This is a genomic window from Nostoc sp. (genome assembly GCF_036917575.1).
Taxonomy (GTDB): Bacteria; Cyanobacteriota; Cyanobacteriia; order Cyanobacteriales; family Nostocaceae; genus Nostoc.
Window position 1 is genome coordinate 1 of sequence record NZ_JBALDC010000011.1, and the last position, 57,671, is coordinate 57,671.

56 protein-coding genes and 4 pseudogenes (1 of these 60 running past the window's edge) are annotated in these 57,671 nt (G+C 41.0%); 29 read left to right on the forward strand and 31 right to left on the reverse strand.

Annotated elements, in window-relative coordinates:
• Positions 1-288: 288 nt before the first annotated feature.
• Positions 289-411 (reverse strand): hypothetical protein, encoded by a 123-nt coding sequence (locus V7K79_RS02625; protein WP_335044443.1) that lies wholly within the window; start codon positions 409-411, stop codon positions 289-291.
• A 379-nt stretch (positions 412-790) separates the two neighbouring features.
• Here V7K79_RS02625 and mutL point away from each other — a divergent pair, with 379 nt between their 5' ends.
• A complete protein-coding gene (gene mutL / locus V7K79_RS02630) occupies positions 791-2,596 on the forward strand; it encodes a DNA mismatch repair endonuclease MutL (protein ID WP_335044444.1) in 1,806 nt (601 codons plus the stop codon).
• Positions 2,597-3,921: 1,325 nt separating this feature from the next.
• Here mutL and cas12k read toward each other — a convergent pair.
• Positions 3,922-5,832, reverse strand: coding sequence for a type V CRISPR-associated protein Cas12k (gene cas12k, locus V7K79_RS02635; RefSeq protein WP_335044445.1), 1,911 nt, complete (start codon positions 5,830-5,832; stop codon positions 3,922-3,924).
• Positions 5,833-5,900: 68 nt separating this feature from the next.
• On the opposite strand from cas12k, the gene V7K79_RS02640 reads away from it, so the two are divergent.
• From V7K79_RS02640 to V7K79_RS02650, 3 genes are all read left to right on the forward strand, one after another.
• Positions 5,901-6,332, forward strand: coding sequence for a MerR family transcriptional regulator (locus V7K79_RS02640; RefSeq protein ID WP_335044447.1), 432 nt, complete (start codon positions 5,901-5,903; stop codon positions 6,330-6,332).
• A 75-nt stretch (positions 6,333-6,407) separates the two neighbouring features.
• Positions 6,408-8,633 (forward strand): DEAD/DEAH box helicase family protein, encoded by a 2,226-nt coding sequence (locus V7K79_RS02645; RefSeq protein ID WP_335044449.1) that lies wholly within the window; start codon positions 6,408-6,410, stop codon positions 8,631-8,633.
• A gap of 9 nt (positions 8,634-8,642) precedes the next feature.
• On the forward strand, positions 8,643-9,608 hold the full coding sequence (locus V7K79_RS02650; RefSeq protein ID WP_335044451.1) for a type I restriction-modification system subunit M: 966 nt from the start codon (positions 8,643-8,645) through the stop codon (positions 9,606-9,608).
• Here V7K79_RS02650 and V7K79_RS02655 read toward each other — a convergent pair.
• Positions 9,586-10,221, reverse strand: coding sequence for a transposase (locus V7K79_RS02655; protein ID WP_335044452.1), 636 nt, complete (start codon positions 10,219-10,221; stop codon positions 9,586-9,588). The genes V7K79_RS02650 and V7K79_RS02655 overlap by 23 nt on opposite strands.
• Complete coding sequence (locus V7K79_RS02660; RefSeq protein ID WP_335044454.1) at positions 10,125-10,424, reverse strand: transposase; 300 nt, start codon at positions 10,422-10,424, stop codon at positions 10,125-10,127. Before V7K79_RS02660 ends, V7K79_RS02655 begins: the two co-directional genes overlap by 97 nt.
• Before the next feature lie 53 nt (positions 10,425-10,477).
• On the opposite strand from V7K79_RS02660, the gene V7K79_RS02665 reads away from it, so the two are divergent.
• The 4 genes from V7K79_RS02665 (at position 10,478) to V7K79_RS02680 (ending at position 15,380) form a co-directional block, all read left to right on the forward strand.
• Positions 10,478-11,197 carry an HsdM family class I SAM-dependent methyltransferase gene (locus V7K79_RS02665; RefSeq protein WP_335044456.1) on the forward strand — a complete coding sequence of 240 codons (720 nt, stop codon included), beginning with the start codon at positions 10,478-10,480 and terminating at the stop codon, positions 11,195-11,197.
• Positions 11,194-12,477, forward strand: a complete 1,284-nt coding sequence (locus tag V7K79_RS02670) for a restriction endonuclease subunit S (RefSeq protein WP_335044458.1) — start codon at positions 11,194-11,196, stop codon at positions 12,475-12,477. Before V7K79_RS02665 ends, V7K79_RS02670 begins: the two co-directional genes overlap by 4 nt.
• Positions 12,478-12,549: 72 nt before the next feature.
• Positions 12,550-14,451, forward strand: coding sequence for an AAA family ATPase (locus V7K79_RS02675; RefSeq protein ID WP_335044460.1), 1,902 nt, complete (start codon positions 12,550-12,552; stop codon positions 14,449-14,451).
• Between the two features lie 2 nt (positions 14,452-14,453).
• Complete coding sequence (locus V7K79_RS02680; protein ID WP_335044463.1) at positions 14,454-15,380, forward strand: MIT C-terminal domain-containing protein; 927 nt, start codon at positions 14,454-14,456, stop codon at positions 15,378-15,380.
• A 111-nt stretch (positions 15,381-15,491) separates the two neighbouring features.
• On the opposite strand, the gene V7K79_RS02685 is transcribed toward V7K79_RS02680, so the two are convergent.
• The 10 genes and pseudogenes from V7K79_RS02685 to V7K79_RS02730 form a co-directional block, all read right to left on the reverse strand.
• Positions 15,492-16,094: a type II toxin-antitoxin system PemK/MazF family toxin gene (locus tag V7K79_RS02685; RefSeq protein ID WP_335044465.1), complete on the reverse strand. Its 603-nt coding sequence runs from the start codon at positions 16,092-16,094 to the stop codon at positions 15,492-15,494.
• A 1-nt stretch (position 16,095) separates the two neighbouring features.
• The gene (locus V7K79_RS02690; RefSeq protein ID WP_335044467.1) at positions 16,096-16,575 is read right to left on the reverse strand and encodes a type II toxin-antitoxin system antitoxin SocA domain-containing protein; all 480 of its coding nucleotides are present in this window, start codon (positions 16,573-16,575) and stop codon (positions 16,096-16,098) included.
• A gap of 307 nt (positions 16,576-16,882) precedes the next feature.
• Complete coding sequence (locus V7K79_RS02695; protein WP_335044469.1) at positions 16,883-17,077, reverse strand: hypothetical protein; 195 nt, start codon at positions 17,075-17,077, stop codon at positions 16,883-16,885.
• Positions 17,078-17,280: 203 nt separating this feature from the next.
• Positions 17,281-18,120, reverse strand: coding sequence for a hypothetical protein (locus V7K79_RS02700; RefSeq protein ID WP_335044471.1), 840 nt, complete (start codon positions 18,118-18,120; stop codon positions 17,281-17,283).
• A gap of 30 nt (positions 18,121-18,150) precedes the next feature.
• Positions 18,151-18,537: pseudogene (locus V7K79_RS02705) on the reverse strand (transposase); the annotation flags it as partial.
• Positions 18,538-18,606: 69 nt separating this feature from the next.
• A complete protein-coding gene (locus tag V7K79_RS02710; protein ID WP_335044472.1) occupies positions 18,607-19,047 on the reverse strand; it encodes a helix-turn-helix domain-containing protein in 441 nt (146 codons plus the stop codon).
• 39 nt (positions 19,048-19,086) lie between these two features.
• Positions 19,087-20,838, reverse strand: a complete 1,752-nt coding sequence (locus tag V7K79_RS02715) for a S8 family peptidase (protein WP_335044474.1) — start codon at positions 20,836-20,838, stop codon at positions 19,087-19,089.
• Between the two features lie 19 nt (positions 20,839-20,857).
• Complete coding sequence (locus V7K79_RS02720; RefSeq protein WP_335044476.1) at positions 20,858-21,868, reverse strand: AAA family ATPase; 1,011 nt, start codon at positions 21,866-21,868, stop codon at positions 20,858-20,860.
• A gap of 124 nt (positions 21,869-21,992) precedes the next feature.
• Positions 21,993-22,124 (reverse strand): hypothetical protein, encoded by a 132-nt coding sequence (locus tag V7K79_RS02725; protein WP_335044478.1) that lies wholly within the window; start codon positions 22,122-22,124, stop codon positions 21,993-21,995.
• 154 nt (positions 22,125-22,278) lie between these two features.
• Positions 22,279-22,452 carry a ribbon-helix-helix domain-containing protein gene (locus V7K79_RS02730; protein ID WP_335044481.1) on the reverse strand — a complete coding sequence of 58 codons (174 nt, stop codon included), beginning with the start codon at positions 22,450-22,452 and terminating at the stop codon, positions 22,279-22,281.
• A 173-nt stretch (positions 22,453-22,625) separates the two neighbouring features.
• Between V7K79_RS02730 and V7K79_RS02735 the strand changes: the two genes are divergently transcribed.
• The 3 genes from V7K79_RS02735 to V7K79_RS02745 all read left to right on the forward strand — a co-directional run bounded on the left by V7K79_RS02735 (position 22,626) and on the right by V7K79_RS02745 (position 23,825).
• Complete coding sequence (locus tag V7K79_RS02735; protein ID WP_335044484.1) at positions 22,626-23,168, forward strand: hypothetical protein; 543 nt, start codon at positions 22,626-22,628, stop codon at positions 23,166-23,168.
• Entirely contained in the window at positions 23,165-23,470 is a 306-nt protein-coding gene (locus tag V7K79_RS02740) for a helix-turn-helix domain-containing protein (RefSeq protein WP_335044486.1), read from the forward strand. The genes V7K79_RS02735 and V7K79_RS02740 overlap by 4 nt, the downstream gene beginning before the upstream one ends.
• Before the next feature lie 157 nt (positions 23,471-23,627).
• Positions 23,628-23,825: a hypothetical protein gene (locus V7K79_RS02745; RefSeq protein ID WP_335044488.1), complete on the forward strand. Its 198-nt coding sequence runs from the start codon at positions 23,628-23,630 to the stop codon at positions 23,823-23,825.
• A 153-nt stretch (positions 23,826-23,978) separates the two neighbouring features.
• Here V7K79_RS02745 and V7K79_RS02750 read toward each other — a convergent pair whose 3' ends face one another.
• The 4 genes from V7K79_RS02750 to V7K79_RS02765 form a co-directional block, all read right to left on the reverse strand.
• Positions 23,979-24,485, reverse strand: a complete 507-nt coding sequence (locus tag V7K79_RS02750) for a TniQ family protein (protein ID WP_335044491.1) — start codon at positions 24,483-24,485, stop codon at positions 23,979-23,981.
• A complete protein-coding gene (locus V7K79_RS02755; protein ID WP_335044494.1) occupies positions 24,485-25,327 on the reverse strand; it encodes a TniB family NTP-binding protein in 843 nt (280 codons plus the stop codon). Before V7K79_RS02755 ends, V7K79_RS02750 begins: the two co-directional genes overlap by 1 nt.
• A 3-nt stretch (positions 25,328-25,330) precedes the next feature.
• Positions 25,331-27,013 carry a Mu transposase C-terminal domain-containing protein gene (locus V7K79_RS02760; protein WP_335044495.1) on the reverse strand — a complete coding sequence of 561 codons (1,683 nt, stop codon included), beginning with the start codon at positions 27,011-27,013 and terminating at the stop codon, positions 25,331-25,333.
• Positions 27,014-27,426: 413 nt separating this feature from the next.
• A complete protein-coding gene (locus tag V7K79_RS02765; protein ID WP_335044496.1) occupies positions 27,427-27,609 on the reverse strand; it encodes a CsbD family protein in 183 nt (60 codons plus the stop codon).
• A 388-nt stretch (positions 27,610-27,997) separates the two neighbouring features.
• On the opposite strand from V7K79_RS02765, the gene V7K79_RS02770 reads away from it, so the two are divergent.
• The 4 genes from V7K79_RS02770 (at position 27,998) to V7K79_RS02785 (ending at position 32,403) form a co-directional block, all read left to right on the forward strand.
• Positions 27,998-28,885, forward strand: a complete 888-nt coding sequence (locus V7K79_RS02770; protein WP_335044498.1) for a TIGR02587 family membrane protein — start codon at positions 27,998-28,000, stop codon at positions 28,883-28,885.
• Positions 28,882-29,280: a TIGR02588 family protein gene (locus V7K79_RS02775; protein ID WP_335044500.1), complete on the forward strand. Its 399-nt coding sequence runs from the start codon at positions 28,882-28,884 to the stop codon at positions 29,278-29,280. Before V7K79_RS02770 ends, V7K79_RS02775 begins: the two co-directional genes overlap by 4 nt.
• Positions 29,281-30,006: 726 nt before the next feature.
• On the forward strand, positions 30,007-30,801 hold the full coding sequence (locus V7K79_RS02780; protein WP_335044502.1) for a hypothetical protein: 795 nt from the start codon (positions 30,007-30,009) through the stop codon (positions 30,799-30,801).
• A gap of 624 nt (positions 30,802-31,425) precedes the next feature.
• Positions 31,426-32,403: a hypothetical protein gene (locus tag V7K79_RS02785; RefSeq protein WP_335044503.1), complete on the forward strand. Its 978-nt coding sequence runs from the start codon at positions 31,426-31,428 to the stop codon at positions 32,401-32,403.
• A 65-nt stretch (positions 32,404-32,468) separates the two neighbouring features.
• Here V7K79_RS02785 and V7K79_RS02790 read toward each other — a convergent pair whose 3' ends face one another.
• Positions 32,469-34,598: a bluetail domain-containing putative surface protein gene (locus V7K79_RS02790; protein ID WP_335044505.1), complete on the reverse strand. Its 2,130-nt coding sequence runs from the start codon at positions 34,596-34,598 to the stop codon at positions 32,469-32,471.
• A gap of 102 nt (positions 34,599-34,700) precedes the next feature.
• A complete protein-coding gene (locus tag V7K79_RS02795) occupies positions 34,701-36,146 on the reverse strand; it encodes a deoxyribodipyrimidine photo-lyase, 8-HDF type (RefSeq protein ID WP_335044507.1) in 1,446 nt (481 codons plus the stop codon).
• A gap of 248 nt (positions 36,147-36,394) precedes the next feature.
• Here V7K79_RS02795 and V7K79_RS02800 point away from each other — a divergent pair, with 248 nt between their 5' ends.
• The gene (locus V7K79_RS02800) at positions 36,395-36,970 is read left to right on the forward strand and encodes an acireductone dioxygenase (protein WP_335044509.1); all 576 of its coding nucleotides are present in this window, start codon (positions 36,395-36,397) and stop codon (positions 36,968-36,970) included.
• Between the two features lie 117 nt (positions 36,971-37,087).
• Here the strand turns inward: V7K79_RS02800 and V7K79_RS02805 are convergent, their stop codons facing one another.
• Positions 37,088-37,264, reverse strand: coding sequence for a hypothetical protein (locus V7K79_RS02805; protein ID WP_335044512.1), 177 nt, complete (start codon positions 37,262-37,264; stop codon positions 37,088-37,090).
• Positions 37,265-37,626: 362 nt separating this feature from the next.
• Here V7K79_RS02805 and V7K79_RS02810 point away from each other — a divergent pair.
• A pseudogene (locus V7K79_RS02810) lies at positions 37,627-37,893 on the forward strand (WecB/TagA/CpsF family glycosyltransferase); the annotation flags it as partial.
• A gap of 27 nt (positions 37,894-37,920) precedes the next feature.
• Here V7K79_RS02810 and V7K79_RS02815 read toward each other — a convergent pair.
• Positions 37,921-38,394, reverse strand: a pseudogene (locus V7K79_RS02815) (hypothetical protein); the annotation flags it as partial.
• Between the two features lie 372 nt (positions 38,395-38,766).
• Here V7K79_RS02815 and V7K79_RS02820 point away from each other — a divergent pair.
• Complete coding sequence (locus V7K79_RS02820; protein WP_335044514.1) at positions 38,767-39,213, forward strand: TOBE domain-containing protein; 447 nt, start codon at positions 38,767-38,769, stop codon at positions 39,211-39,213.
• Positions 39,214-39,398: 185 nt separating this feature from the next.
• Here the strand turns inward: V7K79_RS02820 and V7K79_RS02825 are convergent.
• Together V7K79_RS02825 and shc are read right to left on the reverse strand one after the other, a co-directional pair.
• Positions 39,399-39,960, reverse strand: a pseudogene (locus V7K79_RS02825) (calcium-binding protein); the annotation flags it as partial.
• Positions 39,961-40,151: 191 nt separating this feature from the next.
• Complete coding sequence (gene shc, locus V7K79_RS02830) at positions 40,152-42,068, reverse strand: squalene--hopene cyclase (protein ID WP_335044515.1); 1,917 nt, start codon at positions 42,066-42,068, stop codon at positions 40,152-40,154.
• Positions 42,069-42,192: 124 nt separating this feature from the next.
• Here shc and V7K79_RS02835 point away from each other — a divergent pair, with 124 nt between their 5' ends.
• From V7K79_RS02835 to V7K79_RS02850, 4 genes are all read left to right on the forward strand, one after another.
• Complete coding sequence (locus V7K79_RS02835; RefSeq protein ID WP_335044517.1) at positions 42,193-43,479, forward strand: glycosyltransferase; 1,287 nt, start codon at positions 42,193-42,195, stop codon at positions 43,477-43,479.
• A 152-nt stretch (positions 43,480-43,631) separates the two neighbouring features.
• A complete protein-coding gene (locus V7K79_RS02840) occupies positions 43,632-44,342 on the forward strand; it encodes a TonB family protein (protein ID WP_335044519.1) in 711 nt (236 codons plus the stop codon).
• Positions 44,343-44,430: 88 nt separating this feature from the next.
• Positions 44,431-44,667 carry a hypothetical protein gene (locus V7K79_RS02845; RefSeq protein ID WP_335044521.1) on the forward strand — a complete coding sequence of 79 codons (237 nt, stop codon included), beginning with the start codon at positions 44,431-44,433 and terminating at the stop codon, positions 44,665-44,667.
• Between the two features lie 187 nt (positions 44,668-44,854).
• A complete protein-coding gene (locus V7K79_RS02850; RefSeq protein WP_335044522.1) occupies positions 44,855-45,439 on the forward strand; it encodes a nucleotidyl transferase AbiEii/AbiGii toxin family protein in 585 nt (194 codons plus the stop codon).
• 38 nt (positions 45,440-45,477) lie between these two features.
• Here the strand turns inward: V7K79_RS02850 and V7K79_RS02855 are convergent, their stop codons facing one another.
• The gene (locus V7K79_RS02855) at positions 45,478-45,828 is read right to left on the reverse strand and encodes an ArsR/SmtB family transcription factor (RefSeq protein ID WP_335044524.1); all 351 of its coding nucleotides are present in this window, start codon (positions 45,826-45,828) and stop codon (positions 45,478-45,480) included.
• A gap of 80 nt (positions 45,829-45,908) precedes the next feature.
• On the opposite strand from V7K79_RS02855, the gene trxA reads away from it, so the two are divergent.
• The 5 genes from trxA to V7K79_RS02880 all read left to right on the forward strand — a co-directional run bounded on the left by trxA (position 45,909) and on the right by V7K79_RS02880 (position 49,808).
• The gene (trxA, locus tag V7K79_RS02860) at positions 45,909-46,232 is read left to right on the forward strand and encodes a thioredoxin (RefSeq protein ID WP_012412473.1); all 324 of its coding nucleotides are present in this window, start codon (positions 45,909-45,911) and stop codon (positions 46,230-46,232) included.
• Positions 46,233-46,503: 271 nt separating this feature from the next.
• Entirely contained in the window at positions 46,504-47,298 is a 795-nt protein-coding gene (locus V7K79_RS02865; protein WP_335044527.1) for an SDR family NAD(P)-dependent oxidoreductase, read from the forward strand.
• Positions 47,299-47,381: 83 nt separating this feature from the next.
• On the forward strand, positions 47,382-48,494 hold the full coding sequence (locus V7K79_RS02870) for an alkene reductase (protein WP_335044529.1): 1,113 nt from the start codon (positions 47,382-47,384) through the stop codon (positions 48,492-48,494).
• A gap of 118 nt (positions 48,495-48,612) precedes the next feature.
• The gene (locus V7K79_RS02875; RefSeq protein ID WP_335044532.1) at positions 48,613-49,044 is read left to right on the forward strand and encodes a YybH family protein; all 432 of its coding nucleotides are present in this window, start codon (positions 48,613-48,615) and stop codon (positions 49,042-49,044) included.
• A gap of 98 nt (positions 49,045-49,142) precedes the next feature.
• Positions 49,143-49,808, forward strand: a complete 666-nt coding sequence (locus V7K79_RS02880; protein ID WP_335044533.1) for a nitroreductase family protein — start codon at positions 49,143-49,145, stop codon at positions 49,806-49,808.
• 165 nt (positions 49,809-49,973) lie between these two features.
• On the opposite strand, the gene V7K79_RS02885 is transcribed toward V7K79_RS02880, so the two are convergent.
• The 4 genes from V7K79_RS02885 to V7K79_RS02900 all read right to left on the reverse strand — a co-directional run bounded on the left by V7K79_RS02885 (position 49,974) and on the right by V7K79_RS02900 (position 53,250).
• Positions 49,974-50,948, reverse strand: a complete 975-nt coding sequence (locus V7K79_RS02885; RefSeq protein WP_335044536.1) for an MvdD family ATP-grasp ribosomal peptide maturase — start codon at positions 50,946-50,948, stop codon at positions 49,974-49,976.
• Positions 50,949-51,028: 80 nt separating this feature from the next.
• Positions 51,029-52,018, reverse strand: a complete 990-nt coding sequence (locus V7K79_RS02890; protein WP_335044537.1) for an MvdC family ATP-grasp ribosomal peptide maturase — start codon at positions 52,016-52,018, stop codon at positions 51,029-51,031.
• A 183-nt stretch (positions 52,019-52,201) separates the two neighbouring features.
• The gene (locus V7K79_RS02895; protein ID WP_335044539.1) at positions 52,202-52,498 is read right to left on the reverse strand and encodes a microviridin/marinostatin family tricyclic proteinase inhibitor; all 297 of its coding nucleotides are present in this window, start codon (positions 52,496-52,498) and stop codon (positions 52,202-52,204) included.
• Positions 52,499-52,956: 458 nt separating this feature from the next.
• Complete coding sequence (locus V7K79_RS02900; protein WP_335044541.1) at positions 52,957-53,250, reverse strand: hypothetical protein; 294 nt, start codon at positions 53,248-53,250, stop codon at positions 52,957-52,959.
• Between the two features lie 318 nt (positions 53,251-53,568).
• On the opposite strand from V7K79_RS02900, the gene V7K79_RS02905 reads away from it, so the two are divergent.
• Positions 53,569-53,940, forward strand: coding sequence for a hypothetical protein (locus V7K79_RS02905; RefSeq protein ID WP_335044543.1), 372 nt, complete (start codon positions 53,569-53,571; stop codon positions 53,938-53,940).
• A 149-nt stretch (positions 53,941-54,089) separates the two neighbouring features.
• Here V7K79_RS02905 and V7K79_RS02910 read toward each other — a convergent pair whose 3' ends face one another.
• Positions 54,090-54,821, reverse strand: coding sequence for an MBL fold metallo-hydrolase (locus tag V7K79_RS02910; RefSeq protein WP_335044545.1), 732 nt, complete (start codon positions 54,819-54,821; stop codon positions 54,090-54,092).
• 194 nt (positions 54,822-55,015) lie between these two features.
• Between V7K79_RS02910 and V7K79_RS02915 the strand changes: the two genes are divergently transcribed.
• Complete coding sequence (locus V7K79_RS02915) at positions 55,016-56,539, forward strand: site-2 protease family protein (protein ID WP_335044546.1); 1,524 nt, start codon at positions 55,016-55,018, stop codon at positions 56,537-56,539.
• A gap of 214 nt (positions 56,540-56,753) precedes the next feature.
• Here the strand turns inward: V7K79_RS02915 and V7K79_RS02920 are convergent, their stop codons facing one another.
• Positions 56,754-57,671, reverse strand: the 3' portion of a protein-coding gene (locus V7K79_RS02920; protein ID WP_335044548.1) for an FAD-dependent hydroxylase. The gene runs 339 nt beyond the window's last position; the window shows 918 of its 1,257 coding nt (coding positions 340-1,257); its start codon lies off the right edge, out of view; its stop codon occupies positions 56,754-56,756.

The window sequence follows — 57,671 nt, forward strand, 5'->3', positions numbered from 1 at the left end:
ATCATTGATTTTTTTGCACAAGCTCTAATTGCTGACTCTAATAATAGTCTGTCTCGTCCTTCTTTACTTCTCCAATATTAGACCTGAATCCTTACCTAAGACCTATATTAGAAGAAAAGGGTCATGTATTACCTAGATACAATGGAGATGAGTCTTTTGAACTACCTATTCCAGCTACATTTGTAGTCGATCGAGACGGAAAAATTGTTTATACTTTTGTTGATGCAGATTATACTAAACGGTTAGACCCAATTGAAATAGTGAGTATTCTCAGAAATATGTTTATAGTTAGCAACCATCCATAAAGAAAGTGCTACTTGTAATGTAGTCAGCATTATCATCAGCCAGAAATACTACTAAATGAGCAACATCCTCCCCGTAGCCAACCATGATAATAGAAGACAAGCTCATTATTAATAAATGTCTTAATTTCATAAATTCAATTCCTCAATGCATCAATCAGCGATATAGTTATTGGCTTGAACTTTAAACTGATTGTTACAATCTAAAAATTATAGATATATAAGGATTAATATCTAAAAAACTAATATTTTTCTAATAAACTTCTTACAGATTCATCAATACAATTGAAATTTTTAGGTTATAAATAATTAAATATAAAAAAAGATACAGTTAAATTTTGCTACCCAGCTTTATTTTTGCTTGCTATTTGTTGTGAAAATTCACATTTATATATTTAACTTATTTGCACGGACAAACTCATGCTAAATCAAGCGAACATGATATAAGTCATATATAGCGTGCCCCCAGAAGCTATAAACTATAATTTATGGCATCTACTATTCAAGCTCTACCAACAGAAGTCGTATATCTGATTACAGCTGGAGAGGTAATTGACTCTTTAGCTTCTGTGGTTCGGGAATTGGTAGAAAATTCCCTAGACGCAGGTGCAACGCGAATTGTGGTTTCTCTGTGGCCCCAGCAATGGCGAATTCGCGTGGCAGATAATGGTTGTGGAATGAACCTAGATGATTTGCAACAAGCAGCCACAGCCCACAGCACCAGTAAAATTCGCTCTAGTGCGGATTTGTGGAAAATTAACAGTTTGGGGTTTCGTGGTGAGGCGTTGCACAGTTTAACGACTCTGGCAGATTTAGAAATTTTGAGTCGTCCTCTGGACGGAAAATTAGGATGGCGGATAATTTATGGCGATGGTGGGAAAGTTATACAAGTTGAAGTAACTGCGATCGCACCTGGTACAGTGGTTACAGTTTCCCATCTTTTCGGTAATTGCTCATCTCGTCGTCAGGGATTACCCACAACAGCACAGCAAATGAAAGTTGTGCAAGCCACAATTTACCAAATCGCCCTCTGTCATCCCCATGTCACCTGGCAGATTTGGCAAAATGATCGTCAATGGTTCACCATTTGTCCGGCTGCGACAACTGGACAGTTGCTACCGCAGATTTTACCGCAAGTGCGACAAGGTGACTTGCAAGAAGTGAAACTGGAAATACCCAACCCACTAAACTCAGAAGACAGAACTCAAAATTCAGCACTTTTAACTCCTAACTCTTCACTCCTCACTTCTCACTCAGTACGGGCTAAACGCCCCGCTGACGCTAACAGCACTCCTCACTCAGCACTCAGCACTCAGCACTCAGCACTAAATTTAGTGGTAGGATTACCCGATCGCTGTCATCGTCATCGTCCAGATTGGGTACGTGTCGCCATTAACGGCAGGATGGTTAAGACACCAGAACTAGAGCAAACAATATTATCAGCATTTCACAAAACATTACCACGCGATCGCTATCCAATTTGTTTCTTACATCTTGCCATTTCCCCCGATCAAATTAACTGGAATCGCAATCCTGCAAAAACAGAAATTTACCTCAACGAAATCATTTATTGGCAAGAACAAATCACTCAAGCAATTAACCAAGCACTCAGCATCTCTTCTAACAATCTCAAAGAAGCTATTCACACAACCCGAGTTAGTAAATTACTCAAAGCCGCAGAAGCCAAAGGCGGTTACAATTTCAATCCTCAAAATCCCAACCCTCGTACAGACGCGATTAATCGCATCTCTCCTAACTCTTTAAAAGCTGTCGCTCAAGTTAACAACACTTATATTGTGGCGGAACATTCAGGTGGTATGTGGTTAGTAGAACAGCACATTGCCCATGAGCGAGTTTTGTATGAGCAATTATGCGATGATTGGCAACTTTTACCTGTCGAACCGTCAATAATTCTTTATCAACTATCGCCAGCGCAAGTATTGCAACTGCAACGCATCGGTTTAGAAATAGAACCCTTTGGCGAACAACTTTGGGCAGTTCGTAATATCCCCGCCCCTTTGCAGCAAAGAGACGACTGTGCAGAAGCAATTTTAGAACTTAGTTGGGGAGGCGATTTACAAACAGCCCAAGTAGCTGTCGCCTGTCGCAGTGCCATTCGTAACGGTACACCGATGAATCAACAACAAATGCAGACACTTTTAGATAATTGGCAACGCACTCGCAACCCCCGCACCTGTCCCCACGGACGCCCAATTTATCTATCTTTAGAAGAATCAGCTTTAGCTCGGTTTTTCCGGCGTAATTGGGTAATTGGTAAAAGTCATGGAATTTAATGTTTTTAGTGAGACATTACAATAGCTGTAATAAATGGTGTCGTTTGCCAAATTATTTGTCTGTGTTGACAAATTAATGTCTAAGTTGACAAATTAGTGTCCACTAGACAGTCTGGATAAGGTATATCAAAAATGAACTGCTATGGTCACAATACCAGTTTAACAATGCATGACTTATTAACTAAGGTAAGAATGTCGGCGCAAATAAACTGTACTTGTCAACGAAAGTGTGTCTCCAACCAGAGAGGGTCGCCATTTGTCATTTCTCAATGGTAAGGGTTTGGAACATATTTACTTTTCGTAATATAATTATGTTTTTTTACCCCAAGTCAATTGAGTAAACTTTCATTTTAACCCTTCATGCACTACTATGAGTCTACCTAATTTAACTGTGATCTTCTGTATCTTATAGGCGGAAAAAAATTGACAATATTTTGATTTTGTTACAGCTATCTTCAGGTAAAGAGAGCAAGTGGTAGGGGCGCAAGACCTTACCACTCTATGAAAATTTGTGGTTCAAATAAATGAAAATTGCTGTAATTTGACAAGTTTTTGTCCCATTAGTCCAAGAATTCCATGACTTTTACCAATCTTTCAACCCACCTATTTTTAAGAGAAGTTTGTAAAACTCTCCTCAAAAAAATTGTCAATTTTCGTTGAATCTATCCCACTATTCTAAAAATCCCTACTTCTTTTCGTAAAATGTGCTTGAAAACCTTGATTTTTCGTTTTCAGTTCTCAATTAACTTAAGCTTTGTAGCACAAATATTATTAGTGGGATAGGTTCTTGAAACTTTGTTATTCCCCAATAGGGCGTACCCAAATCAGCCTTTCAACCTGCCTCTCGCTGGGAGGGGTGTTGAAACCCTGCGCTCCAAACCCTTGATTTGCCAACAGTTTTGAATGCATTTTTGGCAAGTCTCCCAAAATCGCCTGTCTGTTAACACTTAAAAAAGTAAATTAACTAACATCATAAAAGCTACAAGCCTTAATGAATAAGCGATTTGAAGTTTTGGCAGATCCCCAGGGAAATTGACCCCGCTTCGATTCGCCAAAAAATAATTAAGGTGGGTTCCTCCTTGCTCGGAGGTGATTCAGTAGCCACCACTGCGGTAAACCCGCACCTCTATTACTGGGGGCGCACCTAATTCCTATCCACAAGGGACAGCAGCATCAAGGTGGGCAGCTACCAGGGTCAGAAAGCAAGACTGTTTAACAGCAGTCAAACTAACCCAAATTTACACAGCACAGAGGCTTGTAACAAGCATGAACTGCGGCGCTGTTGAATTTCCTTATTTTATTGTCAAGGTTCGGTGTTTTGTCAATCAATTTATTTTGCGGGAATGGTAAGCTGCGATCGCTAATTCTTTCGCTTTCTCTTGTGGACTACCTCGAATCGGCTGTTTTGACTCCTCTATCACAATTCCAGCTTTAACAGCTGACGAGTGAATATTTGCCATCAATCTGCTGTAACTCCATTGATGAACGCAAACTCGGTACTGTTTAGCATACTTTTGTTGAACTTCTATTAAGTCTGATTTTTGTTCAGCTTTGGCTTGAATCTCACTCTGAACTTGCTCTCGTATATTGTCCAATTTGGGTAGAACAATACTTCCAGCAGAGTATGTTTGGGCGATCGCAATAATCTCTTTCGCCAGTAATTTGTCTATATATTCCCCTAACTCCGATTCTCCAAACTGATTTGGTGCAGCAAGCGTTTGAGCTACTTGGCGTTGATGGGATAAAGAGTGCTTTTGCTGTCGCTGTCGATTTAGCAGTTTGTAGTTATCACCAAGTAGTTGTCTGATACTGCGATAGGTAATTACTTGACCTGTAGTGCCGTCTACTACCGCTAGTGTTGCAGGTTTTTCTAAGCCAAGGCTAATACCAACAAGAATATGAGATTGTCCTTTATATAAAGGTTTCGTGGGGCGAGGAAAAGGATTATTAATTGTGTCTAAAGTAGAGTTTTGCCGTTTTATATGGGCTTGCTGTTCTTCATTAAGCTTGCCTTTGGCTTTTGTATTGGTGATAATTTTAGCGATTTTTTCGGCTTTTTCTTCCTTTACTTGATTGGTTCCTTCAGTCGTCCATAGGCGGGTATCTACAGAACAGTAGAGGGTTAAGCGATTAACATTCCAAGGATCGCCTTTGCCTTCCTCTTCTTGCCAAGCAATACGCCCACTACGCAGGGTGAACAGGCTACTGGAGTGTTGATTTTTGCTATTTTTCTTAATTTGTTGATCTTCTAGGAAACGTTGAAACCAGTGAAGTTGGCGAGAATCACAATACACTTGAAAACTATGCTCACTCAAACCGTTGAATTTTACACAGATACGCCCAAACTGGTTTTTAAACCAAGTCATGTCTTCGTTGCTTTCGTAAGCTACCGGAAAAGGTACTTTGCTAGATTGCCTTAAAAGGCTGTCTTGCCAAGATTTCGCCTCGGCTTCATTTGTTGGAACATTTTGGGTAGCAACAACAAGAGTTTCTAACCATTTAGCATCGGTTAAATCTCGTCCTTTGGGAATTTGTGTTTCTAGCTGTTCTCTAAGGCGTTCAATCTGAATTTCAAGTTTACGACGACGTTGAGCAAATTTTTTAGGATCTTCCTCTTTCTCGGTGATTTTGCAACCATTTTTGAGCAAATAGCTGATAGCGCAACGAGTCAAGTTATCTTCTGCGTTGCCGTAAGCCTCAAATAAATTCTTTGATAAACTGCGATCGCTATCTGAATTTTGAGGTTTTTTGCGCTTTTTAGCTTTTTTACCATTCGTTGATTGAGTTTCAGCAGTATTGAGAGAAGAAAATTGAGCCAAAATTTCAGCAGCTTTAGTGCGAAGACTATCTAAGCTGACACCACTACTTTCTACCAATTCAACATCACTGTTGAGCATTTCCAACCAGCGAATTTTGCCTTCTAGTTGGAACTGCGATCGCTTCATTAGCGCAAACCATGATTTATATATGTAGTTCACCAATGCGATCGCACTTGTGTAAAACCTTCCTGGTTGACCAATAAAGTGAGGGTCAGTTTTCAGAGGTTCGCAGAGTTGTTTGACAATACTAGTAGGGTGTTTGGCTTTTTGTCGCCAAGTCTCAAACTCTGGGTGTTGACTTACCTGACGTAGTAGTTCGTTTATCAGTGGCGTATTTAACTCCGCCATCAACTTCCATAGTTGGTGGCGTGATGACTCTGAGGCTACAAGACGACACTGAATAGTGATTTGGCTCATTGGTTTAAAACAACGTTGTTTAATACTAACATATTTGTATTAAGCAAGTCTTCTGTAAAATAAATTGTATGCAGGAGACATTTTTTACAAGCAAGGAAGCGGCTGAAATCACAGGCTGCACCCTTCGTCAGCTACAATATTGGCGAGAAAGGGGGGTGATTGTTCCTGTCATCAGTGAGACTGGAACTGGACGTAGTATTTATTACTCAAAATCAAACTTGCTGGAACTGGCTGCAATGTCATATTGGTTATCTGTAGGGTTAAGTTTTGACATAGCCAGCACCACGCTGAAAAAGCTGAAAGACCAGGAGCCGGAGCTATTTATTTCAGGTAAAGGCAAGCGGTTTATGCTGTTGTCGGAAGTACAGAAGCGATCGCTTGAGCTTGTGGAGTATGACAGAAAGAAGGCGATCGCATCTTTGGATGCAGGTAAGCCTGTAATTCCCGTGTGGTTGGACGAAATTTATCAAAAGTTGGCACTAAAGTGGGGAAAAAGTTAGAACTTCTGGGATAAAGCGAAAATGGCATTTACGCTCAGGGCTTCGTGCTAACTTTGGTAAGACAGGAGTGAGTTGATGAGCGACTTTAGCAAAGAAACAGACGCACGTATTAATATTGATGATCTTCTCCGCGAAGCACGATGGAACCCAGCTGATAAATCTCAGGTAATGACTGAGGTTTCGGCTCCAATGGCAGATGGTAGGAGAGGAAAAGCTGATTATCTACTGCTTGACCAAAGAGGTCGTCCCTTGGCTGTGATTGAAGCTAAGAAGCGTGCTATTGAGCCTTATGTTGCTAAAAACCAAGCGCTTCCCTACGCCCAGCAACTTCAAGCACCATTTATTTTTCTCAGTAATGGCGAACTGATTTATTTCTGGGACTATCAAAACGATGATGCCCGGATTGTTAATTCTTTTTTCTCACGGCGAGATTTAGAGCGATTGGTTGAAATGCGCTCAACCCGTCAACCTCTGGCCACTATCGAAATTCCTGAGTATTACACTCGACAAGGAGAAATTCGCTTAGTTCGTCCCTATCAAAGGGAAACTATGCAAGCAATTGACCATGCCGTTGAATTGGGTAAACGGCGATTTTTACTCGAACTACCAACTGGAACAGGTAAAACTGATTTAATTTGCCTGCAATTAAAGCGCCTCATTCAATCAGGATATGCAGAAAAAATCCTGTTTTTAGTGGATAGGGAGCAATTAGCTAAACAGGCAATAGAAGCAATTCAAGATGTTTTAAATCAGTATGGTAGCTACTGGCTCAAGCCGAGTGTGATCCGGCAAGAGCAGCAAATTACAGTTTGCTTACTCCAAACAATGATTAGCCGTTATCGGGAGTTTACTAGCGGTTATTTTGATGTTGTTGTGGCTGATGAATGTCACCGTTCTATTTATGGTATTTGGCAGACGGCACTTACTCATTTTGATGCGTTCCATATTGGTTTAACCGCTACGCCAGCAGCTTACATTGAACGTAATACTTTTGATTTCTACAACTGCCGGAATGAACAGCCAGATTTTACTTACTCTATTCAAACGGCATTTGAACAAAAGTATCTTGTTCCCTATCGGTTCGCAACTGGCATTACTGAAATTATTGCTGAAGGTGCTGAAGTTGATGAGGTTTATTATGACCCAGCAGCCTTTGAACGCAAGTGGACTAATGAGGCGAGTAACCGTCTCATGATGCAGGAATTTGACAGACTGGCTTGGGAGAATTATCAAGAATTAGCACCAGGGCAAAAGATTGGGCCTGGTAAATCAATAGTGTTTGCTTTGACAAAAAATCATGCGGCACGGTTGACAAGATATCTTAACGAATTACATCCAGAATGTAAGGGACATTACGCTGAAGTAATTACAAGTGATGTTGCTAATGCCGATGATTTAATTCGTCAATTCAAATATGAGGATTACCCACAAGTTGCAGTCAGTGTTGATATGCTCAATACTGGCTTCGATTGCCGGGAAGTTCTGCATTTAGTTATGTGTCGCACAGTGCGGAGTCCAATTCTTTATCAGCAGATTCGTGGACGAGGGACAAGGACTGCCCCACATATTGATAAACGTAATTTTGTTATTTATGATTTTTTCGGAAATCACGAATATTTTAATGATAGCGATACTGATATTTATGCTGAAACTGGTCGAGGTCATGTATCAACAAGAAGTAACCAGCAACAATACCGTCCTCGGTCAGAATTAATTGAATTAGGGCTTAGGGATAGATGGCAGCAATTCGTCAGTTATGTAGAAGTAGGGACAGAAGGGGAGCGGGTTGATAAGCGTGATTATGTGACTAATTGGGAGCAAACTATTCAATCTGCTGTCAGTAATGATCCAATACTCCAGAAAATCCGAGATGGAGATTTGTTGACGGAAACCGAAGAAACGGAACTCGTGCAGCGTTTGAATACGCCCCGATATTACTTTAATGAAGAAAACTTGCGGCGAGCTTACCGAAATTATAATGGTAGCCTAATGGATTTTATTCGGGCAGCATTGGGAACATTAAAGATTAAAAGCCACGAAGAATTACTGGAAGAAAACTTTAGAGCTTGGTTGGTTTCTCACTCTTTCGCACCAGCCCAAGCTCAGTATCTTTCTTTGTTGAAAAATCGGGGTATTGCCAAAGGTCAGCTAACCATAGATGATTTATTCTTGCCACCCCTCTCAGTTCTCAATGCTGCTGGTTTAGGTATAGAACTGTTTGGTGAGCAGGGATTGCGGGATATTTTTGATGAATTAAACCGCTCTGTGTTCGCGGTGGATGCTACAGGTACAGAGGGTTAAGAGAAAAATATGGATCAAGAAATTCGTCGTAAACTCAAGCATATTACTGATACTTTGTGGGCTGGTGGGGTAACAAATCCTGTCACTTACATTGAGCAGATTTCTTACCTGATATACCTGAAACTGTTGGATGAAGAGGAAGCAAATCGGGAGTTACGCGATCGCCTTATGGGTAATAATGGTAATGCTAAATTACTATTTCCCCAGCAGGCAGAACGTTATCGCTGGTCAAAATGGCGTTTCAAGAGTGGTACTGAACTACGGGACTTTCTGCGGGATGAAGTTTTCCCCTATATGGCAAATTCTTTGCTGAAAGATGAGCCAAAAGTGGCAGAGTATTTCCGGGATGCGGTTTTAGAAATTAATGACCCGAATGTTCTCAAGTTGGTAGTTGATGAACTCGATACCTTGGATTTCCTCAAAATGGGTCAGGATGTCAAAGGTGATATTTTTGAGTACCTGTTAACCCATTTAGGTCAATCTGCCCTTAATGGTCAATTCCGTACTCCCCGACAGATAAGGGCGTTTATGGTGGAGATGGTTGACCCTGATTTGGGGGATACTATCTGTGATTTGGCTTGTGGAACAGCAGGATTTTTGATTGATAGTATTGAGTATATTTTGGCTAAGTACAGCGAAAATCCCATAGAAGTGCCGATTTACGGTGAAGATTGGCTGGAAAAACGGGGACTGACTTTGGCTGAAGCAAAACAGCAAATCCCCAATCTCCAGACTTATCGCAAGGGAAATGGCGATAGATTACCTGACTGGAAACTGTTGGAAGAGTCGATTTATGGCTTTGATGTCTCCCGCCAGATGATGCGAATTTCGATGATGAACTTGGTGCTGCATGGAATTCGGAACGCCAAGCTGAAGGTAGCAAATGTCTTGTCAGATATGGGGGGACTGACTGAAGATGATTTGCGCCGTCGCTATAGAACCCATTTGGGTTCTATCCATTCGCCAACCGCTTGAGCATCAGTCGAATGAAACAGAGATTGAGTTTTGCTGTCGCATGACTTAAGGTACGCTCAAAGTTTTTGACTAAGCTCTTACACCGCTCCATCCAAGCATTGGAACGTTCAATGATCCATCGTGTTGCAACTGGGACAAATCCTGCTTTGCCTTGGGCTGCTTTTTCGGCTTTCGTCGGCTTAGGTGCAAGTGTGACTTCTATCTTGGTCAAGACTTGTGGATAGAGTTTTTGCAGGGCAGTGCTGATTGTGTTTGGGTGATAGCCGTGGTCGAGCAGGATGGTAATCTTAGGAATGTTGACAGGCTTGGCTCGAAAGTAATCCAGGTTGTGGCTCAAGAGTTCAATTAAGCCTTGATCATCGGTCACACTGGCTTTACTGCAATGTGTGAAAAATGGTAGTCCTAGCGTATCAACAGCGAGATGTCGTTTGATGCCATTGGTGCATTTGTAATGACAGAACCCTTTGGATTCAATACTTGCAGTGCAGGTATTCTTCACCGCTTGCGAGTCGATGATCAGCAATCTTGTCCACTTCGGTTTTTTTTTGCTTGTTGCCGCACCTGTGAATGCAACGCACTCATCATCCCTTCTAGAACCCCATCCACACGCCACTGCTTGTAATGCCAGAAAACGGTCGAGTAGGGCGGCAAGTCTTTCGGCAAATCACACCAGTTACAACCATTTTTTAGTTGGTAGAAGATACCATCCAGTATTTGGCGCTTTGTCCATCGCGGCGGTCTGGTTTTCTGCTTTTTTGGCAGTAATGGTTCAATTAGTTCCCACTCTTTATCGGTTAAGCTGCTGGTGTACGGCATTTATTTTTGATCCTAGCTCATTGCCAGAGATCTCAAATGGGTTCTATAAGGTGATGTTTGATAATCCCCCTTTTGCGGGAACGTTACCCAAAGATTCTATTCGTGCGGATTTACCGACAAATTCCAAAAAAAGTGAATTGCTGTTTTTGGCTGCAATCATGAAGTCTTTGGTAGCAGGTGGAAAGTGTGCGGTGATTGTACCAGAAGGGTTACTGTTTGGTTCCACTGGCGCTCATGTGGATTTGCGTAAAAAATTGGTGACAGAATTCGATTTATTGGCGGTGGTTTCTTTACCTGCGGGTGTGTTTAAGCCATATACGGGGGTGAAAACTGCGGTGCTGGTAGTTCGCAACCCAATAGAATCTGCGGCGCGTCAGGTGAATCAAGTTTGGTTCTATGAAGTTAAAAATGATGGTTACGATCCTGATAAGATTTCCGGCGGGGGTAGACCAGAAACGCCAGAACTTAACGATATTCCTAATTTATTAAAACAGTGGAAGGTTTATCGGGAGTCGGGTTTTGTGCAACCTCCAGGTGTGGAAAAGGGAGAGTTGCTGAAACCGGGAAGTGAGGAACTCCGATGCTGGTGGGCATCTTTGGATACTATTGCCGAAAATGATTACAATTTAGCTGCTGGGCGTTATAAGCCGCAGATCACTGAAGCTGTTTCTGATGATGATCCAGTTGAGTTGATTCGAGAAGTTTTGGAAATTGAGCGAGAAATTGCCTCTGGGTTAGAAAAGCTGCTTCGTGATGTGGAGGAAGTTTCATGAAGTGGCTTACTGTACCCATATCAGATTTTTGTAAAACAGGAAGCGGTGGAACTCCATTAAGATCCAAATCTGGCAAATATTATGGAGGCCACATTCCTTGGGTCAAATCCGGGGAATTAAAAAAGGACATAATTACTGAAACAGAGGAATATATTACTGATGCAGCTTTAGTTGAAAGTAGTGCCAAACTTATTCCATCTGGAGCAATTTTAGTTGCTATGTACGGAGCCACCGTTGGTCAAACCTCAATTTTAGGTGTTGAAGCTACAACTAATCAGGCTATATGCCATATTTTACCTAATCCTAAAATAGCTATTCCTCAATTTTTATGGTATGTGTTACGTTCTAAACTATCAGAACTTTTATCTCGAAGATTTGGGGGCGCACAACCCAACATTAGTCAACAAATTATTAAAAGTACACAAATTTCTATTCCCCCCCTTTCTGAACAACACCGCATAGTCAAGACTCTAGATCAAGCTGATGCACTGCGAAGAATGCGGACTGAAGCTGATGCAAAAGCAGAGCATATTTTGCCTGCTCTATTCGTCAAAATGTTTGGGGAGCCGTCAACTTGGACAGAACCTAATACTGAACCTCTCAGAAGTTTAGTAAATATTCAGAGTGGGGGAACACCATCGAAAAAAAATTCTGATTATTGGGATGGTGATATTTCTTGGGTATCTCCCAAAGATATGAAGCAAGATATAATTTTTGATTCTATTGACCATATATCTCAAAAAGCAATAGAAGAAACAAATATAAAATACGTAGAGGCAGGTGCAATCTTAATTGTAATTAGAGGGATGATTCTAGCGCATACCATTCCTATTGCATTAGCAGCTACTCGATTAACAATTAATCAAGATATGAAAGCACTTTATCCTAATCGCAATGATATTGATTCAACATATCTACACGCTGCACTAAAAGCATCTAGCCGTAAAATATTGTCCCAAGTGGGTACAGCAGGACATGGGACAAGAAAATTTGATACTGATGAACTACTAAAGCTGCCAATTCTAATTCCCTCTCAGGAACAGTTGAAGAAATTCCAGATAGCAGTTACAGAGTGTAGAGCAAGTTTGGCTGATATCAGTAGAACAAAAGAAAAACTAGAAAAATTATTTGATGTTCTCCTTTATCGTGCTTTTACTGGTGAACTCACAGCAAAATGGCGAGAAGGACACATGAAAGAACTGCTTGCAGAAATGGAAGAACAAGCAAAAGCCCTTAATTTGAGAGATAACGCAGATCCTCAGCAGCTTTCTCTGTTATAAAAATACTGACCTCAGAATACACTGATGACACTTATAGAATAAATGTCTAAAATGTATCATCAATATACAAATATGCCTAAAAAAAATTACCCTCCCCGCAAAACAGATTCATCAGCTAAAAAGAAAGCCAATTCGCCCATAACTGGTTTCCGAATCAGTAATTTCAAAGCTTTTGCTGACACTCAATACATCCCCATTCGCCCTCTCACGCTGATTTATGGCGCTAATAGTTCCGGTAAATCGAGTGTACTTCACAGCCTGTTGCTGGCGCATCACGCCATCATAAACGAAGGTGAGCTAGATGTTTATCGCACAGAAGCGGGGGGTGATTCAGTTGATTTGGGAGGTTTTGGGCAATATGTTCATAAACGTCAGCGTAGTAATGTGATTGAGTGGGCAGTTGATCTAGATCCCAAACACTTAAATTTACAAAATATAGAACCTATTTATAGTGATCGCTTAGAAAACTTGTTAAAAGCTGTTAATAAGTTGACTGCGCGTATTCTGATTGGTATTTCACCAGCAGAAAAAGGACGGTTACGAGTGCTTTCATTCTTCCTTGAAGCTGATGATAGCAGGGTGTTAAGAATGTCTCATATTCCTGGGGGAAATACTCTTAAGTTAAATAATATTGGTGATACTCCAATTATTAATCAGTTGAAAGATGCGATGCTGGAGGGGATGAAATCTACCTCAACACCACGTCCCCCATCTCGCCAAGAACTGCAACAAGCTATTAATGAATTAGTACCGGAAATTACAGCACAAGTTTATCGCTTACTACCGACAGAAAGGGAAATAAGAGATGATGAATTTACCTCATCTTCTGTAAATCATAAATCTGAGCTAACAACAGAAGATTTAGCTTCCGTTCTAGCATCTTTATTTATTGGACACTTTACCACATTAATACAGATAATTCATGATGCTGTAGAAGATGAAATTGGTCGTTTGCAATATTTGGCTCCATTCCGTACCTATCCACCTCGTCATTTTGCCTTTTCTCGACAGAAAGATGCTAATTGGGAAGCTGGTGGGGGTTATGCTTGGGATATCTTGTTGAATAATACTGAAGTTCGCAACAAGGTAAATGCTTGGATAGGGGATAGCGACAGAATGAAAACTCCCTATGAGTTAAGGGTGCGTACTTTATTACCAGATTCACATTTAGAGGATAAACTTTACTCCCTTCTTACCAAAAGCTTACACGATTTCACCGTTGAGTTGGTTTTTCACGCAGCAGGATTTGGTGAAAATATTCAAGAAGAAATTGAACGAATAACAACTGATTTAGAAGATACAGGTGTCGGGAACAGTCAATTTTGGCAAATATGTTGTTTGAAGTCAGCAGTAGATTCAAACTCATACAGCTTAATGAGGTATTTTTTTTCCGGTTTGGATTATAACCGTACTCTCACGGAAATTGAAGATATTGTTTCGATGATGACTGATATCGAGAATCTATCAAAAATCTGGGTAGATGATATGACTTCAGAAGGCGATCGCATTTCAGATTTAGTCTTTTTTGATAAGAGAACTAAAACACAAGTCAGCCATCGTGATGTGGGAATTGGTATTAGTCAAGTAATTCCAATCCTCGTATCTTGTTATAGTCTATCTGATTCCTTAATTGCCATTGAACAACCAGAAATCCATTTACATCCCAAACTGCAAGCAGAACTTGGAGATGTCTTGATAGAGTCAGCTTTGGGAGCCAACAAAAATACATTAATTTTAGAAACTCATAGCGAAAATTTACTTCTTCGTATTATGCGGAGGATGCGAGAAACTTTTAATGAAGAACTCCCTAATGGAACTCCACCAGTAACGCCTGAAGATATTTGTGTACTCTATATAGAGCCTATTGGAGAACAGACTGTAGTGCGAGAGATCCCATTAAATGAATGTGGAGAGCTTCTAGAGTTATGGCCAGAGGGTTTCTTTGAAGAGAGATTAAAGGAGATATTTCCCTAACTATGCTTGCTGAATACTCGCTAGGTTCATGTATTTTTGACATTGAATGTTATATTGGCGATGATAAAGAGCGTAGCCAGTTATGCTATTCAAAATTGAAAGAACTCAAAGAAATTATTTTAGAAGAAGAAGCCCTAGTTTGTGATTTAAGAGATGGGGCATGGAGTAAATATGTTTTAAACCTTCCTTCTAAACATCCAAATACAAAATACATTATTGAAAAGCTGCGGTTGCGTAAAGTTAAAGCAGCTAAAGCTACAGCATTACCCTCTAGTCATGATGAGTGGTGTCAAGAAGCAGTTAATTCTCACCAAAATGAGTTTTTAAATGCTATTTTAATTTCTCAGAAAACAGCAGCAAATTTTACTGGTGTAGCAGAAATCTGTTCGATTGAGAAACTCACTATTGCTAAATGGTTACAAACCCATAGTTGTTCTGTTCGTCTTCAAAGAAATATTAATGAATATCTAAAGTATTTAGGAGTGGTTCTAAATCAAGCTAAGATGATTAAATTTATTGATCCATATTTCGCTCCAGATGGACAAAGCTACAAGGATTTTCAATGTCTTATTATGGCTGCTAAAAGAGACACAAAAGACCCCAAAAAGCTAATTGAGATTCACCTAAAACATACTGTAGAAGAAGCAAAAGCAAAACAACAATTTCAAATTCTCTCTCCTACTTTAAAGAATGCAAATCTAACTGCTCAAGTTTTTTTCTGGACTGATTTTCATGATCGCTATCTGATTACCGATCTCATTGGTATTAACCTTAATAATGGGTTTAACACTGATAATAAGCTGACCACATGGACAAAATTAAGCAAGTCAGATCGGAATAATATAAATGACGAGTTTAAACCAGACTCTTTGCATAAAAAATCTTTAGTAGGTAATCACCTGTTGTGTTACAAGTTCAGTTTGCCGTGAAGATGTTACTATATCTTGCATTTCAGAACTAAAGAAAATCGAGAATACAGTGCAAGAATTGCCAGATTTGTAATAGTTAGGATATCAATGTCATTGATAAATATCTAGGTACTATGAGCCTAAATTGTTAATTAATTCTTCTATTGCTAAATTCTTTGTATCTTCAGGTAGATAATCAAAGACTTTTTTCAAAAGTTCTGGGGACGCATTTTGAGCAAACCAGTCCTCACTAGGATTTTCTTGAATATTCAAAAAATACTTTAACCGTTCTTCTACAGCGTCTTTATCTGCTTTATCTAATTGTCCAATTCTATCTAACCAATTGGCTGATGAATCTTTGAAGCAATTAGCATCAACAGTACATATTTGATGAACTAAAGCGTAAGAATTTTTATCAAGACCATTTCTAATGGTAGAGTTAATTGGATATGTGGTTGGTAAACCGTTAAATGTTCCTTGTGAAGTCAGGGGAATAACGGAAAACGTTGCTATATATCTAGATTCATCTTGAAATTGATCGCTTGTCCAGATGATATAAGGATGTATCCCTCTGAAAACCCTACTTGAATTAATATTCTCAGTGCAAGTTTGACATTCTACTTCACCATGCTCATCTAAATTATAAATATGGACATGACCCTGTTTGCAACGAAGAGATACCCTATAGGGATTTATGGAATAGATCCAACCTTGTCTAGGTCTTTGTCCAGCCACTTTATAATCCTAATTCACTGACTAATTTTTCTCTTTCTGCTTGTAAGTTAAGTTTAACTTTCTCTTCTGGACGATGGGTATTTTTTGCTTCCAGCATTGGAGCAGTGCTATATACATACTCTAATAACTGATTCAGTTTATCTGAGCCAGCCCACTCTCTGCGAATATTATCCAGCACAAACTTAATACTTAGAGGTATGTCCAAATCATCTGCCTGAGCAGCTTGATTCACAGGTCTAATATATGTTGCATTATACTGAGATTCTTGAATAATCTCTTTCCCATTCATTTCATTTAAAGCAGCATCTATACCCTCATTCCAAGGGCCAAATTGATAATAACACCAATCTAGATCAGTCAGTTGCTTCCCCGTCCACTTAACAGAGTAAAGATCAGCTAAATACAAAAATTTGATTAACTGTGTTTTTGTAATATACCCTTTTGTCGCGTAGACAAAATATTTTATGAGTTTATCCAACATAACCCTTCTCTGTGCTGACAATCATAAAATACTTGTATGAACTAACACATATAGATGGATACAGGTATTTAAAAGTATTTTTATTCAAAGCTTTATAAAGAAAAGAGTTTTAATAAGTTTAGATCGCTTAATTATAGTTGTTTTGATCCAACTCCTGACACTTTTTTTGCTTACTAGCTAGCTGCAAATAGTTTATATGTACTAGTATATAGTATAGAATTGATATGAATAAACAATTCTTGACTAAAATTTAATGTGTTGTTATCTCATGGGCCTGTCGTGTTTGGCTGAATAACGTTTTGCCACTTTACCATTTCCGTGAACGGCAGAAAGCGCCTTTGATACCAATCGTCAACCCACAACGCCGAAATTTTGAATCTAGCTCTACACTTTGGACATTCTGACAGCAAGCTTGATTTGTGGCGATCGCACCTTTACAAGAACCATCAAACACTTGTTTCCCGTTTGGTGTGGTTTTCTCACAGAAACCACCACTAAGCATCTCATGTATTGCTGTAAGCTGATTAGTTCAGCAGGGACTAGGAAGACAAATTCATGGAGCGATCGCTTGAACTTGTGGGGTTTGGGTTGGGAGGTGCGTTAGCGTAGCTTACCGCAGGTATCGCATCCTTAAAAACAAGTCAAGATGTAATACCTGTTTATTATAAAGTTATGGTGCGCTGACTCCCATTACTATATTATCAATTAAACTCTTCCTCGTTGTCGCTCTTGCTCTCTATCACTTCTCTGGTTAATCTGGAGTCTCATCCGATTGTATAAATTAACTTGAGGATCGGAATGGCTAATGGAAGCGACTAAGGCATAACGTTGTATTTCAATTTCATCTGGCTTTGCCCATTTGCGGTTACAACTCACAATTAGAGTCATAGGCCCATCATTATATTTTGTAGCTCTAGACGTTATTTCCACTTGTCCCCTTTGCACTGTTCCTTTTTTGCGAAGAGTGGAAGTTGGAGATAATTTAACAACAATACCAGAGCCATATTTTTTCGTTAACTTTTTCTTTGTATTGTCTGTAGACTCATCAGGGGAATTTGTCTTGCTAGCAGCTTCATAAGCATTCATAATAATTTCGCGATCAATCCCTTTAAAAAGGTCGAATTCCATTGTGACTCCTAGATATGAGTCTCCGCGATTTGGGTGAGTTAGTGGGTCAAATGCCAAGCTAATTGACAATAAACGAGCGCCTTTTACCTTAATAAAATCAGGTGGCAACTGAGGTATTTCATAAATATGAAAATAGCCTACTTTTATCAAAATCTTGTCTTCTGATAGAACAACATAGTTATTGGCGGAATACATTGCACGTAGAAAATTAGGCTGCCCATTGCCATAGATTGCTAATTGCTTTCGGATTTGTTTACTTTGAGAATTTTTATCTTTACATTGAAATTCGGGTGGAATTTCGTTAGGAAGAACCGCAGAGTTAACAATAAGCGCCCGAATTAGATTATAGCGGTTCTCAGTTGGGTGCAATATAGTAGCAACAGTGGGTGAACCAACCAACAATGTCTTTTTTAGCAACTGTTTCTAAGGCTTCTGTAATCGCTTGATCTAATTCTTGATATGTCCTGGCTGCTTGCGATGCCTGCGGCGGGCTACGCCTACGCAAAAACTCCTTGACCTTTGACCAACAGTTTTCAATCGGAGAAAATCAGGAGAATAAGGAGATAAATATATCAATTTAGCTCCCACAGCTTCAATAGCTTCTTTAATACCAGCAACTTTGTGAGAACTGAAATTATCCATTACCACACAAGCGCCCGTCCAAAGTTGAGGTACTAAGACTTGAGTGACATAAGTATAAAATGCATTTGTATCTGTGCTACCTTGAAATGTCATAGATGCAATAATCCCCTCCAAGGACATAGCCCCAATCATTGTCACATTTTTTCCACGTCCATCTGGGCGTTCGCCATAAGCACGACTACCTTTGCTCGAACGAGCTTTCTTGTCGAGTCATAGCGATGTTGACTCCCGCTTCATCGATAAATACCAGATCGGCTAGGTTTACGGTTCCAATGGTTGTCCAATACTCTGCTCTAAGTTTTTGTACTCGCTCGGTGTATCGCTCACTGGCATGTATTGTTTTTTTTTGCGGGTTAAATTTAGCTTTTGGGTGATTCTCCCCATTGTGGCTCGACTTATTTTAACTCCAGCCTTTTGTTGTAAGCGTTCGCACAACTCAAGCAGAGTGGCATCGTTATCTGACTCCACCAAGAGCGCGACTAAAGTCATTTGTTCGCTGTTTAATTTGGCAGATTGACCTCCAGAGTGGGGCTTTGCTTCAACTGTGCCAGAAAAATGGAATCGCCTAAGTAGGCTTTGAACAAAACTTAAACTCACACGAAATCGTTTCGCCAGTTGTCGTTGAGAGCCTTCTTGATTGTTGTGGGCATCAATGATTTTTTGGCGTAGATCCGTGGAGTAAGCTTTCATATCGATGTACATGGTTATTGATATACTCCATCCTCCCACACTGTATTTCACTCAAGTGAGAACCGCTATAGAACTGGCGTCTGGGTATTTTGTAAAAAGTTGAGCAGCAAGGTTAGCAACACGAGGCGCAGCAAAGCTGGTACCACTACAGATGTGAAATAAAGAACTGTTGAAATCTTTGGAGAGGGTAACAACAGAAACGCCAGCTACAGTATCTGATAGTCGCAATTTAGGTTTAGGTAAGTCCAGACCTTCTCGATATTTAAGGTCTATTACAAAATCTCCGCCAAAGTCCACAACATCAGGCTTAATCATTCCATCAACCCCAAAACCACTTCTAGTGAAGGGAGAGGGGTATCCTGGTAAATCTGCAACTGCCTGACGACGAACATCAGAAGGTTCTGTAATACTACCGCGACCAAATGATAAAGAACCTACGGTTAGTGCTATTGCTGAAGTCGCTGGATCAATTATTCTGGCACTTTCGTTCAGCAGGTATTTTGGGTAATCAGTAATTAGTTGCTCGTCTGACTTTGCCTCCTCATAGAAAGAGTTACCAGCTGAAATTACAAAAACAATGTTTTTATGTTGGTATTGATACGCAATTTCATCTATCTTGGCAGCTAGCCGAAACTGCTTTAGACCATTTCGGTAAATTTGTTCATCATTACCTAGCGAGATATTGATGACTTTGCAATTAGGATACTGTTCAACAAAAGCACGAATGGCTTCATCAAGTTGAGTTTCTAAGAGAAGATCCTCATCATATTTGTTATTCTCGTCTGTTACACGAGCAGAAAATAACCAAGCTGTTGGATCAAAGGAACGCTGTTGAATGCAGTTATCAACATTTCCATAGACAGCAATACCAGCGACACTTGTACCATGTCCATGTACATCGTCCGCGCCACCTTTTATAAATTGCCGTTTTGCATCTGGGAATACTTCAGCCTCACCCAACACCGGAGCAATCAACGGATGACCGCGTGGTACGCCAGAGTCGATAACAAGAATGCCACAATTATCTTCAGGTGGGGGAACAACTTCGGGAAAATTAGAAATTGGCAGATTATAGTCAGCAGTTGTCTCAAAAGCAGGTTGGGGAGGGCGATCAATTTCTTTAACAATTTCCTCTAGTAGCAAAAGATTTAAAATTTCTTCGGTAACTTTAATCCGAGCAATACAGATATAGTCACCTATGTAGCTATCACTCATTCTCATAGGAGCAGTATTGCTGGTTAAACTTTCTAGGACATCGACAATATCATCTAAATACTTTCGCATTTCTTTGCGATCGCCCGTGTGCCAAAGTTCTAAATCTAAAGCGGCAAGTTCATCAGGTTGTACACGCTTTATATCTAACAGACGACCAATGCGATCTTCAGGTTCGAGGGGAACTAGCTCATCGATTGCCCCTAAGTATTCATATTTGGGGCCGTCTTTGATCTGACTATAATTTTCTAACCGCTTCTTGAACTCTGTTAGCTCATTGTCGGATGAGAAGACAACAATAGCTTTATTGGGTTCACGCGCTAAAACATTTAGTCCTGTTTGAGTTACCAAGTTATCTGAAAAAGAATGTTTTTCAGCAACTTTGATCTTAAAAATCAATTTTGGGTCAAGACGGAAAGGGCTAGTCTTTTGCTTAACAGGCTCAATAAGGCTAGAAATTTGACCTAATAGCTGCTTACCGTGTTCACTGATATCAGTACGTTTTGTACCACTAAAACCACTACTAGATCGTCGAGGTAATTCAATGTTTATTATTCTCGGTAATCTCAGGTGTTCAAACTGATTCCCCATTGTGGTTCGACGTAAATAATTATTTTGAGTTTGCTATTATACTTTGCCTTTCTAAAAAACGCCCTATCGCAACCTCTAAATCATCAGCAGTCAAGGTACGTTCACCCCGTAGAATTACGGCTTTAATCGCATCAGAGCATATACGCTCTATATCTGCTCCAGTAGCATTATCAAGTCGTTCAGCAAAGGTAGACAGATTAATAGCAGTATAACGGATAGCAGATAAGTAACGATTTAAAAGAGCCGTCCGCAGTTCAACCGATGGGTTATCAAAGAAAATAACTTCATCAAATCGTCGCCAAACAGCGCTGTCCAATAGTTTCTCATGATTGGTGGCGGCGACAAATATACTTTGATTAGTCGCATTATCGATGAGTTGTAGCAAACTATTGACTAACCGTTTAACTTCATCATGTTCATTTAAATTGTCGCGATCGCGGGCGATCGCATCAAACTCATCAAACAAAACAAGCCATTCTCCCTTTTCAATGTACGTAAAAATTTTCTGAAGATTGGTTGCAGTTTCACCTAAGTAAGAGGAAAATACTGCCGTTAGGTTTACGTAAACGAGTGGCAGCCCTAGTGCGCTGGAAAGGACTTTTGCAGTTTGAGTTTTGCCACAGCCAGGTGGCCCACAGAATAGCAATTTGTTTTTGGGCTTGAGGTTATAGGCTGCGAGTATATCTTGCTTACGGTTTTCGAGGACGATTTCTTGCAGTGTATCAAAAATTTTCTCACTCACGACAATGTGATCCCATGTAAGATCGAATTGTTTTACCTCAAGTAAGGCAAGCCCAGTATCTTTATCTTTAGGGGGTTCAGAAAACTGGTTGTAGGGAGCCAGGTTAGAAGCTAAGGGTTTGGTGTATCCATTGCCATTTTGAAGCAGTTTTTCTAAATCTCTAGCAAGTAGGATATGGTTTTTATTCTTTTCTTCCTCAATAAGTTCCATAGCCGCAGCCAAAAACTCTTCTCTCTCATTGCGAGAGAAGCTTTTGAAGAGTTTTCTGAGAATTTCGCCACGTGCCATACTTTAGAACCAGGATTGGATACTTTATGTACCCTAATTTATTATAGTATTTTTGTACTATTAAAAAGTTTAAAGACCCAAAAGGCTACTTATCTTAGCACTGAAATATTACATCTGACAGGAATCATTCCTCAAGTTCTCTAACTGGGGCAGCTTTTTCTACTGGATTATCTAGTTGTTCTTGCTCCAATGCTTCTGACACTTTGCCATATCGACAAACGGCGTAAAACACCTCTGACACCACGCATTCATCCATCGTGCTGGAACCTTAAACCTAGCCCCACAATTGGGACATTCTGAAAGCAAGCTTAACTCATGGCGATCGCATTCTAAGTAAACATTAATTTACAGTCCCAAGCCGCTTCATCGAAGGGACAGTCTATCTTCTGCAAACACAATACGCGATCGCCTCACTTGCCCTTACCAGGCGGCGAAATTGTTCCATCCGCCTGCGCTTGTTTAATAGCTCGTTTCAGAATTAACACTGCCATTTGCGACAAAGAACGCTCCTCTGCATCCGCCAGTTGTTGCAGAGCTTCTTTGTCTTTTTCTTCCATGTAAATACTCAATGTTACTTTTCCCATGTGACTATTATCAGCTTCTCTATGTGTTTTTATATTAAATCACTAAAAACAAATAAATTTAAATATAAGCACATAAGATTTATGTATAATTACTGATAAGTCAAAAGCCAGGGCGCAACTTTCTCAGGGCTGACGCACTGGCTTCTGGCTCCTTCTCACAGGAGACATATTCCATGTTAAGACCTGTTTGCCACAAAACAGATGAACACACAAGTTATCTACAAGCTTTAGATGACTTCGGTATTGCTGAACTATTGGCGAAACTCAGCAATTATTGTGAACAGCAAGAACAACAAACTTTAGCAGCGTTATTGATTTCCCAATTAACTCAGAGTCTTGATGCTGAATTAGTTGCTAGTTATTTGAGTGCGTTGGCTCCTAGCCTTGCCGAAGGCATCGCGCTCAATCGCCAGGATTTATTCCCAAGAATAATCAACCAGAAATTTTCTGCTAGTTCTGTTGATTTACCCGACGACTTTCCTACTACAGCAAAGACACCCCGCTTCTTATATGGCGACAAATTGCGTTGGATTGGTTCTGACACTGATTGGGGAACTGCGATCGGCAGATTTTATAGCTTTGCTCCCCATCTTTGCTGCTGGACTTGGTGCTACCTGATTTGGTTGAACAAAGATAGCCTCAGTGCTGCTTGGATATCTGCCGATATTGCTTGGGAAGAGGATTTAGAGCCACTAGAAGCGGAGCCAATGCTATGACTCATCCGCGTTCTCTGCAACCACGAGAGCAAAGTCTAATTGACCTTTACAGCCATTGTCAACTAGGAATGACACCCAAGAATTTTTATGCCAAGTGGGATGTCAATCATGAAGCGATCGCTCGTATTTGCTCTCGTTCACTTTCAACTGTCCGGCGTTGGTTTTCCAAGGGTCGCAATTACCGCAGTCCCATGCCCAGTGATTTACGCCATCTTGCTCTGATGGACTTCCTGCTAGAACACTTTGAGGAAATTCCCGAAGAATGTCTGAATATACTCTGTTCTCTCACAGGGCATAAGTAGGAATCGAAAAGTCAACCAATTGCAATGTCAGGATGACATTTTTTTGCCAGCCACTCTCACAGTAGGGTGGCTTTAGTTTTAAGAATGTTTCAGCAACCTTTGTCTATTATTCAACTGCAATCCACCAGCTAAATCATAGGTATTATCAGGAGGTTTTGTGACCTACATTGAAAAGCTAAATCCTTGGTGTATAGTCCGTCATTTTCCTAATATGCAAAACCAGATAGTTGCTCGTTTTCGCCGCCGGAGTGATGCAGAAGCTCATTCACAAGCTCTATACCGACTGATACCAAGCGCAACTTTCACCATCATTTTTAATCCGGCAGTCGAGCAACCAGAGCAAATTACTCCATGATTCTGTCGTTCTGGAAGTCAATTTAATTTGTAGCGAATTCTCTTGTTTGTTGAAACATACGATATCCCCCCTTGCTCCTTTTTTCCATGAAAGCACGGGGGGATGATTTGTAGCTAACATTTGAAAAGTACTACTATGTTTGCACAAACTCCGTCATCGATAAGACTTTTGGTACTTTACCATATCGGCAAAACTCAGAAAACACCGCTGACACCAACCATCCACCCACACTGCTGGAATCTTAAATCTTGCTCCACAGTTTGGACATTCTGAAAGCAAATTTAATTTGTGGCGATCGCACTCTTGTGTTATCTTCAACTGCCATTCAATCTTGTGACAAGGTGACTCAACATAACAAGCCGCACATAACCGAATCGGCTCTATTTTCATGCCCACACCAAGAGGTGGTGACATCTGCTTTAACCTATCAACATCAACCCCTACCACAATAGCTAATGCTTCCAACTGTTGAGGGGTAGGAGGTGGATTAAATCGAAATTTTTCCCAACGTGCGATCGCACCCCCAAGTCCTGCACCTTTACCTAACCCAGTAGGGGTTAAATCATTTGCCCGTCGAAAGCGTCCTAAAAAGTGACTTAGACTTTCACCTTGATAAGGTTCCACTCGAAACAGCCAAGGTTTAATCTCTGCCACTTCCATTATTTGTACTCTACTGCTACTTTCTTCAGCGTTTCCAAATCAATTTTTTGTAATCCTTTCTTCAATGATCTGATTGCTGCCTCTCTCAGAATCATATCCAGTAGCCCAATATAACCCCCAGTTGCCTCTCCCAAAACCTTCAGTATCGTCTTGCTAGAAAGATTGGAAGCAACTGGCAGCTGCAAAACCTTCTTTTCCCAAATTTCTACTGTCCGCTTAAAGTCTTCCCCAGAAAACTTGCCAAACCGATGACAAGCCTGAAAGCGGCGCTTTACTTGCTCATCCCGCCCTATTACAGCGTCTAAACGGTCAGTTCCCACTAGAACAACAGATATTTCTAATTCTTCACCAATGTCCCGTACATCTTTAAATGTATTTGGCTTCAAACGGTCAGCCTCATCAATAATTAACGTCTCCACACTACAACCTTTGAGAACCCGTCGAGTCCGCTCTCGAATTTCACCTACTGTTCCCTTCGTCATTTGATATTTTAGATGCTCAATAATTAGTCTAAATAAATCCTTAGAACTGCATTCTGGAGGAACTAGGATGTAAGCAACAGGAACTATTGGAGGTTTACCTGGCTCCTGTATTGGCTTATTTCTATTTCTCAACCTGTAAGCATCACAGGCAATAGTTTTGCCTGTACGCGACTCTCCTATAATTCGACAGCACTGACGTGCTTGACGCTTTCCTTCCAGCCATTCATGCAGTATCTCCACTTGCTCCAGTGGGATATAAATCTTTCGGTTCAATCGTTGTATTTCTGCTTGTAATTTTTCATTATTTTGTGGGATATCACCTAATTGTTGAGCAACTACTTGGGCTTGTTTGGAATTCATTTTCTAAAACCCGTAATCTTCACGCATTTGTTCGTAATCAAATACTTCTGGCATCTGGTATTCTGCTTCACTTTCAGTAGATGCCACTTCCACTTCCTCTTCTGGTTCAAGTGGCAAAGGTTGTTTAGCCTTTTGCATTACAGATTGTTCTTCTTTGTGGCGTTCCTTTTTGGTTTTCTTTTGAGTTATGAAAGTGTCGCGATCGCGTACCTCTGCTAAAATCGAACGATTACTAATCTCTTTGCCAGCCTGCCGAATCCTGCGACTCATTGCTTTAGCCTCATCCAGAGACAATTGCTCAGTCTCCAAATCTTGAGCATAGGCACGAGCTAGAAACTCTTCTTTAGAACTTATTTGGCGATAAACGAAAACAGTTGTAATGTCTTTGGGGTCAAATCGCAGTACCACGTTTTCCCCTGCATAACCTGCCAAGTTCTCCCCACGATAGGTCAGATTTTCAAATTGCAGATATCCACCCCTGTAGATTGAGCGACGAGTTTGCCTCATCAAACAGATACGCAAATCTTCTTCTGAAATTAAATTAGGAGCAGCTATTAACCCTGCTTCCCACCGTTGATAACGAGTTTGGTCGCCCATACGGGCATCGATACTTGGGTTGTACTTGTCCACGATGTAGCGTACAAGCAGACGTTCTAACTCTCTTAAAGTGAGACTAGCCTCTTTTTCAGCTTGCTCTGGACGTTTTTGTACATTTGAGCCTGTGTACCCTGGCAAAGTGGAAAATAAATCAGTATTAAAAGTGCCAAAAGGACGCTCAACAATGCCACCTTCACTGGGGCGATCGCGTAAATGACAAGCAAATCCCAACTGCACACCAATCTGTTGCAAATGGTTGGAGCGAAAATCTTTACCGCCATCAGTATAAAAGTGTTCTGGCTTACCGTAGGTTCCCCAATCACAATGGAGTGCATATTCTGACCCATAGTGCTTTGGTAACATTGCATGACGCAGTGCAGGGGCTACTACCTGAGAACTTGGTGCATCGTAACCTAAGTTAATCCCGATAATACAACGAGAATAAGTGTCTATAACCATTGTCAGCCAAGGGCGACTTAAAAGTTCACCATGCTGATCCACTAGTAATAGGTCTACACGAGTGTGGTCACATTGCCAAACATGGTTACTGTATTCCACAGATAAGTCTTTTCCATCACGGGTTTTAAGCGATAATCGAGAACCATGCCAACCCCGACTTCTGATACTCGCTTTTTGCTCTTTTTCCTCAATAATCGGTTGTAGAACTCGATACACAGTCCTATAACTAGGATATTTTTTTTGCCCTAATTCCTCAGCCTTTGCTTCAACTCTGATCGCAACTTGTTGGGGAGACATTCTCTTACCATCTTTATTGTTTTCCTTATATGTCTTGATAATGAAGTCCTGCCAATCAGAATCTATTCGATGTTTGCCTTTGTCAGCCCGTGTTGTGATTTGGAGTGCAGCTAAACCCTCCTGTTCCCATTTTTTTACTAGCCGCCGTACTGTCCGCACAGACTTGCCTAGCTTTGCTGCTACCTCCCTTTGTTTTTCTCCGTAGGTGATGCGATCGCACGGTTCTAGTAATTGCTGAATCATATCCAGTAGATGCCTATCATCTTCTGAAAGTTCAGTGACAATCTCATGCTTTTCTAGCTTTTGCTCACCATTGGAAATATCGTCTTTCATAGTCAAACATATTTGTCTAATACAAACGTAGTTGTATTGTACTGCTATAAAGGACAATTATTTTGTCAAGTTTGGTAAAAGCTTGGAGAACAGCGATTTTTGATAGAGGACAGATAATTTGTCGAACATCTGAAAGTAGACAACTAATTTGGCAATCATTCTCTGCTAGACTAGACTGAGCCTCAAACGACAAAACCCTTATTATGCAAGGGTTTTAAAATAAGTATTTTAAAAAACATTATTTTGTCAAGTGGTCAAATAATTTGGCAATCGACAAATGGAAACGACAATTATAAAATCAGTGTTTTTACGTAATAAAAAACTCCACTAACTTCTAGAAAGTGGAGTAATTAAAGTTACAAATTTAGGAGTCAATCATCGATAAAATCTCTATTTACACTAGACAAGCGAAATTATTCTAAAGCCTTCTTAAGTTCGTCTTTAATATTTTCTACGGTGTGATCGACTTGGGCTTCAGCTTGCTTTGCTTGTCCTTCAGTTTTATCTTGTGGATTACCTGTGACTTCACCCACAAACTCTTGAATTTTTCCTTCAATATTTTTTGCAGTCGCTTCTATTCTCTTTTCGGCACTCATGGTTTTTATCTCCAGCTTGTAGTTGATTCAGGGAACTGTAAAAATAGGTTACTACTACTTGCAAAGTGGGTCGAAAAGCCCGGCCATTTCACAGGATGGGTAAAACTCTCATCCCACAACCAATAAAATATTTAAGTTATTTTATTACTTGGAAATCCCTAAGCTATTAAATAATATAACAGTTATGTATTGTTTTTTACTTCCATCAACCGAGAGAAGATTTTGGTAAATTAGATTAACTTAAGATAGATGCGGTTCAGAAGTGTAGCAAATAATGCAAAATATGAAAATCTGATAAAAAAAATTTCTATATATTAAAAAAACAACTTTTTCCCCAATAAATGAACTATAAGTTAAAGCAAAATTTAAATCAAAGGAAAACAAAGGAGTGACAACAAAAAGTCAAAAAAATATCTGGAAGAATGAGATTAATGACATTATTAGAGGTGCTTGTGGAGGTTTTTTGTTTGGCATACCCTTGCTATACACAATGGAGGTTTGGTGGATTGGATCGCTGGCAAAACCACAACTAATAATGATGGCGATCGCATTAATGTTTATTGTGGTTTACTTGCTCAATCAGATAGAAGGCTTTCGCAAACGCAGATATAGCTGGCTAGCTGCTCAAACTGCAATGGATACCGTTGAAGCGATCGCGATTGGACTAGCTTGTTCCACCTTTGTGCTATTACTATTGCGAGAATTAACACTAGAAACCTCCTTAAGGGAGTCTTTAGGTAAAATCATCTTTGAAAGTGTGCCCTTTGCTCTCGGTGTAGCATTAGCGAATCAGTTGTTGGGAGATACTGAGAACAGTAATGGAAAAGGACAAGGAAGCGATCAGGGAAATAGCACAACCAAGAACAAAGGGGATGAGTTATACGCCACCTTTACTGATGTGGGTGGAACTTTGATTGGTGCAACCATAATTGCATTTAACATCGCTCCCACTGATGAAATTCCCATGCTTGCAGCTGCAACCTCTCCACCTTGGGAGTTGGCAATGATCGCCGCATCTTTGCTGATTTCTTATGGCATTGTATTTCAGGCAGGTTTTTCTAACCAGCAAAAACGTAAAGAGCAAAAGGGAATTTTTCAACGACCATCAAGCGAAACCATTATGTCCTACCTGGTATCATTGCTAGCAGGTACTTTCATGCTGTGGTTCTTTCAAAAATTAACTCTTAGCGACCCCTGGACAATGTGGTTAGATCACACATTGATACTGGGTTTACCTGCAACTATTGGTGGTGCAGCCGGAAGGTTAGCAATATGACTAAAACAGAACAACAACCAAAGCGTTCAATAGCGGAGTGGATAACATTCAGCATCGCCTCATTTATCCTAGCAATCATTGTGAGTCTAGTAGGCTACACTTGGCTGAACGAAAAAAATCAACCTCCGATCCTTTCTGTTACTAAAAAAGAAACAATTCGAGAAATTAATGGTCAGTTTTATGTTCCTTTTGAAGTTGTCAATAGTGGAGGAGACACAGCTGAGTCAGTTCAGATTATGGCTGAGTTACTGATTAAGGGCAAAGTTACAGAAACAGGAGAGCAACAGATCGACTTTTTATCTCGTGGGGAAAGCGAAGAAGGCGCATTTATATTCAGCCATAACCCGCGTCAAGGTCAGTTAACTCTGCGTATTGGTAGCTATAAATTACCATAGAGGAATGAGAAATAAAAAAATATCTTACAATATTGGATAATCTATTTGTTAGAAGTATACCCTTCCCCAACCCTCACGCCACTTGCTTTCATAGCGGGAACGTTAAGAGCGAGTTCAAAAAAGCGATCGCGTGGGTAGGGTATTTCTGTACTAACGTGCCTCTATCTTCAACACGCTGTTCGCGTTCGTAGAGAAGTCAAAATCTGCTATATAAGTCCTATATTTTATTGCTTCCCCATATTTCCGACACAATAGCGATCGCCTTTTTGAAAGCCTTGAAGAAATTAAATAATTTTAGTAAATAAATTATTGCATTTTTCTCTGATCAGAGATATAAATTAGGATTAACTGTTTTGAGGCATATTTCATCAGAAATTTATAATTTTGATGTGCAAAACTATCAAAGAAGATTTTATATCTATCATTCTTAGTATTAATAATGATGATTTATTGGTGTGTACTAGTCATGACTATTAAATTTTGGCTGATGAAGGCAATGACAATATCTCCGTTAATCTGGAAAGAACCTAATTGATAGTGGAGAAGATAATAACAAAGAGAATAATAAGTTAACTGTTAATGGTGGTAATGACACATTTCATGTCAGTCGGTGTGATGACAGTAGTTGGTTTAACCCTCTTGACCAGAGCAACGCATCACCTTATTATAAGTATTTAATTGTTAAATTTTGATAATATTAGTTTAAAAAATTAAGGAGTAAACCTTATGATGATTACGATAAATCAATTGTTGAAATTATCTGTAAAATATTTTTTAGCAATCACAGCGATAATAACGGTTCTTCCATTACCAGTTAAAGCAGCTACATTTTTAGTAACTGAGCGTGCTGCTTTAGGAGGCAACGATGAAGTTAAGTGGGATAGTTTAGGTAAAGTATTTAATCCCTCCGCTCCTGCATTTTCTGCTTTTTTACCTAACTCTTTTCTAGCAACATCGCAACGTGGTTTAGGGTTAGATATAAATATAACTCCAGCTAAGAATCCTCAAATTACTCCACCGTTTGTCTTTCAAACTTTACCTTCACCTGGCATTGAGACTAACTTCGGTCTAGGTGATTTTATTCTCTTTGGAGGTATAGACCCAACAGGTTTTATCCCTCTTCCTCCTGGTACTCCCGATCCTGGAACTCAAGGGAACGGCGGGCCTTTTTCGATTAGTTTTGCCCAGCCAGTTTTTGGCGCTGGAACTCAGATAGCTGTAGACAGTAGTAAATTGAAAATTGAAAATTCAATCGCCGCTTTTGATAACGCCAATAACCTATTGGGTACTTTCTCAGTTCCCAATATTTCGTCCCTAGCATTAGATAATTCAGCAGTATTCTTGGGAATTCGTAGTGACACCCCAAACATTTCACGACTTGTTTTTAGCAGTTCTGCTCCCCAATACGGCTTGGCTATTAATCAGGTAAGCATTCTTGCTGTTCCCGAATCAACTTATACCTTAGCAATATTAGCTTTTGGTGTTTCAGGTGCTATTTTAAAACGGCGCCAACACACTTGATATTCCCACAGGATCGAAATAGCTTTCATTTAATACAGCAGATTTCAAGTAGATGAAGTACACTTCATTCGTCTCAAAGCTAGGCATAAAGGCTATTTTACTTCTGAATTCTGACTCCTTAATTCTGAATTCTGCTGTAAGTTAGAGATTTCGGACATACTCAAACTTATGTAAGCACATAACGTAAGTTGCAGATAATTATTGTCTTTAACCAAATTCAACTCAATGTTATACAAAGAATTAGAAAATATCATAGACACTAAGATACAAAAAGCCATACGCAAGCACGAAATTATAGTTGCTTTCAGTAGTAGTATTATTGGCTTGATTTTTATCATGGGTTTATTCCATGCTATTTTGCTCAACCACAGCGAAATTCAAACATTTTGCTTGTACTGATTGTAATCAATAGCTCTTTACATTGGCACACATCGCTGGGTCAACGTGGGCAGGAGTTAGTTTTATGAAATTTGGGAGTTCTGCTGCTTTTTTAAGTGGAACTTCGGTAATGATAGTAGCTTTAACTCTTAGTTTGCGAGTAACTAAAAGTGCATCTGAATCAAAAACAGAACGTGTCCCTTGAAAATCTAAGTCTGAATTACGAATTACGAATTACGAATTAATATGACAGGTCGCCGAGTATTATTTTTAGGCATCTTTGTAAGCATCCTTCTCACCTACGCAATTTGGATTGGTGGGAGCATTCCTGCAAGCATTATCAAACTTCCTGACCAAGGATTAAACTGGTACTACTGGAAGCTTCCTCAACCAAACTTTTGGAGTCGAACAACGGCTTGGGGTATGTACCTTGGACATCAGTTTAGCATCTGTGCGTGTATCTTGTGGGCGCAGCGATCGCAGTTTAAATACAAATCAGCGTTGCACCCGATAAATTACCTTATGCTTGCCATTAATGGTATATTCATCGCTTTACACTTTCTCCAGACATATATTTGGTACGATGCTCTAGCTCAAGATACTTCAATTTGGGCTTCTCAAGGTGCGGTTGTACTTTTACTAGTCTTCGTACTGATTTTAGAAACGCCTCGACGCGGTTTGTTTTTTGGCAATTCTGTTCCATTCCATCAACAGTTTTTGCAAATTATCAAGCTGTATCACGGCTACTTTTTCTCCTTCGCCGCTATCTACACCTTTTGGTATCATCCAATGGAAGCGACTGTGGGGCACTTAATTGGTTTTCTGTATATGTTCTTGCTTCTGCTCCAATCGTCGTTAATTTTTAACCGCACCCATTTAAACCGTTGGTGGACATTCACTTTGGAAATTACGGTGCTTTTACATAGTGTGGTTGTGTCGTTAATGCTAAGACAAAGCAAGTGGCCAACATTTCTCTTTGGTTTTCTTGGCATTGTGGTGCTTACTCAACTTCACGGTTTACCTGTGGGTATCTGGACTAAACGTACTATCTACGCAGCCTTTTTAGTGAGTGTACTGGCTGTTTATGGACTGACTGAACGTGGCTTGGGCAGAATTTACGAAGTAACCTATATTCCTTTAATTGAGTTTGGGCTGGTTGGGGCAATTTACTTAATCTTCCTACTCATCTTATGGACAATTTTTCGCTTACCAGTCAAGACGTAAGTAGTATATTGCTACGGACTTGTGTTCTGAACCAACGAACTCTAGTTTTGGTCAGCAGGATGAAGTTAGCCAACTGCTAAATTATTCAAGCTGCCTTTGTAACCACTAATCTCAATCACAGCATCCGTGAGGGCAGAGAATCCATTAGTGTTATCGTTGAGTGCCAGAAAAGTCTGCCCCTTATTGCCTGTACCAAGGGTAAAAGTTGCCGCACCTTGAGCTACAAAAGCAGTTGCAGTCAATATCTGTTGTATATCTGAGAGATTTAGACTCGCAACAGTGCCAAGTTGAACTAAATTATCAGCGCTAACTGCATATAGCCCATCAATTTTATCTTGAGAAATGTTCAAGTCAGTTATTTTATCAAAGCTAGACAGCAGCGAATCACTCAGACTACTGAACACAAATTTATCAGCGCTACAACCGCCTGTGAGAGTATCACGTCCAGCCCCACCATTGAGGGCGTCATTACCAGTACCACCAACTAGTTCGTCATTTCCAGCTAATCCAAAGAGTTTATCGTTGCCGTTTTTGCCGGAAATTTGATCGTTACCAGCCCCACCACTGAGTTCATCTGCACAGTTACCACCTTTTAAAGTAATCTTTGGCACATTTGTGTCTGTGGTGGTTTTGCTGATTAATTGACCATTAGTATCATACAGATAAGTGGCAACTGCATCAGTAATGCCATCACTGTTGTTGTCAATATCTGCGGAAATTAGTTTGCCATTGCGATCGTAGTTGAAAGTGGTAATCTCATCAGAGATGCCATCATTATTTTTGTCAACTACCTGTGCAGAGAGTTTGCCGTTAGCGTCGTAACTATAAGCTGTGACTTCATCAAAGATGCCATCATCATTATTGTCAATTTTTTGTGATTTCAGGTTGTCGTTAAAATCGTAGCTGTAGATGCCAACTGCATCAATTACACCATCATTGTTGAAGTCATAGCTAGCGGATGCCCGTCCATAAGTAAAGGTTTGGACATCATCAACTCTGCCGTCGTTGTTGGTGTCACGGCTAATGGATGTTTTGTTGCCCTTGGCATCATAAGTAGAGGTTATAACAAAATCAACTTTGCCGTCGCCGTTGTTGTCAATGCTCGTGGATGTTTGGTTGCCCTTGGCATCATAAGTAGAGGTTTCGACAGAATCAACTTTGCCGTCGCCGTTTTCGTCACGGCTAAAGGATGTCTGGTTGCCCTTGGCATCATAAGTATAGGTTCGGACAGAATAAAGTTTGCCGTCGCCGTTTTCACTGCTAAAGGATGTCTGGTTGCCCTTGGCATCATAAGTATAGGTTTCGACAGAATCAACTTTGCCGTCGCCGTTGGTATCATTGCTAATGGATGTTTGGTTGCCTTTGGCATCATAAGTAGAGGTTACGACAGAATCAACTTTGCCGTCGCCGTTGTTGTCAGTGATCGTGGATGTCTGGTTGCCCTTGGCATCATAAGTATAGGTTTGGACAGAATCAACTTTGCCGTCGCCGTTGTAGTCAGTGATCGTGGATGTCTGGTTGCCCTTGGCATCATAAGTAGAGGTTTCGACATTATCAAGTTTGCCGTCACCGTTGTAGTCATCGCTAATGGATATCTTGTTGCCCTTGGCATCATAAGTAGAGGTTTGGACATCATCAACTTTCCCGTCGCCGTCGAAGTCATAGCTTTTGGATGTCAACTTGCCCTTGGCATCATAAGTATAGGTTACGACAGAATCAACTTTCCCGTCGCCGTTGTTGTCATCGCTAAAGGATGTCAACTTGCCATTCGCATCATAAGTAAAGGTTCGGACAGAATCAACTTTGCCGTCGCCGTTGTTGTCAATGCTAAAGGATGTCAACTTGCCCTTGGCATCATAAGTAGAGGTTTCGACAAAATCAACTTTGCCGTCGCCGTTGGTATCATCGCTAATGGATGTCAACTTGCCCGTGGCATCATAAGTAGAGGTTTCGACAAAATCAACTTTGCCGTCGCCGTTGGTATCATCGCTAATGGATGTCTCGTTGCCCTTGGCATCATAAGTAAAGGTTCGGACATAATCAACTTTGCCGTCGCCGTTGTCGTCAACGCTCGTGGATGTTAGGTCATAGCGGTAGGTAATAACTGAGTCTATTATCCCATCACTGTTGTTGTCTGTCCTCTCAGATATCACTTTGCCATCGACATCGTAAGTGTAAGTTGTAGTTGAGGTCATAAATTGGTGTTCCTTATCTGTTTGATTCCAGTTTTTTTACTACTGCATTTATTATTTTATTTGTCAATGCGTAAGACAGATAACATTAAAAAATTTACAATTTTACTCACCACTACTAATATTTTTTTGTTGTTGATAACGCAGTTTAAACTGTTGTTGCTGGATTTTATGATCCACAATTGGGTCAGGATAACCAACAGCATGACGTTCTAAAGGTGGAATTTTCCCAGTAACTAAATATTCTGTATCTACAGACCGCAATTCTGACACCCATTGCCGAATATATTCCCCCTCTGGATCGAATTTTTGTGTTTGACTGGCTGGGTTGAAAATCCGCACAGGTTTGGGGTCCATGCCGCTAGAAGCACTCCATTGCCAACCGCCATTATTAGCAGATAAATCACCATCAATCAAGTGCTGCATAAAATATTTTTCTCCCAATTGGGGATTAATTAGCAAGTCTTTAGTGAGGAAACTGGCAACAATCATCCGACAACGGTTATGCATCCAGCCGCTTTCGTTTAATTGACGCATTGCTGCATCTACAATGGGATAGCCTGTTCTTCCCTCACACCAAGCTTGGAAGTGTTCTTCGTTAGTTTGCCAAGGAAAATTCTTAAAGGCGTCGCGGAAAGCACCATCAGCTAATTCCGGGAAGTTATACATTGCGTGTTGATAAAACTCCCGCCAAGCTAATTCCTGTTGCCATGTGCGGATGTTAACTGCTGTTTCGTCACTGCGGCTATTTTCCTGTGCTTTTATAGTGGCTTGCCAAACAGTGCGAATGCCAATTACGCCAAATTTTAAAGCTGCACTCAGTTGTGATGTTCCGTCCACTGCGGGAAAATTGCGCTGTTCTTGGTATTCAGTAATGGCTTTATTAGTAAATTCTTCTAATCGTTCTTGTGCCGCCGCCTCTCCCGGTGAAATAATTAATTGTTCATCCCAAATAAATCCTAAATCTTTTGCTGAAGGTAGTGCGATCGCTCCTGCAACTTTGGCAATTTCCTGTTCAGCTTCCGTTAATCCCTCAACATTTTGCAATGTTTCTACTGGTTGACTCTTTGGTTTGGTAATCCAATTTTTCCAGAAGGGCGTGTAAACTGTGTAAGGACTGTTACTACCTGTGCGTAACTCCTCTGGGGAGTTGAGGATTTGATCCCAGTTTTGGTTTAGAAACTCAATACCTTTTTCTTTAAGGGCATTTATAATAGTGCGATCGCGTTCTTGTGAATAAGGCTCTACATCCCAATTCCAAAAAACAGCTTTAGCATTTATTGCTTCGGCTAAAGCTGGTATTGCTTGTACAGGATCGGCGTGGAGTATTAACAACTGGCTACCAACTTGAGCATATCGCTCTTGGAGTTTCTGCAAACAGCCAATCATATAAGTTACTCTCGCAGGAGCAACATCATCCCGTTCTAGAATATGCGGATCGAGGCAAAACATGCCCACTACCTTGGGACTCTGCTCTTTTGCCGCAGCCAGTCCCGTATTGTCAGAAATGCGTAAATCGCGCCGATGCCAAAACAGAATTAAGTCAGACATTCCATGCTATATATAGTTCACCCGTACTAGCTTAGATGCTAGTGGTACCAATAAGCATCATTCTGGCGATAAATTTATTCTTTTAATGGGCATTGGGCATTGAGAAGAAACAATGGAAGGAATTTGTTCAATAATTCTCGCCATTCCCCATGCCCTATACCCCATTCCCCGGTTTGTCAATCGGGAATAGTGGTTTTTTAGAGTGAAATTGAGTATACTCTTCTTAACAGTTAATTAGTCTTTTTGTCATGGCTAACCTAGTACTTGACGACGGTACGATTGGGAGCGATTTAGGCGAAATAGCTCGCGAACTTGCGCCTCTTGGCATTCAACTCAAACACTACGACCCAGGAACATCGCTACTCTTCCCTAATCTGCTAGACCAAGACGTTTTAACTGAGGTCGAGAAACGTTATTGCGTGGAACTGCATAACAGCGTCTTTGAATTTCTTCAGCAAGAAAATGGCGCTCTCTGGTGTGACTTACTAAATCTGCATCCAGGTTCATTCAATCTTCACCACCTAATCGCAACCTACGGTCGTTACCATACTCATCTTGCAGCTGAACCCCTCTATGTGTTGTCAGGAGAAATGATTTATGGTTTCGTGCGACTTGATGGCAGTCAGGTACAGCTTTTAGTTCAAGCACAAGACTATCTCTACATCCCTTCTGGCGTTGAGCATTGGTGCAGCCCAACTGCATCGTTGAATTTCAAAGGAGTACGCTATTTTACGATGTCTGCGGTGGGTTGCACCAATGCAGATGCTTGGGTTCCCAATTATACAGGGACTCAAGTGAGTGATTTGATCTCAAAGCCGCGTTAAAGTTCATTTATGCACGTCCTTTGAGCGACCTCACGAAATCGCGTTGCTCCCCCCTAAGCCTTGTGAAATGCGCTGTCTTTGAGTATATCCTGTAGTCTTTAAAGCAACAGTCTCGATTCAACTGTAAAGGGACTGGGGCAAAAGCCGAAGGAAATAGGCAGCTGCCAGGGTCAAAAGTGTACGGCGTGGTTCTTTAGAGAGAATATGCCAGTTGGTTGCTAATGCTTGATTCACTAACTTCACAGCCATTGCACCATCTTGCAAGCTGACTGCTCTACGGGCTAAGTACCGCAACTGGTAAGCTCTAGTAGTTCGCTTTCGTGACTTGGCGGGGTAAAGGGTAAGGGGGAAGGTGGGGCCCCCTCTGGAGATAAGGGGCAGGGGGAAAGGTTTTAAATCCCTTACCCTTTTCCCTTTCCCCTTTCCCCAGCCCGAAAAAGCGCATCTTTGGGTTGGCAGACTACTAGCTAGTGTTTCCCATTGATTAACTATTTTTGGGGCGTATAAACGTGCCCTAGAGATTGCTAATTCCCAAGAATCTAACTGCTTGAGCAAGTTTGCTGATAGTCCCCCTGAATTTACTCTATAAGGACTCCTATTTTATTTTTGAACAAAACCATAATCTCAATGGCACTGATTGAGTTCCGGCTCTATGCGAAGAAGGGGCGGCAAAAGGTTTATCAGTCTATTTTCTAGGTGGTAAGGCGGGTGTAGCTGAAGAAGCGGCAGCTAACCTCAAGAAAGCATATTCTGGGTTGATAATTGCCGGAACTCAGCACGGTTATTTGCCTGAAACCCAAATGCAGCAAGTATTAGAGGCTATTCGGATAGCCTGCCCTCACCTGCTGTTAGTGGCGATGGGCGTACCCCTACAGGAAATTTGGATTAACCAATACGCTAGCCAATTGCCTAGTATCACTTAAGCGCTCAGGTTTAAGGACTTTTTGTCAAGAATCTTGGGGATAGTAAATCCGCACCAGCCGCAGCAAATTCATTTCTAGCAGCGTTACTAAGCCAAACAGTAGCATTCGTACAGGTGCTTTCTGCAAATCACCACAGGTAACAATACCACTTACCTGATTGCAATCTAAGACAAACAATCGCGGAGTTTGTTGCAAAATGGGTAGCAACTTTATGAGTGGGGTGGAAATGGCAATTAGTTCTTTGGGATGAAACACCCGTTGATAGTCGCTACATTTACCTTTTTTGTCTGGGATCAAACTAGAGCGTTCTAAATAACCGCTAATAATATCTCCCGTCTCAATGCCGATAACATCAAAATTTTGTGCTTGCATCCAATGCAGCACTTCTTTCGCTTCCGTATCAGCTGGCATAGCTTTTAGGGGTTTTGCCACGTATTCAATGGTGATATTGTTCTCAAATAAACTCCGCAGGTCTTGAGAACGTGATTTTAGGTGTTTCATCCCCCAGCTGTGAACTCACGTTAAATAATCCTACGGTACTCACGCGATGTCTGCGACGGGCTACGCCTACGCCAGTGAAATTTTCTGTTAGATTATCCTTGCGTTAGTGTAGCTATCCCAACAAATACCATAGACCAATGTTATACCATTTTAGTTGGTATTATTTGAGTGATGATTTAGACAATTTCAGGTAACAAAATATTTCGCGTCTATAAAAAAATAAATATATATATAGTTTACTATATGAGATTAATTGATTAATTTGCAATAAAAATGTCGAAAATCCTGAGAAAAAATGTTATTACTAAAACGACGTAACGAATTGATAATTGGTAGAATTTTACCAAGATAACCAAAATTGATAATATTATTATGCCAAGAAAAGAACAAGGATGGGTTACATTTCAAACTTCAGAGGACGAGCGGAAAATTTTAGAGGAGTTTTGCGAACAGTCTCAACGCACCAAGACTGAGATTCTGCGAGAACTTGTGCGTAGTCTCACTCAGCATTCTTCAACATCAATATCACCAGCAACTCAGCAGGAACAACAGGAAGATATTAACTATGCTCAAAAGCCTGATATAGAAAGTAGTATTCAAAAGAAACCACTAAAAGTTAGCTCTCGCAATATTCTTAAAGGTGTAGTTAAACGAGTTATTTATGGAGCAGTTAATAGTGAGGTGACTCTGGAGATTATTCACAAAGTAGAATTAACTTCGATTATCACCAGAGCTTCCGCAGAAGAGTTAGAATTATCTGAGGGAAAAGAAGCTTATGCAGTTATTAAATCTAACGATATTGTCATTGCTAGAGAATAGAAATACATTGATTTTGGGTGTTAGATATTAAGAGAATAAGCTTTCTTTACTAAGATTTTGAAAAATTGAGTATATAGTTAATGCATCGCTTATGTAATAGCTATTTTTGTGTAAATGTAATACAGCATAGGGTAGCATAGCTGTGCTGATCTACTGAAGTTGACACAGATAACAGATGTGCGCTCCTATGCTAGCACTACAAAATCTGATGCATTGAGAGTTGGCGCAGTAGTCAGGGTTGCAAATAAACCGCAGCTGCCAAAACCAGCTGCACTGCCATTTTGGTTGTAGAATAACTGCCCACTCATAGAATCGTAGATAATTTTCGCTGTGCTGGGCGCCCCTAAAGAAGTGATTGTAAAATCACTGGCATTACTAAAACCTGTACCTGGAGTTGAAATAATAGCACTAAAAGTAGTTTTATCCAGGATAATCTTATCGCCTTGGGAATGTTTGAAATCAGTGTAGGCATAGTCCGTCGTAGACATCGCATCTACACCAACAGCAACACTCGCAAAAGCAGCATTGATGTTGTACAGAAATCCGTCAGCACCCGCACCACCAACAAGGGTATCGTTAACCACCCCCACCAATAAAAGTATCATTACCAGTACCACCCCGCAGCAAGTCGTTGCCACTCTTGCCGTCGATAGTGCCGTTACCCCCCTGAGCATTAATCACATCAGCGGAGTTGTCAAAACCCGTGATGTTGTTGTTAAGGTTATTGAGGAATGTCACACTGTTGGTGTCAAAGATGCTGCTAAAATTATCTTGACCTGCGATGGCATTGCATCGACTGACAATGCTATTTCTCTCGTTCCCATGCTTTGGATGAAAATGAGTCAAGCCTTATCAAGCTAGATTTTTATAACTTGTATGTTAACCGTAGCCCTTACCAAGGGGAGGATTGTGGAGGTAGGGCAAACGCATAATTACTCTTAACCTTTTTGAATCGCTGCTTGATAGCGACCTAGCGCAATTAAAGGAAAGTATTGTTGATACAGATGATACTTGAGATAAAAATGGCAAGGGAAGCCAGTACCTGTAAAGTCAGCCTCAAACCAAGTACCATCTGGCTTTTGAGTTGTCACCAGATAGCCAATTCCTCGCTCAATCACATCAAGAGGTAATTTACCTGTTGCTTCACCTGCTGCTATCAACCCAATTAAAGCCCAAGCAGTTTGAGATGCAGTACTATTTCCTTTGCCTTTGAGACTAGGATCGTTGTAACTACGGCAAGTTTCGCCCCAACCACCATCTGGATTTTGACATCCAACTAACCAAGCTGCTCCCCGTTCTATACTGAGTTTATGTCTTTGAGGATCGATTAACGCCAAAGCTGACAAAACGCCACTAGTGCCGTAGATATAATTTACACCCCAACGACCAAACCAACAGCCTTCAGTTTCTTGTTCGTGCAAAAGATAAGTAAGCGATCGCTCCAAATTATCACTATCAATTGCCAAATCACAAGCACCCAGCATTTCTATAACCCTAGCGGTAACATCTGCGGTGTTTGGATCGATCATCGCTTTCAAATCGCCATAAGGAATCGAGTTGAGCCAATCTTGATCGTTATCCAAATCAAAAGCAGCCCAACCGCCTGGTTTACATTGCATAGATGCAATCCAGTTTAAGGCACGAGCGATCGCAGCTTGCTTGATTTTTTCATTCGGGAGTTTCACCAAATGTAGAGCCATCACCACCACCGCGGAGTCGTCTACATCGGGATAAAAGCGATTCTCAAACTCAAACGCCCAAGCCCCTGGTTTTCCTTGACGATTTTTGACAGCCCAATCTCCGTAATCTAAAATTTGTTTTTGTAACAACCATTCTCCAGCTTTTACCACAGATGGATGATCTGCTGCAAAGCCAGATTCTATCAAAGCACGCATCGCCCAAGCTGTATCCCAGACGGGTGAAATACAAGGCTGAACTCGATAACTATCTTCTGTTTCAATCACAAAGTTATCAATTGCTTGCAAACCGCGTTCTACAATGGGATCGCTTTGGTCATAATCTAGAGACCGTAAAGCTAGCATAGAATTCAACATCGCCGGAATAATACCGCCCCAGTCGCCTGTAGCTTCTTGGCGCTCTAAAATCCATTTTTCGGCGGCTTTGATGCCTTCTTGGCGGAAGGGTACTAAATTCAGGCTTTCTGCCAACTTGAACCCCCGATCTAGGGTGAGGAATAAATCTGTCCAATCGCCACTTTCGGGTAATTCCCACCGGACTTGATCGATACCTTCAGCGTATAGCTCGTCTAGATTGATGGTTGGGTTGGTGAGATAAACAGGTTTGCGATCGCATACAATCAGTAATGGTACGGTGCTGGAACGTGCCCAGCTAGACATTTCGTAGATATTCACAGGGAAAGCATTTGGCAACAACATCACCCAAGCTGGTAGCGAGGGAATACCGCGCCAGTTGTAGCAGCCAATCAAGGCTAAGTGTAACTTGGTAAAAATCCGAGTTTTGCTGATACCACCTCGTTGGAGAATAAAAGCTTGCGCCCGAATCATCGCCGGATCGGTTGCTGGTACACCTAGCAGTCTTAGCGCCATGTAGGCTTCAACCGAGGTGCTAAGTTCTCCGCCATCACCGTAGTAAAGTTCCCAGCCGCCATGCTGCCGTTGCTCTTGACGCAAATATGCTTCAACTTTGTGTAAAGGTCTGGTTTGGTCTGTTCCCCAAATTTTATGCAGGAGGACGACTTCAGCAGTGATGGTGACATTAGATTCTAACTCTGCCCACCAATAACCTGCCAGATTTTGAATCGAAAGCAGATATTCTTGGCTAGCTGCGATCGCATCTGCGACTTGATTGACTTTTACTTTGTATTGTGTATGCATGAAAAACTATTTAACCTCAACACCCAACACTAGATATGAACACGGTACTATAGCCAAAAAACTTTTTTTCATCTATCAATAGACATAGTATTGTGTCTGAGTCACTGATAATTTGCAATAGGTCATGGATGTAATTGTATTAGGATTGATGCTGTTATCCTTGACAATTTGGTTGGGATTACTGAGTTTTTGGGGACAGTTTTGGCGGACAGACCAGCAATTAGAGTTTACAGAAACTCAGCTAGAATCGCTACCTGTGGTTTGTGCTGTAGTTCCAGCCCGTAACGAAGCGCAATTGCTACCAACTACACTGCGATCGCTCCTACTCCAAGATTACCCTGGTTCTTTCAACGTGTTTTTGGTAGACGATCGCAGCACAGATCAGACAGCAAATTTTGCCGAAGGGGTTGCCCACGCTGTCGGTAAACCCCAACAATTGCATATTATCTCAGGTGAATCACTGCCTCCCGGTTGGTCGGGTAAACTTTGGGCAATTGAGCAAGGCATAAAGAGCGCGAGTTTATTTGCACCCGATTATTTTTTATTGACTGACGCAGATATCGAACACGATCCTGCTAATCTCCGCCGACTCGTGAACAAAGCTATGCAGGAAGATTTAGACTTAGTTTCGGTAATGGTGCGACTCAGGTGTGAAAGCTTTTGGGAAAAACTTTTGATTCCAGCTTTCGTCTTTTTCTTCCAAAAACTCTATCCTTTTCACTGGGTGAATAATCCCAACAATCCTACAGCCGCAGCTGCTGGGGGATCTATTTTGATTCGTAAAGAAGCTTTAGAGCGAATCGGGGGAATTCAAGTGATTCGCCAAGCTTTAATTGACGATTGTGCCTTGGCTCAGGCTGTTAAGAGAGGGACTGGGGAATTCGGGGCCCCCTCTGGGGATAAGGAAACAAGCAGACAACTTGCTGCAAGTCTTTTCTCTGTTCTCCAATCCCAAATACCCAATCCCAAATACCCAATGCCCAATCAAGGTCGTATCTGGCTGGGATTAAGTAGCTTGACTCGTAGCTTGCGCCCTTATGACTCGCTAGCGACGATTTGGGATATGGTTGCTCGTACTGCTTATACCCAACTGAATTATTCACCATTAATACTATTGGGAACTTTGGTGGGAATGCCTCTGATTTATTTAACTCCACCTGTATGTGTGATTCTGGGTACAGTCTGGAGCAATTGGGCGATTGCATTTACAGGTTTATTAGGATGGCTGTTAATGACTTTCGCTTACTACCCAACGATCCGCTTTTATAAATGTTCTGTCTGGTTCGCCTTGAGCTTACCTGCGATCGCTTTTCTTTATACCCTGATGACTCTAGACTCAGCAATACGTCACTGGCAAGGGCGCGGCGGCGCTTGGAAAGGAAGAGTTTACTCCAAACCAGATAATTTATAGTTGGGATGTGGAGGCTTATAAAGGCGATCGCAGTATCAAAGGCAGCAAAGATGAGTAACAAAACTTTGACAAATAGCAATTATTGTATAATTAAGCAAATAAGCGTCAATATCTATACAATACTGTTTATTTGCTGCATTAGGTAATTAGACATGAAATATCGTCTATTATATTTGCTTTTTTTTGGCTCTAGCTTACCACTATTATTTGCTCAACCTACATTTGCACAAGTCACCCAAATTACTGGAATTAAATATAGATTAACTGAGAAAGGTTTGGAAATTATTTTAGTTACTCCTAGTCCCAAAAATCTACTGAGTTTTCCTACAAGACAAGCTAAGACACGTATATTTAATATTCCCAAAGCTCAATTGTCTTTACCTTGTGGCAAATTTTTTCGTCGAGAAAACCCAGTCCAAGGAGTTCAATCTATTAGTGTAACTTCTGAGAATACTAACCAAGTCAGTGTTGTGGTACAGGGTGAAAAAAGCTTACCAAAAGTTATAGTATCTATAAGTCTAGCAAAAATTGATTGCATCAAATGCAGTTTTCAATATCCAGAAGAATTAAGAAAAAAAGGGATTGAAGGGATAGCCGAGGTGGTTTTAGATATTGATGAACAAGGTAATGTCACTCAAATGAGCTTAGATCGTTCAAGTGGTAATACTGAACTTGATAATGCTGTGTTGACGCAAGTAAGAAAAATGAAGTTTATAGATAATGCCTGTGGGCAAAAAAATATTTTCCTCAGAGCTAATTTTATAATACAGGGGTCACTACTTTATCAACAAGCAATTGAAGAATATAAAATGAGAGGACGACAAGAATCTCTTCGGCAACGGTTGAGAAAAGAAGGAGAATAGGTGCAGAAAATAAATCTTTCAACCCAAGTATTTTTGGGAGCGCTCACCCTAAATTAAAGTATGCCTAAAGTGGTTAATTAAAAGAATTATGACAGCCGCAACACCAACAAATAATCCTGTTATTGTCCCCAAAAAGCTGCCTTTTCTAGAGTCAATTTGTTGGCAAACTGCTGATGTATATCGCTTTACTTCAGAAGAAATGTTAAGTCGCTACGAGCGTGGTTGGCAATATCGCAATCTATTTAATAATCTTGAAGGTGAAGAACTCAATTTCCTTAAGCAACTCGCTAGACGTTACAAATCCTGGTTACAAGTTTATTTATGACCTTCAGGTTTGAACACCACAATAAAATTCTCACAGTTCTTGAATCCTTGGATTCGGACATACTTAGGAAGGGTTCTGCTTACTTCGGTGGCGGAACCCTTCTGGCATTTGAGTTTAAAGAATATCGCTGGAGTCAGTTGATTTTATCGCTTCTGTTGATACAGAAGGCTACAAATACCAGCGGACAGTGGTATTTGAGGGTGGGCATGAAGCATTATTTCGTGATTTAAGTAAAATCCAAGTTGGACGTAGCACAACTGACCAATATGGAATTCGGATGATAGTTATTGTAGATAATCTGCCGATTAAAATGGAAATTGTTGCCGAAACTCGTTTTCAACTAGACCTACCAAGATATCCAAAGTGGTCACTTGTTCTCTGCTTAAGCTTCAATGACTGTTTTACCTCTAAGCTGCTGTCAAATTCTGACCGTTATGCCGATGACAGCGTTGAGGCAAGAGATTTAATCGATTTAGCAGTTCTCAGGCTGCGATCGCCAATCCCTCAAGTATCAATTGAGAAGGCTGAAAAAGCATATCAGGTTATACGCCCTTTGATAAGAGCGATCGCACTATTTCAGGGAAGACCGGATTACAGAGAGAAATGCTTTCTTGGTCTGCAAGTGGATCGAACTCAGATACCCAAAATTATCGACGGTATTGATTTGCTATCTACAGATTTAGGTTTATCTAACACTCCAAGGACTTTTCAAGAACAACATGGTATCTTTGGTGATTTAGAAACACAAATTGAAAAACGAGAAGATTCTTAAACAAATAGCGATCGCCCCATGCCCTATGCCCTATGCCCCTAGATCCTTGAAGCTGTTTGTTTAGTACTGGCGGGTTCAATAGGTAATGGTTGAGCAGCTTTCAACACCACGTCCAAGAATCCTGGAAACAGCACCTCTAAATCTTCACGCCGCAGGATGTTTATATGGTGTGTCCCTTCTTTGCGTGTTAAGACTATCCCCGACTCCCGCAAAATCTTGAAGTGGTTGGACATAGTTGATTTTGCGATCGCAAAATCAAATTTGGCACAGCATTGTTCCCCCTCAGTCGCCAACAGCCGCACAATCTCTAACCGCACCGGATCGCCCAATGCATACAACACGCCTGGTAAAGAAATATTTTTTCTATCTGGGTGATAAAGGAATTTCATAGTTGCATTATCTCATCAGGTGGCATATATTTTTATTATTCGATATTATCGAATAATAGAATTAAGTAGGAAGGCAATTTATGTCATCCATTACAAACGTCACAGAAGCCACGTTCAAGCAAGAAGTCTTAGAAAGTGAAATTCCGGTATTAGTGGACTTTTGGGCCCCGTGGTGCGGCCCTTGCCGGATGGTCGGCCCAGTCGTCGATGAAGTTGCTGCTGAATACGAAGGACAGGTGAAATTTGTGAAGTTAAACACAGATCAAAATCCTACTGTCGCTAGCCACTATGGAATTCGCAGCATTCCGACATTAATGGTTTTTAAAGGAGGTCGGCAGGTCGATACTGTCGTAGGGGCGGTTCCAAAAACTACCTTGAATAAGACCTTAGCACAGCATCTTTAATTTAAGTGAAGGGTAGTGGGGACTGGGGACTGGGGACTGGGGACTGGGGAACTCGGGGCCCCCTCTGGGGATAAGGGGCAATGGGGACTGGGGACTGGGGACTGGGGACTGGAGATTAGGGAGAGACTTCTTCAATATTCTTTGTCCCCCTTGTCCCTCCACAGTTATGAGCGCCGGAAGTCGGCGCTTAGACTTTTCTCTTTGTCCCAGTCCCTAATCCCCAGTCCCCAATCCCAGATCATTTTGTTTCAACTAACGGGGAAAGAGCGAAATGGACTTGAAATTGCATGGTAAATCCGCCTTGGTAAGTGGCTCAACCGCAGGTATTGGAATGGCGATCGCTCTTGGGTTAGCTCAAGAGGGTGCATCAGTAATTGTCAACGGTCGGTCTGAAGAAAGAGTAGCTCAAGCGATCGCTAAAATTAAGCATTCTACACCCGATGCGAAAGTTTCTGGTGTTGTTGCTGACGCAGGCACTGCATCAGGGGTAGAGAAACTCATTCAGGAGGTTCCTAACGTTGATATACTCGTAAACAATGTGGGTATTTATGAGCCAAAAACCTTCTTTAATATTACTGATGAAGACTGGTCAAAGATATTTGAGGTTAACGTCCTCAGTGGAGTCCGTTTGAGTCGGCAATATCTGCAAAAGCAGCTAGAGCAAAATTGGGGACGGATAATTTTTATTTCCAGCGAATCTGCGATTCAGATCCCAGTGGAAATGATTCACTACGGCACGACTAAGACGGCACAACTTGCCATTGCCAGAGGTTTAGCAGAAATGACTATCGGGACTGGAGTCACAGTAAACTCAGTCCTACCAGGGCCAACTCGTTCAGAAGGAGTTGAAGATTTTATCAACAACCTGGCGCAGGAACGCGGTATTACTCGCGCTGACGTTGAGGCGGAATTTTTTCAAAATGTGCGTCCAAGTTCCTTAATCAAACGCTTTGCAACTAATGAAGAAGTAGCAGCGATCGTAGTTTACCTTTCTAGCCCCATAGCATCAGCAACTAATGGTGCAGCTTTGCGGGTAGATGGTGGCGTTATTCGGTCGATTGTTTAGTGTGTGGGATTAGGGACTGGGGATTGGGGATTGGGGAGAAATAACCAATGACCAATGACTAAAATAATTTGGAGATATAACCAATGAGTACTGATATCAACTTATTCTCTCCTTACCAATTAGGAAATCTGGAACTACCGAATCGGATAGTGATGGCACCGTTAACTCGAAACAGGGCAGGTCAGGGAAACGTGCCACACCAACTAAATGCTACCTACTACGTCCAACGTGCTTCCGCCGGACTGATTATTGCTGAAGCAACACAGGTAACTCCTGAAGGACAGGGTTATCCTGCAACACCAGGAATTCATTCACCAGAACAAGTAGAGGGATGGAAGTTAGTAACCGATGCTGTGCATCAGCAGGGAGGAAGAATTTTTCTGCAACTATGGCACGTAGGCAGGATTTCTCACCCTGATTTACAACCGAATAAAGCTTTACCTGTAGCACCTTCTGCCATTGCTCCTAAAGGTGACGCTGCAACTTATGAGGGGCCAAAACCCTTTGTTACTCCCCGTGCTTTAGAAACTTCGGAAATACCGCAGATAGTCGAACACTATCGTCAGGGAGCGGCAAATGCCCTAGCGGCTGGGTTTGATGGCGTGGAAATTCACGCAGCTAATGGTTATTTAATAGATCAGTTTCTCCGGGATGGGGCGAATCAACGCACAGATAAATATGGAGGTGACATTGAAAATCGTGTCCGATTTTTGTTGGAGGTGACAGAGGCGGTAACTAGTGTGTGGGATTCTAATCGAGTAGGAGTACGTTTTTCTCCCAGTGGGACTTATAACGATATGCGTGACTCCAATCCCATAGAGACATTCGGTTATGCGGCTCAAGCGTTGAACCAGTTTAATTTGGCATATCTGCATATTTTTGAGGCAATAGAGGCAGACATTAGACATGGCGGGATAATTGTACCCACTAGTCATATACGCGATCGCTTTACAGGTACACTGATCGTCAATGGTGGTTATACTCGTGAAAAAGGCGATGCTGTACTGGCAAACAAAGCAGCAGATTTAGTTGCCTTTGGCACGTTATTTATATCAAACCCCGATTTACCGCGACGCTTGGCTTTGAATGCACCACTAAATCAAGCAGATCCAGCAAGCTTTTATGGTGGCGATGAAAAAGGATATACAGACTATCCATTTTGGTCAGCTGCTAACGAGCCGGTAGCTAAGGCGTAATTCTTTTCATCTAAATAATTAAAATCCCCTTTCCACACTCGAAAGTATCAAATCCAACTGAGAAGTTTGAGATTTTTCCAAGATACAACAAAATGGTTGTGTAAATTGGTTGTGAACTATGAAAGATACTTTAGAAGAAGCGGAAATCAAAGAACGTGTTAACGATTGGCTAGCTGCGTTTAGTGCAGGCGACAAACCCTTTGATTTTTCTGTCTTAGACAATCTTTATTGGCAAGATGAACAATTGCTCGCCTTCGATACCCTCTCGCCGCAGACCACTCGAATTCAAGGATGGCAATCTTATGAGGAGATATGGAAGCCCTTCATGACAGCAATGGCACAGTGGCAAGTTGAATCAGTTGGAGATATTCAGATATTTACAGGCGATAATATTACCGTCTCTGCTCTGATTTTTGAGAGTACAGCAGCTACCATAGCGAATGAGGCGGTTAAAATTACGGCTCATGCGACGCTTGTGTGGCAAAAGCGAGAGGGACAATGGCGGATTATCCACGAGCATATCTCTAATCCGGTTAACATTGCCAATTAGAGAGAAACATAATTACATTGCCCTGCTCTTTAACGTTTTCAATCACTTTAGATATAAAATCCGAAATCTTGTCATAACTCAACTATCAGGAGATTCTCATGAGTTCCATCACTCAAACCCAAGCTTTAGATGTACCTAGTGCGATCGCTCAACGTCGTTCCATCAAAACTTTTAAAACAGACCCCATCACCCCAGAACTACTCAAACAACTAGTAGAGTTAACCGTGGCTGCACCCAGCAGCTATAATATCCAGGACTGGCAAATTATTCTTGTGCAAGATGAAACACAAAAGGCCGCACTATCAGCAGCATCTTTTAATCAACAGCAAATTGTTCAAGCACCTGTAACCTTTGTCTTTGCCGCCGATCCTAACGCAGGCGAACAAAACTTGGCCCCAATTCTAGAGCAGGGACTGGAAACTGGGGCATGGAATGAAGGTACAGTAAACTACTTTAAAACCGCCGTTCCGCAATTTCAATCAACGCTGGGCGACAAGCGACGCGAATATGCGATCAAAGATGCCATCATTGCCGCTACCCATTTGGTGTTAGCAGCAGAAAGTCTGGGATTATCCACTTGTTTTATGAATGGTTGGATTGAGGATCAAGTAAAACAAGTGATTGGTGCTGGGGGAAATTCAGATTTAGCGATCGCTGTTTTAGTTCCTGTTGGCTATGCAGCAGAACCACGCTTAAATCCAGGTCGTTTGCCATTTTCCTCCAACGTCTCTGTGGATAGAATCGGTAATCCTTATGCAGGGTAGTTCTCTTTAAATCGGGAATTGACATATATAGGACTCCGATTTGATTTCTGAAAATATACTGAAACTGAAAAGCCAGTTTTCTCAAGGTTTTATCTGAAATCTTGTTCAGAAATCAGATGTGAGTCCTATAGTCGTTACTGCATGGTTAAGGTAGAGAAAATCGAGTCAATTAGCTGAATTATTTAAAACCTCAGCGATCGCCTGGGAAATCGGTAAGCCAGAACAGCGTTCCAGCCAGAAAAACTCGCCAACTGGATTAACTTCAAGGAATACATGACGACCATCAGGAGTCAAAATAATATCAAGCGCCCCATAGTTTAAACGGAATTCTGCCATGAGTTTGAGCAATTTCTCTTCGACATCTTTGGGCAAAGTGTATGACGCCCAAGCGTCGAGTAAGGCGATTCCCTGTTTGCGCCAGTCATAACGTGCTTTATCCAAAGCTTGAGAATCAACCGCAGCCGTTAGCACACGCTTACCTACAATAATTGTCCGCAATTCCAATGCCTTGGGAATTTTCTCTTGAAATGTCATTGGGCAGAAACGTAAGCCATCAAGGTTGTCTAGATCCTGGGATGAAATTGGATTTGTAAACACAACTTTTTCTCGCCCTTGCTCATCATAAATAGCAAAGGAAGAGAGCATTTTTGTAATCATTCCCTGCTGACACTCTTGGGCAAATTGCTTTACTGCAACTGGATTATTTGTAGTCAGAGTGCGTGGCGTATCTAAACCGATATCTCTTGCTATTTGTAATTGCAGTTGCTTATTTTCGGCTCGGCGAATATTTGGCATAGGGTCAAGATGAAACCCCCTGATACTAGCAATCATTCCCTCAATACTGACGCGAGATTCTTTCAATGAGGCTTGTCTAAGTTGCCTGTCCATCGAGTGGGGAATTTTTGATCCAATTGCAATGCGCCGATACCAAACTGCTGACACTTCATCTAAATCTAATGTCTGGTCATCGACACTCAGAATCACTCGCTTAGTACTACCATAGTAAATATCTAACTGTATTTCTGTGGGAAATCGGTCTGTGTCAAAACGAAATGCTTTCTTTCCTTGAGCTTCAATTGCCTGAATAACTAGAGGAATACTTTCGTTATCTTGGCTGTGAGTAATGATTAAAACAGTCATTTACAAATATAGAGAATGAAGTACGCTACAGATAAATATAGAAATTATCAGTTGGTTTGGAATTTTTAAGTAAGAGCATTTTACTTCGGATTTGTTGAAAGTAGTGCAGATGCGATCGCTAAAGCAATTGGATAGTCCAAATCTCTCTCCAGCATTCCCCACTCTCCTGTAGGATTAATTTCTAAAAAAACATATTCTCCTGATGGTGTTTTAATAAAATCAAATGCTCCAAAAACTAGTCCAAACTTGGACATAAAGGCATCCAAACAGCGGATTAGTTTATCAGGTAATTGATCTGGTTGCCAGGTAAGAATCTCTTTTGTCTCGCGTCGCCAATCCTGCGTAGATGCTGCATACTTAGACGCATCTAGCGCCCCGACAAAGAGATTGCCATTCACATACACTACCCGTAGTTCTTGCTGTTTAGGGATTTGTTCTTGAAACACAACTGGACAATAGCGCAGTGTTTCAGCATCAAGTAAATCTTCTTCTTTAACGGCGCTGGTATACATGAAAAAAGAAGAGGCTTGCATTCCAGAAGAAAGAGGTTTGAGCAGCTTGACAATCATTTTTCCCTTAACTTGGTGGAAAAATTCTCGTGCTTCTTGAGGATTATTGGTGACGAGAGTCCGAGGTATGACAAGACCTACTTCCGATGCAACCCGCAGTTGGCGTAACTTGTTTTCAGCTGCACTTATCCGATGTAAATCATCCACCCACTTAGCTTCTCTCAAGCTGTCCCAAAAGCCATCTAAGACTGCGAGTGATTCATTAGAACAGACTGCTTGAAATTGTGGAGCCAATTCTTTACCAAGATCGGGTTGCCAAATACGCCGCATCCATACTGCTTGTACTTGCTCGGTGTTGAGAAAGCAATCGTTATATTCTAGTGTATGATTGCTACTGGAGTTACTTAAGTTAGCTTGGAGTTGGAGTGCGATCGGAAACTTATCAGTATCAAGACGAAATGGCTGTGCGCCTAGTTTTAATAATGCTTCTGCAACTCTATCTATTGTAAAGTAATCACCACTATGGGTAATTAATAAAACTACATCACGATCAAGGCGCATAAAATGTTTTTATTAGTTTTTGCATTTTCACTATTGTTAACTATTGAGAAAGCAAAATTTTAAAAAAGTGAACTTAATTTTAATGGGAAGCCAACTCCTAGATGAAGTTGGCAAAGCTAACTGTATTTTTAATTCTGACAATAGTTTCAAAACCGCATCTCTGGTGTAGTCAAAAGTATGCAGCTATGAAGGTGAAGACGGCGAGCTATCCTCACCATCTGAAGGATACTTCTGAGTAACAAATCCCTCATCACTATCAGAAGGATACTTCTTGGTTACTATAGTGGCATCTTCTTGATCGGATGGATACTTCTCAGTTTGGACAACTTCATCATTCTTCTTGTTTGTAGCATGATTGCATCCACCGAGAATCGCTTTTGATTCTTCATCAGAAAGGTCTTCAAGGCTTTGCCCCTCCAAGAATCGAGCAAAGAATGGTACTGCTTGTGAATTCAACTCTTCTGGTTTGTTTTCAGACACAATCTTCCTCCTATAAAAACTGAACTAAATTTATACTGTATCTGATTATATGACATAATACTTACCAATATCTTTGCCAAAATAAGAGTTTATACATCAACTAACTCTCGGAAATTAGCGAAGAGATTAACTTAGCAAAATAAGTATTAATTTATCTTTTATTAAATATTTAATTTTGGGTAATTATGTTTATATAGAGTTAAAAATATAATAATTTTTCTTAAGCAAGTATGGACGGGGTGCAATTGCTCATGCACCAAAAACTTATTTGAAGCTGGTAATTGATATAGCACCCATAATAGAATTTCGGCTTGTAGGTATCAACGTGGGTTTAGCTTCAGACAATGACAGTTGACAAAGTTGAAGTAATTAGTAAAGTTCAGGCAATTGTCAAAAGATTCACTTAAATACCTGAATAATCATCTTTAAAAACACGACATTTCCAAAAATTATTCACTTCAAAATAATTCAAAATATTCTCTTTGCTCCCAGTTAGTCACCTGCTTTAAATAGTCTTCTGATGGCTGATCGGCGACGGACTGCAAAAAACGATTAATTTCACTCTGTTTCATCTTAATGATGAAGTTGATGAACTGCTGCCCCATTTTTTGAGAAAAAAGTTCGCTTTGGCTCAAATATGAAATTGCCTCTGGCAAACTTTTGGGTAAGGTCGGACTTTCTGTCGCGTAAGGTGACTCCGTTGGGGAACCAGGATCAACTTTACGATCTACACCATCTAATCCAGAAATCAATCGCCTGTTACCCTCCTGGTGGTTACACCATCTTCATCTAGATAATGGCGATCGCTGATACCAAATCCGTGATTCATTTGCCACCCATTAGATTTCTGAAATACTTAGCCCCCGATGACATTCTTTGCATACGAAAATATTTTAATCTTACTAATTATTCGGCTAGTGCGCGATCGCTACTTGACGAAATGGATAATACTTAATAGTGGGAATAAAAGAAAAACTAGTCAGGTACAGCACTATGGCTAAGTCTGTGATCTATTTCATCCATGTCGAAACCTAATTAATTAGTTTTTCAATTTTTTGAAGGAGAGAAAAATGAAGAAGTTCGCCAGTTTAATGATTGTCGGGGCAGTATTGTCAATTACTGCGCCAGCCTTTGCTGAAAATCGTGCAGTTAATATCAATATTGGCAGTATTGGTGGCCCCTTAGATAATGCCGCTTTGCAAACAATTCGCCAAGTTATCGGGTTTGCAGTCGGCACTAGCACCGTCGATAAATTCATTGTATATAGTCCTAGAGCAGGATCTCCTATTCCCATCGAAGGAGGTTTATCTGCTTGTGCTGAAGCTGGCTTCGGCATAAGCAATACAAAATTTAATGCTTTTATTCAACAACTGCGTTCAATTAATCCCAAATCAGGGACTTTCTACAATGTAGAACTTACTGCAAGCTGCAAACTAAAATAGACGTTTGCACTTTAGCGCGGTAGGATGGGCTTCGTACCTCAGCCCATCCATCAAGTTACACAACTTTTTTTCATCACCCAAGCCCAAAGATTGATTTTAATGATATTGACAAAACTTTACCTTTGTGGTGATTACAAGCCCTGCGACCTTTAAAGAAGTTGTATCCCCAGCAAAGCTGATAAATCTAGAGAGGCGAGGTGTTGATAAGCTTGATCGATGACCCGCTTACCTCTAAGAAAGCCTGTATTAGCTCCAGGACAGATATACTGGAGAGTTTCTGGTGTAAAATGTTCTAACAATAATCGAAGGCTTTGAATTTGCCTTGGCCAATGAAAGGTTTTAGCTGTCCGTAATGGTACTGGTAGACCATACTGGTTAGGGAGTAAATGGCGACCAGCAAATAATATACCTCCAAATTCACTGTAGTAGAGACAAGATGAGCCAGGAGAATGGCCTGGTGTCCAAATTACTCGTGCTGCGGCATCAAGAGTAAATTCTTGCCTAAAAGTAGTTACGGTTAAGCCTGGTAATAAATAGGCTTCTTGCTCTTGAATTAGCACCTCGCAGCCAAAGGCTTGCTGAAATTCAGCAGTCTTACCAATAGCGCTGCGATGGGTGATAAATAACCAACGCACGCCTTGATGCGATCGCAAAAAATCTTGATTTGTTTTTTCTAATGCCGGGCAATCTATGAGGATATTGCCTTCATTTCTTACAATAAAATAAGAGGTTCCCCCTAATGTGTCCCGATTGGGTGGAAAGGCAAAAATGCTCTCTTGGGCGAAGTCAGATTGCAGAGAACCTGCGCTGAGAACTTCGTTAGGGAAGACAGCCCGTGGCGGCTTAGTTGTATGACTTGGCTGTTGAGGTAAAGGGCACATAATCAAAGAACCGAAACTGAGGAGTTGTGGATAATTTGATTACAGTGCGGAAATTCTCAAAAATTGAAACTTGAGCATTAACCAGCACTGTTAACCGTTGTGAAAAAAATTGGGATTTGAGGTCTACCTTGTAGTTAATGCTATGGTGCTAAAGCTACTGGTGGGGCGTTTTGTCAAAATTACCGAACGATAACATGGCATTTTGGTTTCTGTTTATCCTCCTGTTGGGGCTAGCTACTTATCTAATGGTGCAGCGCAGCGTTGCTCACATTACCCGAACACCAGTATGGTTGTTATGGCTGGTTTTAATGACACCAGCATTCCTGTTAAGTGGGTGGACGCTAATTTACGGGCCGAAACAATCTCCACCACCACAGCTGATCCTCTGGTCGATATTTATCTGCACAGTCTTGTACTGGGTGTTGTTTCAATGGGGGCGTCAAGTACCAAGAGATACACAGACCGAAACCCAAACCCAAGCCTCAGAATCACAACCAAATATCCAGCCTACCCCAGAACCAATAGTGCGTCCCATTGAATCAACGGAAGAAACCCAACTACGAAATTGTTTTCCTTGGTCTGTATACTACGTTCAAAATATTGAGTATCGACCACAAGCCGTGATTTGCCGAGGGCAGTTGCGAACTAAACCTAGCAATGCTTACCAGCAGATTAAAACTAATATTGAAGCACAATTTGGCGATCGCTTCTTGCTGATTTTTCAAGAAGGCTTGAATGGCAAACCTTTCTTTGTCCTGGTTCCTAACACTCAAGCTGCAAAACAGACAGATACACCACCACCACGCAATCAAGAACGGTTAACTCGCCCAGGATTAGCGCTGATGCTACTAGCAGCTACTTTGATCACTACTACCTTGGTAGGATTGCAAAATGCTGGTGTTACTCTGCCGCCTATTTGGCAAATTGGATCTTTGTTCAAACTTCTATCTAATCCAGATGTCCTATTCAAAGGATTACCTTATGCTCTAGGATTGATGACTATTTTAGGCATTCACGAACTTGGGCATTATTTGACTGCTAGATTTTACAAGATTCGCTCGACGTTGCCTTACTTTATTCCCGTACCTTTCTTTTTGGGAACTTTTGGTGCATTTATTCAGATGCGTAGTCCCATTCCTAACCGCAAAGCTTTATTTGATATTAGTATCGCTGGGCCACTTGCAGGTTTTGTTGTTACCTTGCCATTACTAATATGGGGTTTAGCTCATTCTGATATAGTTTCCCTGACTGAAAAAACCCGACTTTTAAATCCTGATGCGCTCAATCCCAAGTATTCAATTTTACTGGCTATACTCTCGAAGTTAGCTTTGGGAAGTCAGTTAACAGCAAAATCAGCCCTCGATCTGCATCCAGTTGCACTAGCAGGTTTTTTAGGACTAGTTGTCACGGCGTTAAATTTAATGCCTGTGGGACAATTAGATGGAGGTCACATTGTCCATGCAATGTTTGGACAACGAACTGCGATCGCAATTGGTCAAATTGCTCGTGTGTTGTTGCTATTACTTTCTTTAGTTCGAGAAGAATTTTTGGTGTGGGCAATTATATTATTATTTATGCCATTGATTGATGAACCTGCACTGAATGATGTCACTGAATTGGATAACAAACGTGACGTTTGGGGGTTACTAGCAATGGCTTTGTTGATTATGATTATTTTGCCATTACCGCAGGCGATCGCTAACTTTTTGCAAATTTAGAAAGTAAAACAGAATTCAGGAGTCAGAATTCAGGAGTCAGAATTCTGAAGTAAAAGAGGCTTGATACCTGGCTTTGAGGCGAATCGTTTTGTACTTTACTTTCCTTGAAATTAGCTGTATCAGCGATCGCGATCGTTATCTCTCAGCAGCCCATAGATTTGTCTATGATGTTTTCCCCTTGTCTCCTTGTCCTCTTCCATGACATTCTCAAGCTTTATCGTTTTGCTAATTCTGGAGTCCGCCCTTTTAAGCCAATCATCAATTTCAGCATAAATACTTTTAATATCGGTACTCGCTGCAAAAACCATAAACCCAGACGACGAACCACCACCACAGGGAAGAAATTATTAGAAAATATCCGATCTAACAAATCGGTGAAACCTAAAATTGTCAGATTCTCTAGCTGACGCCAGCGTTCATAACCTTTGAGAATCTGAATATTGCCAATATCTTTACCCGCCTTGTGCGCGGCTTGAATTACTTGTGCCAAAGCTGCGGCATCCCGAATACCCAAATTTAAACCTTGTCCGCCGACGGGATGGCAATTGTGCGCCGCATCACCAATTAATGCTAGTCGGGGGAGAACATAGCGATCGCTTTGCATGAGTTGGACTTGAAAAACAAAGCGATCGCCTAGTAATTCCAGTTTCCCCATTTGATCGCCATAGCGGCGGCTGAGTTCTGCCAAAAATTGCTCGTCATTTAAAGCACACAAAGCTTTTGCTTCTTCATGGGGGGCAGTCCAGACAATGCGGCAACGGTTTCCCGGTAAAGGTAAAATCGCAAAGGGGCCGCTAGACCAAAATTTTTCGTAAGCCGTGTTATTGTGGGGTTTTTCTGGTTTGACAAAGGCGACAATACAAGATTGCCAATATTTCCAGCCCGAAGTTTTGATTCCAGCCGCTTGCCGAATTGGCGATCGCGATCCATCTGCGGCTACAACTAATTTGCTCTTGACTGTCTTTAGTTGATCGGCAATTTTAATATCAATGGCGACTATATTCTGCTGGTACTGCGTATTAACCACTTCCGCCGGACACAAATAAGTTACGTTGGGGCAATCTTGGACGAACTCTTGCAACGGCTGCAACAGCGCTTGGTGTTCCGCCACATAACCCAATTCTGCTGTATT

Bases quoted from the DNA above. Each gene is read 5' to 3' on its own strand.
- V7K79_RS02870 (WP_335044529.1), top strand. From the start codon at position 47,382: ATGAGTACTGATATCAACTTATTCTCTCCTTACCAATTAGGAAATCTG.
- V7K79_RS02885 (WP_335044536.1), bottom strand. From the start codon at position 50,948: ATGACTGTTTTAATCATTACTCACAGCCAAGATAACGAAAGTATTCCT.
- shc (WP_335044515.1), bottom strand. From the start codon at position 42,068: ATGCATACACAATACAAAGTAAAAGTCAATCAAGTCGCAGATGCGATC.
- V7K79_RS02910 (WP_335044545.1), bottom strand. From the start codon at position 54,821: ATGTGCCCTTTACCTCAACAGCCAAGTCATACAACTAAGCCGCCACGG.
- V7K79_RS02795 (WP_335044507.1), bottom strand. From the start codon at position 36,146: ATGTCTGACTTAATTCTGTTTTGGCATCGGCGCGATTTACGCATTTCT.
- V7K79_RS02840 (WP_335044519.1), top strand. From the start codon at position 43,632: ATGAAATATCGTCTATTATATTTGCTTTTTTTTGGCTCTAGCTTACCA.
- cas12k (WP_335044445.1), bottom strand. From the start codon at position 5,832: ATGAGCCAAATCACTATTCAGTGTCGTCTTGTAGCCTCAGAGTCATCA.
- V7K79_RS02865 (WP_335044527.1), top strand. From the start codon at position 46,504: ATGGACTTGAAATTGCATGGTAAATCCGCCTTGGTAAGTGGCTCAACC.
- V7K79_RS02915 (WP_335044546.1), top strand. From the start codon at position 55,016: ATGGCATTTTGGTTTCTGTTTATCCTCCTGTTGGGGCTAGCTACTTAT.
- V7K79_RS02675 (WP_335044460.1), top strand. From the start codon at position 12,550: ATGCCTAAAAAAAATTACCCTCCCCGCAAAACAGATTCATCAGCTAAA.
- V7K79_RS02720 (WP_335044476.1), bottom strand. From the start codon at position 21,868: ATGGCACGTGGCGAAATTCTCAGAAAACTCTTCAAAAGCTTCTCTCGC.
- V7K79_RS02890 (WP_335044537.1), bottom strand. From the start codon at position 52,018: ATGCGCCTTGATCGTGATGTAGTTTTATTAATTACCCATAGTGGTGAT.
- V7K79_RS02875 (WP_335044532.1), top strand. From the start codon at position 48,613: ATGAAAGATACTTTAGAAGAAGCGGAAATCAAAGAACGTGTTAACGAT.
- V7K79_RS02680 (WP_335044463.1), top strand. From the start codon at position 14,454: ATGCTTGCTGAATACTCGCTAGGTTCATGTATTTTTGACATTGAATGT.
- V7K79_RS02750 (WP_335044491.1), bottom strand. From the start codon at position 24,485: ATGGAAGTGGCAGAGATTAAACCTTGGCTGTTTCGAGTGGAACCTTAT.
- V7K79_RS02695 (WP_335044469.1), bottom strand. From the start codon at position 17,077: ATGCTTAGTGGTGGTTTCTGTGAGAAAACCACACCAAACGGGAAACAA.
- V7K79_RS02725 (WP_335044478.1), bottom strand. From the start codon at position 22,124: ATGGATGAATGCGTGGTGTCAGAGGTGTTTTACGCCGTTTGTCGATAT.
- V7K79_RS02780 (WP_335044502.1), top strand. From the start codon at position 30,007: ATGATGATTACGATAAATCAATTGTTGAAATTATCTGTAAAATATTTT.
- V7K79_RS02650 (WP_335044451.1), top strand. From the start codon at position 8,643: ATGGATCAAGAAATTCGTCGTAAACTCAAGCATATTACTGATACTTTG.
- V7K79_RS02640 (WP_335044447.1), top strand. From the start codon at position 5,901: ATGCAGGAGACATTTTTTACAAGCAAGGAAGCGGCTGAAATCACAGGC.
- mutL (WP_335044444.1), top strand. From the start codon at position 791: ATGGCATCTACTATTCAAGCTCTACCAACAGAAGTCGTATATCTGATT.
- V7K79_RS02775 (WP_335044500.1), top strand. From the start codon at position 28,882: ATGACTAAAACAGAACAACAACCAAAGCGTTCAATAGCGGAGTGGATA.
- V7K79_RS02740 (WP_335044486.1), top strand. From the start codon at position 23,165: ATGACTCATCCGCGTTCTCTGCAACCACGAGAGCAAAGTCTAATTGAC.
- V7K79_RS02765 (WP_335044496.1), bottom strand. From the start codon at position 27,609: ATGAGTGCCGAAAAGAGAATAGAAGCGACTGCAAAAAATATTGAAGGA.
- V7K79_RS02730 (WP_335044481.1), bottom strand. From the start codon at position 22,452: ATGGGAAAAGTAACATTGAGTATTTACATGGAAGAAAAAGACAAAGAA.
- V7K79_RS02800 (WP_335044509.1), top strand. From the start codon at position 36,395: ATGGCTAACCTAGTACTTGACGACGGTACGATTGGGAGCGATTTAGGC.
- V7K79_RS02715 (WP_335044474.1), bottom strand. From the start codon at position 20,838: ATGGGGAATCAGTTTGAACACCTGAGATTACCGAGAATAATAAACATT.
- V7K79_RS02855 (WP_335044524.1), bottom strand. From the start codon at position 45,828: ATGAAATTCCTTTATCACCCAGATAGAAAAAATATTTCTTTACCAGGC.
- V7K79_RS02845 (WP_335044521.1), top strand. From the start codon at position 44,431: ATGACAGCCGCAACACCAACAAATAATCCTGTTATTGTCCCCAAAAAG.
- V7K79_RS02645 (WP_335044449.1), top strand. From the start codon at position 6,408: ATGAGCGACTTTAGCAAAGAAACAGACGCACGTATTAATATTGATGAT.
- V7K79_RS02710 (WP_335044472.1), bottom strand. From the start codon at position 19,047: ATGTACATCGATATGAAAGCTTACTCCACGGATCTACGCCAAAAAATC.
- V7K79_RS02755 (WP_335044494.1), bottom strand. From the start codon at position 25,327: ATGAATTCCAAACAAGCCCAAGTAGTTGCTCAACAATTAGGTGATATC.
- V7K79_RS02835 (WP_335044517.1), top strand. From the start codon at position 42,193: ATGGATGTAATTGTATTAGGATTGATGCTGTTATCCTTGACAATTTGG.
- trxA (WP_012412473.1), top strand. From the start codon at position 45,909: ATGTCATCCATTACAAACGTCACAGAAGCCACGTTCAAGCAAGAAGTC.
- V7K79_RS02670 (WP_335044458.1), top strand. From the start codon at position 11,194: ATGAAGTGGCTTACTGTACCCATATCAGATTTTTGTAAAACAGGAAGC.
- V7K79_RS02820 (WP_335044514.1), top strand. From the start codon at position 38,767: ATGCCAAGAAAAGAACAAGGATGGGTTACATTTCAAACTTCAGAGGAC.
- V7K79_RS02905 (WP_335044543.1), top strand. From the start codon at position 53,569: ATGAAGAAGTTCGCCAGTTTAATGATTGTCGGGGCAGTATTGTCAATT.
- V7K79_RS02690 (WP_335044467.1), bottom strand. From the start codon at position 16,575: ATGTTGGATAAACTCATAAAATATTTTGTCTACGCGACAAAAGGGTAT.
- V7K79_RS02665 (WP_335044456.1), top strand. From the start codon at position 10,478: ATGTTTGATAATCCCCCTTTTGCGGGAACGTTACCCAAAGATTCTATT.
- V7K79_RS02880 (WP_335044533.1), top strand. From the start codon at position 49,143: ATGAGTTCCATCACTCAAACCCAAGCTTTAGATGTACCTAGTGCGATC.
- V7K79_RS02625 (WP_335044443.1), bottom strand. From the start codon at position 411: ATGAGCTTGTCTTCTATTATCATGGTTGGCTACGGGGAGGATGTTGCT.
- V7K79_RS02735 (WP_335044484.1), top strand. From the start codon at position 22,626: ATGTTAAGACCTGTTTGCCACAAAACAGATGAACACACAAGTTATCTA.
- V7K79_RS02660 (WP_335044454.1), bottom strand. From the start codon at position 10,424: ATGCCGTACACCAGCAGCTTAACCGATAAAGAGTGGGAACTAATTGAA.
- V7K79_RS02785 (WP_335044503.1), top strand. From the start codon at position 31,426: ATGACAGGTCGCCGAGTATTATTTTTAGGCATCTTTGTAAGCATCCTT.
- V7K79_RS02760 (WP_335044495.1), bottom strand. From the start codon at position 27,013: ATGAAAGACGATATTTCCAATGGTGAGCAAAAGCTAGAAAAGCATGAG.
- V7K79_RS02790 (WP_335044505.1), bottom strand. From the start codon at position 34,598: ATGACCTCAACTACAACTTACACTTACGATGTCGATGGCAAAGTGATA.